Annotated in this window: 45 protein-coding genes (2 of these 45 only partly in view); 27 read left to right on the forward strand and 18 right to left on the reverse strand. The window is 46.4% G+C overall.

What is annotated here, in order from left to right:
- A protein-coding gene (locus Ami103574_RS03935; RefSeq protein ID WP_163065385.1) for a GGDEF domain-containing protein crosses the window boundary here: on the reverse strand, positions 1-409 show its 5' portion. 665 nt of this gene lie to the left of the window's left edge; only the first 409 of its 1,074 coding nucleotides appear in the window; the start codon lies at positions 407-409; its stop codon lies off the left edge, out of view.
- 321 nt (positions 410-730) lie between these two features.
- Here Ami103574_RS03935 and Ami103574_RS03940 point away from each other — a divergent pair, with 321 nt between their 5' ends.
- The 6 genes from Ami103574_RS03940 to Ami103574_RS03965 all read left to right on the forward strand — a co-directional run bounded on the left by Ami103574_RS03940 (position 731) and on the right by Ami103574_RS03965 (position 7,087).
- Entirely contained in the window at positions 731-1,414 is a 684-nt protein-coding gene (locus Ami103574_RS03940; protein ID WP_163065386.1) for an HD domain-containing protein, read from the forward strand.
- 417 nt (positions 1,415-1,831) lie between these two features.
- The gene (locus tag Ami103574_RS03945) at positions 1,832-3,283 is read left to right on the forward strand and encodes a basic amino acid/polyamine antiporter (protein ID WP_163065387.1); all 1,452 of its coding nucleotides are present in this window, start codon (positions 1,832-1,834) and stop codon (positions 3,281-3,283) included.
- A gap of 294 nt (positions 3,284-3,577) precedes the next feature.
- Positions 3,578-4,036, forward strand: coding sequence for an acyl-CoA thioesterase (locus Ami103574_RS03950; RefSeq protein WP_163065388.1), 459 nt, complete (start codon positions 3,578-3,580; stop codon positions 4,034-4,036).
- A gap of 115 nt (positions 4,037-4,151) precedes the next feature.
- Positions 4,152-5,060 carry a cation diffusion facilitator family transporter gene (locus tag Ami103574_RS03955; RefSeq protein ID WP_163065389.1) on the forward strand — a complete coding sequence of 303 codons (909 nt, stop codon included), beginning with the start codon at positions 4,152-4,154 and terminating at the stop codon, positions 5,058-5,060.
- 69 nt (positions 5,061-5,129) lie between these two features.
- Positions 5,130-6,446, forward strand: coding sequence for a nickel pincer cofactor biosynthesis protein LarC (larC, locus tag Ami103574_RS03960; protein WP_163065390.1), 1,317 nt, complete (start codon positions 5,130-5,132; stop codon positions 6,444-6,446).
- Between the two features lie 182 nt (positions 6,447-6,628).
- On the forward strand, positions 6,629-7,087 hold the full coding sequence (locus Ami103574_RS03965; RefSeq protein WP_163065391.1) for a DUF3888 domain-containing protein: 459 nt from the start codon (positions 6,629-6,631) through the stop codon (positions 7,085-7,087).
- 7 nt (positions 7,088-7,094) lie between these two features.
- On the opposite strand, the gene Ami103574_RS03970 is transcribed toward Ami103574_RS03965, so the two are convergent.
- The gene (locus tag Ami103574_RS03970) at positions 7,095-7,658 is read right to left on the reverse strand and encodes an HD domain-containing protein (protein ID WP_163065392.1); all 564 of its coding nucleotides are present in this window, start codon (positions 7,656-7,658) and stop codon (positions 7,095-7,097) included.
- Positions 7,659-7,960: 302 nt separating this feature from the next.
- Between Ami103574_RS03970 and Ami103574_RS03975 the strand changes: the two genes are divergently transcribed.
- The 8 genes from Ami103574_RS03975 (at position 7,961) to Ami103574_RS04010 (ending at position 15,754) form a co-directional block, all read left to right on the forward strand.
- On the forward strand, positions 7,961-9,076 hold the full coding sequence (locus Ami103574_RS03975) for a hypothetical protein (RefSeq protein ID WP_163065393.1): 1,116 nt from the start codon (positions 7,961-7,963) through the stop codon (positions 9,074-9,076).
- Positions 9,077-9,194: 118 nt separating this feature from the next.
- Entirely contained in the window at positions 9,195-9,929 is a 735-nt protein-coding gene (locus tag Ami103574_RS03980) for an ABC transporter ATP-binding protein (protein ID WP_163065394.1), read from the forward strand.
- Positions 9,930-10,030: 101 nt separating this feature from the next.
- Positions 10,031-10,792 carry an ABC transporter permease gene (locus Ami103574_RS03985; RefSeq protein ID WP_163065395.1) on the forward strand — a complete coding sequence of 254 codons (762 nt, stop codon included), beginning with the start codon at positions 10,031-10,033 and terminating at the stop codon, positions 10,790-10,792.
- Positions 10,793-10,797: 5 nt separating this feature from the next.
- The gene (locus Ami103574_RS03990; protein WP_163065396.1) at positions 10,798-11,928 is read left to right on the forward strand and encodes a sensor histidine kinase; all 1,131 of its coding nucleotides are present in this window, start codon (positions 10,798-10,800) and stop codon (positions 11,926-11,928) included.
- 20 nt (positions 11,929-11,948) lie between these two features.
- Positions 11,949-12,644, forward strand: a complete 696-nt coding sequence (locus tag Ami103574_RS03995; protein ID WP_330587185.1) for a response regulator transcription factor — start codon at positions 11,949-11,951, stop codon at positions 12,642-12,644.
- A 13-nt stretch (positions 12,645-12,657) separates the two neighbouring features.
- On the forward strand, positions 12,658-13,506 hold the full coding sequence (locus Ami103574_RS04000) for a polysaccharide deacetylase family protein (RefSeq protein WP_163065397.1): 849 nt from the start codon (positions 12,658-12,660) through the stop codon (positions 13,504-13,506).
- A 61-nt stretch (positions 13,507-13,567) separates the two neighbouring features.
- The gene (locus tag Ami103574_RS04005; protein ID WP_163065398.1) at positions 13,568-14,881 is read left to right on the forward strand and encodes a stalk domain-containing protein; all 1,314 of its coding nucleotides are present in this window, start codon (positions 13,568-13,570) and stop codon (positions 14,879-14,881) included.
- A gap of 90 nt (positions 14,882-14,971) precedes the next feature.
- Positions 14,972-15,754, forward strand: coding sequence for an EFR1 family ferrodoxin (locus Ami103574_RS04010; protein ID WP_163065399.1), 783 nt, complete (start codon positions 14,972-14,974; stop codon positions 15,752-15,754).
- A 91-nt stretch (positions 15,755-15,845) separates the two neighbouring features.
- Here the strand turns inward: Ami103574_RS04010 and Ami103574_RS04015 are convergent, their stop codons facing one another.
- Complete coding sequence (locus Ami103574_RS04015) at positions 15,846-16,859, reverse strand: glycosyl hydrolase family 18 protein (protein WP_163065400.1); 1,014 nt, start codon at positions 16,857-16,859, stop codon at positions 15,846-15,848.
- A 155-nt stretch (positions 16,860-17,014) separates the two neighbouring features.
- On the opposite strand from Ami103574_RS04015, the gene Ami103574_RS04020 reads away from it, so the two are divergent.
- The 4 genes from Ami103574_RS04020 to Ami103574_RS04035 all read left to right on the forward strand — a co-directional run bounded on the left by Ami103574_RS04020 (position 17,015) and on the right by Ami103574_RS04035 (position 24,950).
- The gene (locus Ami103574_RS04020) at positions 17,015-18,706 is read left to right on the forward strand and encodes a methyl-accepting chemotaxis protein (RefSeq protein WP_163065401.1); all 1,692 of its coding nucleotides are present in this window, start codon (positions 17,015-17,017) and stop codon (positions 18,704-18,706) included.
- A gap of 346 nt (positions 18,707-19,052) precedes the next feature.
- Complete coding sequence (locus Ami103574_RS04025) at positions 19,053-20,450, forward strand: oxaloacetate decarboxylase subunit alpha (RefSeq protein ID WP_163065402.1); 1,398 nt, start codon at positions 19,053-19,055, stop codon at positions 20,448-20,450.
- A gap of 219 nt (positions 20,451-20,669) precedes the next feature.
- Positions 20,670-22,829 carry a DNA topoisomerase 3 gene (locus Ami103574_RS04030; protein WP_163065403.1) on the forward strand — a complete coding sequence of 720 codons (2,160 nt, stop codon included), beginning with the start codon at positions 20,670-20,672 and terminating at the stop codon, positions 22,827-22,829.
- Positions 22,830-23,000: 171 nt separating this feature from the next.
- Positions 23,001-24,950: a fructose-1,6-bisphosphatase gene (locus Ami103574_RS04035; protein WP_163065404.1), complete on the forward strand. Its 1,950-nt coding sequence runs from the start codon at positions 23,001-23,003 to the stop codon at positions 24,948-24,950.
- 144 nt (positions 24,951-25,094) lie between these two features.
- On the opposite strand, the gene metA is transcribed toward Ami103574_RS04035, so the two are convergent.
- Positions 25,095-26,018, reverse strand: coding sequence for a homoserine O-acetyltransferase MetA (gene metA / locus Ami103574_RS04040; protein ID WP_163065405.1), 924 nt, complete (start codon positions 26,016-26,018; stop codon positions 25,095-25,097).
- A gap of 269 nt (positions 26,019-26,287) precedes the next feature.
- Between metA and Ami103574_RS04045 the strand changes: the two genes are divergently transcribed.
- Positions 26,288-27,064 carry a methionine synthase gene (locus Ami103574_RS04045; protein ID WP_163065406.1) on the forward strand — a complete coding sequence of 259 codons (777 nt, stop codon included), beginning with the start codon at positions 26,288-26,290 and terminating at the stop codon, positions 27,062-27,064.
- A 44-nt stretch (positions 27,065-27,108) separates the two neighbouring features.
- Positions 27,109-29,508: a homocysteine S-methyltransferase family protein gene (locus Ami103574_RS04050; RefSeq protein WP_163065407.1), complete on the forward strand. Its 2,400-nt coding sequence runs from the start codon at positions 27,109-27,111 to the stop codon at positions 29,506-29,508.
- A 129-nt stretch (positions 29,509-29,637) separates the two neighbouring features.
- On the opposite strand, the gene Ami103574_RS04055 is transcribed toward Ami103574_RS04050, so the two are convergent.
- From Ami103574_RS04055 to Ami103574_RS04080, 6 genes are all read right to left on the reverse strand, one after another.
- On the reverse strand, positions 29,638-31,185 hold the full coding sequence (locus Ami103574_RS04055) for an ABC-F family ATP-binding cassette domain-containing protein (RefSeq protein ID WP_163065408.1): 1,548 nt from the start codon (positions 31,183-31,185) through the stop codon (positions 29,638-29,640).
- Between the two features lie 549 nt (positions 31,186-31,734).
- Positions 31,735-33,663, reverse strand: a complete 1,929-nt coding sequence (locus tag Ami103574_RS04060) for an ABC transporter ATP-binding protein (RefSeq protein WP_163065409.1) — start codon at positions 33,661-33,663, stop codon at positions 31,735-31,737.
- Positions 33,656-35,407 (reverse strand): ABC transporter ATP-binding protein, encoded by a 1,752-nt coding sequence (locus Ami103574_RS04065; RefSeq protein WP_163065410.1) that lies wholly within the window; start codon positions 35,405-35,407, stop codon positions 33,656-33,658. The genes Ami103574_RS04060 and Ami103574_RS04065 overlap by 8 nt, the downstream gene beginning before the upstream one ends.
- Before the next feature lie 117 nt (positions 35,408-35,524).
- Positions 35,525-35,974: a MarR family winged helix-turn-helix transcriptional regulator gene (locus Ami103574_RS04070; RefSeq protein WP_163065411.1), complete on the reverse strand. Its 450-nt coding sequence runs from the start codon at positions 35,972-35,974 to the stop codon at positions 35,525-35,527.
- Between the two features lie 147 nt (positions 35,975-36,121).
- Positions 36,122-36,571 carry a hypothetical protein gene (locus Ami103574_RS04075; RefSeq protein ID WP_163065412.1) on the reverse strand — a complete coding sequence of 150 codons (450 nt, stop codon included), beginning with the start codon at positions 36,569-36,571 and terminating at the stop codon, positions 36,122-36,124.
- A gap of 93 nt (positions 36,572-36,664) precedes the next feature.
- Entirely contained in the window at positions 36,665-37,546 is an 882-nt protein-coding gene (locus Ami103574_RS04080; RefSeq protein WP_163065413.1) for a metallophosphoesterase, read from the reverse strand.
- A gap of 285 nt (positions 37,547-37,831) precedes the next feature.
- On the opposite strand from Ami103574_RS04080, the gene Ami103574_RS04085 reads away from it, so the two are divergent.
- The 6 genes from Ami103574_RS04085 (at position 37,832) to Ami103574_RS04110 (ending at position 50,734) form a co-directional block, all read left to right on the forward strand.
- Entirely contained in the window at positions 37,832-46,120 is an 8,289-nt protein-coding gene (locus Ami103574_RS04085) for a leucine-rich repeat protein (protein ID WP_163065414.1), read from the forward strand.
- A 270-nt stretch (positions 46,121-46,390) separates the two neighbouring features.
- Complete coding sequence (locus Ami103574_RS04090) at positions 46,391-46,939, forward strand: RNA polymerase sigma factor (protein ID WP_163065415.1); 549 nt, start codon at positions 46,391-46,393, stop codon at positions 46,937-46,939.
- Positions 46,929-47,630 carry a hypothetical protein gene (locus Ami103574_RS04095; protein ID WP_163065416.1) on the forward strand — a complete coding sequence of 234 codons (702 nt, stop codon included), beginning with the start codon at positions 46,929-46,931 and terminating at the stop codon, positions 47,628-47,630. Before Ami103574_RS04090 ends, Ami103574_RS04095 begins: the two co-directional genes overlap by 11 nt.
- Complete coding sequence (locus Ami103574_RS04100; RefSeq protein ID WP_163065417.1) at positions 47,617-48,474, forward strand: ABC transporter ATP-binding protein; 858 nt, start codon at positions 47,617-47,619, stop codon at positions 48,472-48,474. Before Ami103574_RS04095 ends, Ami103574_RS04100 begins: the two co-directional genes overlap by 14 nt.
- Positions 48,471-49,499: an ABC transporter permease subunit gene (locus Ami103574_RS04105; RefSeq protein WP_163065418.1), complete on the forward strand. Its 1,029-nt coding sequence runs from the start codon at positions 48,471-48,473 to the stop codon at positions 49,497-49,499. The genes Ami103574_RS04100 and Ami103574_RS04105 overlap by 4 nt, the downstream gene beginning before the upstream one ends.
- Positions 49,496-50,734 (forward strand): hypothetical protein, encoded by a 1,239-nt coding sequence (locus tag Ami103574_RS04110; protein ID WP_163065419.1) that lies wholly within the window; start codon positions 49,496-49,498, stop codon positions 50,732-50,734. Before Ami103574_RS04105 ends, Ami103574_RS04110 begins: the two co-directional genes overlap by 4 nt.
- A gap of 74 nt (positions 50,735-50,808) precedes the next feature.
- Here the strand turns inward: Ami103574_RS04110 and Ami103574_RS04115 are convergent, their stop codons facing one another.
- The 5 genes from Ami103574_RS04115 to Ami103574_RS04135 form a co-directional block, all read right to left on the reverse strand.
- Positions 50,809-51,225, reverse strand: coding sequence for a pyridoxamine 5'-phosphate oxidase family protein (locus Ami103574_RS04115; protein WP_163065420.1), 417 nt, complete (start codon positions 51,223-51,225; stop codon positions 50,809-50,811).
- A 76-nt stretch (positions 51,226-51,301) separates the two neighbouring features.
- On the reverse strand, positions 51,302-51,661 hold the full coding sequence (locus Ami103574_RS04120) for a winged helix-turn-helix transcriptional regulator (RefSeq protein WP_163065421.1): 360 nt from the start codon (positions 51,659-51,661) through the stop codon (positions 51,302-51,304).
- Positions 51,662-51,722: 61 nt separating this feature from the next.
- Positions 51,723-52,538, reverse strand: a complete 816-nt coding sequence (locus tag Ami103574_RS04125; protein ID WP_163065422.1) for a TraX family protein — start codon at positions 52,536-52,538, stop codon at positions 51,723-51,725.
- Entirely contained in the window at positions 52,528-54,132 is a 1,605-nt protein-coding gene (locus Ami103574_RS04130) for a M56 family metallopeptidase (RefSeq protein WP_163065423.1), read from the reverse strand. The genes Ami103574_RS04125 and Ami103574_RS04130 overlap by 11 nt, the downstream gene beginning before the upstream one ends.
- Before the next feature lies 1 nt (position 54,133).
- Positions 54,134-54,493 carry a BlaI/MecI/CopY family transcriptional regulator gene (locus tag Ami103574_RS04135; RefSeq protein WP_163065424.1) on the reverse strand — a complete coding sequence of 120 codons (360 nt, stop codon included), beginning with the start codon at positions 54,491-54,493 and terminating at the stop codon, positions 54,134-54,136.
- Between the two features lie 617 nt (positions 54,494-55,110).
- Here Ami103574_RS04135 and Ami103574_RS04140 point away from each other — a divergent pair.
- Entirely contained in the window at positions 55,111-56,055 is a 945-nt protein-coding gene (locus Ami103574_RS04140) for a DUF5105 domain-containing protein (protein WP_163065425.1), read from the forward strand.
- A gap of 242 nt (positions 56,056-56,297) precedes the next feature.
- On the opposite strand, the gene Ami103574_RS04145 is transcribed toward Ami103574_RS04140, so the two are convergent.
- From Ami103574_RS04145 to Ami103574_RS04155, 3 genes are all read right to left on the reverse strand, one after another.
- Positions 56,298-56,558: a Txe/YoeB family addiction module toxin gene (locus Ami103574_RS04145; RefSeq protein WP_163065426.1), complete on the reverse strand. Its 261-nt coding sequence runs from the start codon at positions 56,556-56,558 to the stop codon at positions 56,298-56,300.
- Complete coding sequence (locus Ami103574_RS04150; protein WP_163065427.1) at positions 56,551-56,823, reverse strand: type II toxin-antitoxin system Phd/YefM family antitoxin; 273 nt, start codon at positions 56,821-56,823, stop codon at positions 56,551-56,553. Before Ami103574_RS04150 ends, Ami103574_RS04145 begins: the two co-directional genes overlap by 8 nt.
- 82 nt (positions 56,824-56,905) lie before the next feature.
- A protein-coding gene (locus Ami103574_RS04155) for a tyrosine-type recombinase/integrase (RefSeq protein ID WP_163065428.1) crosses the window boundary here: on the reverse strand, positions 56,906-57,671 show its 3' portion. 392 nt of this gene lie beyond the right edge of the window; only the last 766 of its 1,158 coding nucleotides appear in the window; its start codon lies off the right edge, out of view; it ends in the stop codon at positions 56,906-56,908.

Below are 57,671 nucleotides of genomic sequence, written 5' to 3' on the forward strand. Positions count from 1 at the left end.
ACATGACAGACATGGCCACCATAATGGTGTTGACCCGCCAGCGCAGATCTAGGATGACCATTGGAGCGATAAGAATCAAGCAAATAAAGGTAACGCTGACCGCTCGGGGCGGGATGAAAATGCCCAAATAAGCGGCAGCTGCCAGGCAGTAACACAGATACGTGTAAATCAGAGGCAGAACCAGATTCAGCCGCTTGGGAATGAACCACTTAGATAGACAATAGAATACAGCGGAAACCAACGTACTCAGTCCATAAAAGCAAAACAGTAAAAAATCCCCTGAGTTTATGCTGAGAGCCGTTAAACACGCCCATATGGCAGCAGCAATGAAGGACAACTGCCGGAGTATTTGATTATTTATACAGGAAATCTCCTGCAAATTTCGAAGGATGGCGTGCTTGCTGATCATGTTTGGTATATTCCCTTGCTAATTTTCTTGCTTTAAAGTATATCATTTTTATGAGTTGTGTGCAATGAAACCTGTCTGTAATTCTTGGAAAAATCTATGTAGACAGTCAGGTACAGGCGGGGGAGGGATCAGCAAGGAAGAGGGGTTGCCACTAATTTATAGAAAAAATAGAAAACAAAAAAGTTTAACGATATTTAATAATAATGTAACGTTCCCTTAATGCAATGCACATATTTCTGTGATAGAATCATAAAGAAATATAGATGCTGAAATTAGTTTGCTGCTGGATGTGGGGGCAGCAAGGAGAAAGAAGAGGAAAATATGAGCAAGAGACAGATTACATTTGAAGAGATTAAACACAATCAAGAGATTTCTACCTATATCAAGAAAGGCAATGACCTGTTGGGGGCTATCGGCTTTACGGAACACGGGTTTGCCCATGCGGGGAAGGTGGCAGAACGAGCGGCAGAGATATTGACAGCTTTGGGATACGATTCGCGGACCATTGAGTTGGCTAAGATTGCCGGATATATACACGATATTGGAAATTGCATTAACCGTCACGACCACGCCCAGAGTGGTGCTGTCATGGCCTTTCGTATATTGGATAGAATGCACTTTGATGCAGAAGAACTGGCGGATATCATCGGAGCAGTGGGCAATCACGACGAAGGGACCGGCGTAGCCTTCAGTCCCATTTCCGCAGCACTCATTCTAGCCGATAAATCGGATGTGCGCAGAAGCCGGGTGAGATACAAGAATCGAAACGAAGAAAAACTATCCGAGGATATTCATGACCGGGTCAATTATGCGGTTCATCACAGCTACCTTACCGTCAATCCGGAGCAAAAGTCCATTGTACTGGAGCTGAGCATCGACACAGAAATCAGTGCTGTCATGGAATATTTTGAAATCTTTCTGACCAGAATGAGCATGTGCCGGAATGCCGCACAGTTTTTAGGACTGTCATTTGAGTTGAACATTAACAATACCCGCCTCTTATAAAGGGGTGGGATTTTTTGTCCTTTTATTAGATCATCAAATTTGTCGTACATTCTAGAAAATTTGATTTCAAATCCTTTCTGTCCATATTTTGTATACAATATACAAAAAGTCGAATAAACATCCCATATAAAACATATAGTTATTTTAGATACCAAAAATATCAACCTTAACAAGCAGAGGTAAACCCCTTACACCCTTAAAACTTTAATGAAGTGCAGTGTAAGCGCGCTAAATGGTTTATTGAACTTTACCTCTATTCAAACGAATATAATTTGCCGCAGAGACATACCGCGGATGTTGATGCAGCGTTATATTACATGTAAAGGCCTTGTTCCAATGGGTGCAGCGTTTTTACAAAAGCATTTTTCAATTCCAATTTTATAGGAACTTTTTAGGACAATGTTAAGGAGGTTAGAAATGGGTAATGACAATGGTGCAGCAGGTGGAAAAGAGCTGGGTCTAGTCAGACTGACTGGTGTAATTATCGGTTCAACCATCGGCGGCGGCGTTTTCAGCATGGCTGGAGATATGGCAGCAGGCGGAGCAAATACTGCGGCTGTATTAGTAGCCTGGGTAATTGCAGGTATCGGTATGTATGGTCTGATGATGTGCTTCTTCGGACTAAACAAACTGAAGCCAGAGTTAACAAACGGTATTTATAGTTATGCAAAGGCTGGTTTTGGAGATTTTGTAGGCTTCAACTCTGCCTGGGGTTATTGGATAAGTGCATTGCTTTGTAATGTTGCTTATACCACGCTTTTATTTGCCGCTATCGGCTATTTTCTCCCTGTATTTGGGGTAGGCAATAATTTACCATCTATTATCGGTGCATCGATTGTAATATGGTTCCTCAATTACTTAGTATTGAGAGGATTAAAGGAAGCTACGGCTATCAACGTAGTAACCACCATTGCGAAGTTAATCCCAATCTTCGTATTTGTTTTGACAATCATCGTAATCCGGGCTTTTGATCCAGCAATCTTCATGAATAACTTTTGGGGTGATGGCAGTGTCTCCTTCATGGATCAGGTAAAATCCACGACTGGAGCTACTGTATGGGGATTTATCGGCGTAGAGGGAGCTGTGGTCGTTTCCGCCAGAGCAAAGAAATCTTCTGACGTAGGTAAAGCTTCCATGATAGGCTTCTTAGGCATTTTAGCCATCTATCTGTTAACCTCTATCCTCAGCATGGGTATCATGACCAGAGAAGAACTGGCTGCTTTGGGCAATCCGCCGATGGCAGGAATCTTTGAATCTGTAGTTGGCCCTTGGGGCGGTGCTTTAGTAAACCTGGGCGTTATCTTCTCCTTGGCTGGAGCGCTTTTGGGCTGGACCATCATCGCAGCAGAGACACCGTTCATGGCAGCAAAGCTGGGCGTATTCTCCAAAGCTTTTGAGAAAGAAAATAAGCACGGAGCACCTTCCTTCTCTCTGTTCATGACCAACGGTATCATCCAGCTGTTCCTAATCGTAATTTTCTTCAATGATTCTACTTATCAGGTATTCTACAACCTGTCCGCCAGCATGATCATGGTTCCATACCTGCTGAGCGCAATGTACTACTTAAAGGTCGTTTTGAAGAAGGATGGATTGCAAAGTCACACAGGCTCCCAGCTGCTGTCTGCCAGAGTATTCTCTTTATTAGGTACGATCTACGGCGCATGGCTGCTGTACGCCAGCGGACTCATGAGCGTGTTGGTAACTTCCCTTCTGTATGCTCCTGGTATCATCGTATACATCAAAGGCAAGAAGGAATTGGGAGAAAAGACGTTCGACAGACCAGTCAACCTGTTTATCGCAGTAGCTTTAGTCGCTCTGGCCGTTATCTCTGTAGGCGTTATTGCTACCGGAACGTACAGCCCGCTATAAGGTAAGTTACCCGTGAATCAGAAATAACTAAAAACAGACACGTATGTATGCACCCGGAGGGATTCCTTCGGGTGTTTTTATAATGTGAGCATATGCAAGCTAAGGCCGCTTCGCAAGGGCTTATTTATAGGCAAATTATATTTTGACGTAATTGGCCAGGTAGTTTATACTTATAATAGTTATTAGCCTGCGCAAGCGGCAGTGAGCCGTGTTGGCAGATTTATACAAGTAAATGAATATTTTGCCCCAAATGGCGTGTAAGGTATAAGATATGCAATAAGGAGGATTTGGAATATGAACAACAGACAGCTTACCATGAGTCAAGTGATGCTTCCCCATCAGGCAAACGTAGCAGGAAACGTCCACGGAGGCGAAATTATGAAATTTATGGATACCACAGCCGGTGCGGTGGCTATCCGATATTCAAAGAGCAACTGCGTTACGGCCAGAGTAGACGAGTTGGAATTTCATTTGCCGATTTTCGTAGGAGCGTTGGTAACCTGTACGGCTACTGTGGTCTATGTGGGCCGGACTTCTATGGAAGTTTTTGTAAATGTAGAGGTGGAGGACCTAGAATCCGCCAGCGGACCGCAGAAGGCGTTATCCGCTTATTTCACCATGGTGGCCATGGGCCGAAATGGCAAGCCTCAGAACGTGCCGCCTTATGAACCTGTGACCGAAGACGAAATTCGGGAGCACGATGCGGCTCAGGTTCGGATTGCTGATCGTCAGGCAAAGAAGAAGAAGAAATAGTCAAAGGCTTCGGCGAGGCGGTGCTATCCGAATCGGGTAACAAATGAAAACGGTGATTTTTGAGCTGAATTGGCCAAGACTTCAACGAAAAAATGCGTAAATTGGAAGTGAAACAGTGAATAGCAAACTTCATTTTGAAAAGAGAATTTTAACCATATCCATGGTAGGAAGTATTTTGTTCATGTTGGCAGAAGGAGTGATGGCTTATGTGACACGCTCCAACTCCATTTTGATGGACTGCTTGTTCGACTTTGCAGACCTAATCATGATTGGCCCTTTTCTGCTGCTAATCCCCTTGCTGTATAAACCAGTGACCGAAAAGCGGCCTTATGGGTACTCTCAGGTGGAGTCCCTCTTCGTGATTATCAAGTGCTGCATCCTGCTGGTGATTATCGCCCAGCTGGTGATGTACAGCGTGCAAGTGATTCTCAGAGGCGGCAACCGGGTGGACGGAGGCCTGATTGCCGCTTTTGAAATTGGACTGTCGGCGGGCTGCATTGCGATCTACACGTTGCTGCGGCACTATAACAAGTCCTTTTCTTCCCCGTCCATCAAGGCGGATTTGTACATGTGGCGCATGGACATCATCAGCAGTTTGGGGGTAGGACTGGCCTTTCTAGCCCAAGGGCCCATGAGAGGGACGCCGCTGGCGGGATTTATCCCCTATGTGGACCCACTGGTGGCTATCGCCATGGCGCTGTTTTTCATTGTGGAGCCGGTCAAAATGATGATTGGCGGCATTCGAGATTTGATCCTTTTTGCGCCTGAAGAGCCTATTGTGGAGGAAATTCGTCAGATTATCAACCGACATTTGGAGAATTACCCTTATACTATCAGCTTTCTGGATGTCATACAGACTGGGCGAAAGGCTTGGGTAGAGGTTTACTTGAAGGCAGATGAGGATCAGATTCGCATCAGCCAGCTGCAACAGGCCCACGGTGAGATTAAGCGGGAACTGCGTCAGCACTTTGAGCAAATTTACGTAGAATTGATACCAGATAGTTCGGAGGCTGGCGGGCATTAGGTGCTTGCGGTTTAAGCCACAACGATAATAAGATAATAAAAAGATGAAGAAAATTTGGAGATAGTATAGATGAAGAAAACGTTATACTTGGAATGCTATTCCGGCATCAGTGGAGATATGACTATTGGTGCGCTGTTGGACTTGGGAGCAGACCGGGACCATCTGCAGCAAACCCTGGACAGCTTGTCGGTGGGGGGGTACCACCTGCACTTTGGCCGCACTCAGAAATCCGGTATTGATGCTTACGATTTCAGCGTTCACCTGGAGGAAGTTGGAAATCAGCCCCAGGGTCAGAGCCATGGAATGTCTTTGAGTGGACATGGCCACAAGGGTAAGGAGCATAGCCACGCTCACCCACATAATTCTGTTCAAGGCCAAGGCAGCCAGCACCACGTTCACCGCCACCTAAGCGACATTGAAGCCCTCATCGACGGCATGAAGGCTACTGAACAGGTAAAGCAGTTATCTACAAAAATATTTCACATTGTGGCAGAGGCAGAAGCCGCCGTCCACGGACTGCCGATACAGGAGGTCCACTTTCACGAAGTAGGTGCGATCGATTCCATTGTTGATATCCTTGGTACTGCCATCTGTATCGACAATCTGGCTATCGACCAGGTGATTGTGTCACCGCTGAGGGAGGGACAGGGCTTCGTCCGCTGTGAGCACGGCTTGATGCCGGTACCGGCTCCGGCCACCGCGCGAATTTTGGCTGAACACGGGCTCAAGTTACAGTTGACCGACAATCAAGGCGAAATGGTTACCCCTACGGGAGCGGCCATTGCTGCGGCCCTGGATAGTGGGAAGTCTTTACCCACACATTATCGCATCCAAAAGATTGGTATGGGGGCGGGAAAAAAAGATTTTAAGCAGGCCAACATTCTTCGAGCCATGCTCATTGAAGAGGTGGATGTTCAAGAGCAAGGAGAGGCAGGCTTGGATAAAACCGAGTCCGATCAGATGTGGAAGTTGGAAAGCAATCTGGATGATTGCAGCGGTGAAGCTTTAGGCTTTACCTTGGAACGGCTGATGGAAGCTGGAGCCGCTGATGCGTGGTATACACCCATCTATATGAAGAAAAACAGACCGGCCTACACCCTCCAAGTTCTCTGTGGTGAAGAAAAACGGGCAGAGCTGGAGCATCTGATTTTTTTCCATACCACGACAGTAGGCATCCGCCGGGTAAAGATGGAGCGAACCATCCTGAAACGGGAGATGCGTCAGGTGGAGACCCCCTACGGGCCAGTATCGGTTAAGGTATGCGACCACGGTTCTGCCCAGTACGTTTATCCAGAATACGAAGATTTGCGCCAGATTTGCCTGGAACATCAGAAAAATTACCAGGAAGTGTATCAGGAAGTTCTTCGGTGCAGCAAGGAGCGTTGAGCGCAGAAACAAAGGCTTATAGACTGAGAAGTCAGATACAAATAGTCCAAATTCAGCTAAGCTTAAGAAAGAACAGCTTGAATAATCGGTAGTGAGAAATATCTTCATCCCCCAGCGTATACATTAGATAGGGAGAAGTTCATGATTACCAGCAAAGCAGTTGCAAGTCTTAAGGAGATGCTATGAAAAGGCAGTTAATTGTCATTCTGATATTTTTATTCTTATGTGGTTTGTATGGCTACGGTAAACAAGCATGTTCCAGTACATGGGTAGTCAGCAAGGAAACGTCAAGTCTACAAGCGGATAGTAAAATCGTATTAATAAATACGTATTTGAATTATATTCAAGAGGCTTCGGAGGACTTTTATGGGGAGTATTTCACCATAAGTCCAACCGTAGCCTATTATTATGTTTGGGTAAAGGAAATAAGTTCAGAGCAATCAATCGGCTCCATCACCTTCATTAGTACACCTTTTGTTGGGCCCCATGATACGGTTGGCCTAGATGAAATTTCCTTTACAGCTGATTACACAGGCAAAGTCGAATTAAAGGAATTTAAACATATTAAAAGCTATCCTTTGCCGGAGCATCTAAAGAGTCTGATGAAGCAGCCCATTCCCGGCGAATATGAAAGGTTATAGTTGTGCTTCACTTTGCGTCTGCAATCTTTTTAATCGTATCTTCACGAACAGCCTGTCTTAAAGATTTCAGATAATCGGAGAACTCAACCTTATCATCTGCGTAAGTTAAATTGAGTTCAAATTCTTTTGGAATCCAAGTAGATAAGTGGGACAGGTTGTGCTGGATCAAGGCTTCAAGACTATCGATGGCTTTATAAATTTGAGCCTCAACGGTTTTTCGCACTGCCATTTCCTCATAAAGCTCGCTCATTTCTGTTTCATATTTCTTCGGCAAGGAGTGAATCCAGCTATAGAGCAGCTTTTCTTCGGTCTGCTCATGGCCTTGGTTCTTTTCAAAGGTAGGAATATCTCCCGTAAAACATTCGCCCAAATCGTGAATAATGCACATTCGAATGACCTTATCCATATCGGCTTCAGGAAATTCATCCTTCATAAAGAATGCCATCAATGTCATCATCCAGCTATGTTCTGCCACGCTCTCCTGTCTGCCCTTGGATGTATAGCAATGGCGGGTTGTATCTTTCAGCTTTTCAGCCACCAACAGTGCTTCTAATAATTTTCTTGCTTCCATATTCATTCCTCCTCCTACATTCTGATTTATTTTATTATACTACATACCGGAACAATAATGGAAAGCAGCTTATTGAAAAAGCAGAATTGAAAAACAGCAGAAATCATATAGTGCAGGTTGTCAAAAAAATTTATTTTGACAACCTGCTTAATTGTTAATAAACAGTTAAGAAATAAGCTATATAATATTAAAAACTGTCGGTTAGAATAAGAATATCAAAAGGGGTGCGGGTGCAGAGCTGTCGAAAAGGTTCTCGCCTGAACAAAGTTTAGAGAATAGAAAACAAAACAGGAGGTATTGAGATGAAGAGATTGAAGTTTAAAGGGCGGAAACATGCGGTGACAGCTATCTGCCTGTTGGTGGGCATGTTTGTACTCACCAGTGCCGTCTATGCCAATTATGACGACGCCAGAGGATATACTAATTACAAAGATGCTGTAAAAGACTTGGCATTCTATGAGGATAACTTTGCCGGAAACATGAAGATGGACATAGCAGTAGATGGGGAGACCTATGCTTCTATGAAAGGTGACTTTAAGATAGACGGGAAAGATTATTTCTGGAGCACCAGCAGTGAAGAAGCGGGAGAGAGCGATTCAAAATTTGAAAACACCACGACGGTTCGGGATGGCGTAAGCTACTACTATCTTCCGGAAAGCAACAGCTACCGAGTAACGGAGGAAGAAGGAAACTTTCGGGTAGATACCAGCGATCCAACGGTGAAGAAGAGTATCCGATTTGCAGAACTCTTTGCAGATGCCATGGTGGGAAATCTGAAAAATAACTTTGTGTTGGAATCGAAAGAAGGCGATGAACGCCACTATTCTGTAGATGTATCTGGAAATCAGATTCCAGAGGTGATTAACGCAGGTATTTCTCTGATGTTCACAACTGTCAACAATCAAAGTATGACAGAGGATCCTTATCAGATTACCTTTGAAGATTATCAGAAGTCTTTAGCAGCTTATTACAAAGAGCAAACTGGCGAAGAAATGACTCAGGCGGCATACGATCAGTGGGACAGCAAGATTGAAAAGATTGATACGGATTTTTATGACAAGTATTCCAAAATCCTGGATGCCAAAGGGGGCGGCATTGTCTACGTGAAGATCGATGGATCTTATGAATTGTATAAGACCTATGACGCGTATTACAAAGCGGTGGATGAGAACAGTTTAAATGAGCGGGATATGATGAGAATGTTGGGAGACGACCCGTATATTGATAGCGCCTCTTGCGATTTTACCCTGGATAAGAGCGGAAAACTGACGGAGAATATAATGAAGGTTTCCATGACCGGAGTGGACAGCAAAGGCAAAACCCACACCATCACGCTGACCTTCTCGGCAGAAATTACAGATTACGGTAATGCACAGGTTGAACCTTTTGATCCGACCGGCAAGACAAAGATGAACTAGTAAATGGCTGGGGCTTAGTCAAACTAGTGGAAATGGAATGATTAAATTGGTTCAGGCAGGCAGGCCCAAGTAAAGGCCTGCCTTGCGCTGGTGCCGCAGGAGAGAAGGGAACGGATACATGGAAAAAATACTTGAAGTGGAGGGACTGACCAAGCTATATAAAAATGGAAGAGGCGTACGGAATATCAGCTTTTCCATTGAAAAGGGCGATGTGGTAGGCCTGTTGGGACCAAATGGTTCTGGCAAGACCACCATTATGAAAACCATCATGGGCTTGACTCACGGCAGTGAGCACAGTGTTACGGTGTTTGGTCACGATGTAGAGAGAGACGTGGAGACCACGTTGAAAAAGGTAGGGGGATTAATTGAACGGCCGGCTATTTTCGAGCAGATGTCCGCATTGGACAATCTGCGGATGATGGCCAGATATTATCCGGGGGTAGATGCCGCCCGGATTCAGCATGTGCTGGAGGTAGTCCGCATCAGCCAGTATCAGAAGGAGAAATGTGGGAAGTTCTCCCTGGGGATGAAGCAGCGGCTGGGATTGGCCTTAGCCATTCTGTCTGATCCGGAATTAGTGATTTTAGATGAACCCACCAACGGCTTGGATATTGAGGGTACGGTGGAGGTACGGGAAATCATCAAGAGAATGGCGGCGGAAAAAGGAACTTCCTTTTTAATTGCTAGTCATTTAGCTCCAGAGATTGAAAAGACCTGCAATAAGGTGGCTATCGTTCACGACGGCGAAATGTTGTCTTTTGAACCCATGGGGGAAGCGTTGCGTTTTAATCCTACTTTGGAGGATTATTTCTTATCCAAGGTAAAGGATAAACGCGGTTCCGTGCTGATTTAATCCAGCCATGGGAATTGTGGAGGATGCCCCTTCCGGCGGGCAGCAGCCTTTTTGGCAGGCTGGGCAAAAAAGGGAAACGGGAAATACAGGAGGAATGTTTGGTGAGAACCTTTACGGCAAGTTTAAAAAATGAATTGATGAAAATTTCTAAGAGAAAGAAATTTTTAATATTGTTGATTATAGAAATATTGATCTGTCTTTTGTGCGGCGGTATCAATTACCTTATAGGCAAGGCCTCTGCAGGCGCTATTTCAGCATCTTTGATGCTGTCCAACATGCCTATGAATATGCTGTCTTTTTTCATTCAGATTTATATACCGCTGATTATTTTCATGGCGGCTTGCGATCTGTTTGCACAGGAGGTGCAGGACGGAACGATTCGGGCCTCCTTTATGAGGCCGGTGAGTCGGTTTAAGCTGTATGTATCTAAACTTTCAGCAGTGACCATCATGTCGGTGGTGTATCTATTTGTGCTCTTTGTACTGACCACCATTATAAAACTGGTGGGGGGCAGTAATATGGCTTCCGCAGCAGGGCTTCTGGAAAGCTTTTTCGCTTATTTTCTAGATATATTCCCGCTGATTGTGCTGATTTTATTTACCGCTATGATAAATCAATTTTTAAATAGCCCATCGCTTTCTATCGTCTTATGCGTTATAATATATATCGGCTTATATATCTTGGGTATCGTGGTGCCTCAGAGCAGCGGTCTGCTCTTTACAGGTTATTTGGAATGGCATAACTTGTGGCTGGGCGTGACTCTGCCGGTGTTTTCCATGCTTTCTAAGATTGGCTTGCTTTTAGGCTATGGACTAGTCTTTGGCTGTATTGGATATTACTTATTTGAAAGAAAAGAAGTGTAAGATAGATGAAATCCTTAAGAGGCCGTTTTATCAAAACAACTATATGGGTGGCAATTATTTCAACAGCACTGGTGGTTCTGACCGCCTTGCTGTTGTTATTTGTTTATTCCGTCTGTGAACCCTATGGGTTTGAGCGGATTTGGATTGGTCTCAGCCGCTTGAAGGCCGAGAATCAGAGCGGCGGCCACTACTTTTTTGGTTATGTAATTCTGTGGGTGGTGACAGCCATCGGTGCAGTGCTCTTGACCAGCACCGTGGCTAGTGCCAGGCTGTTTGGCAATATGCTGCGGGCATTAAAGCATTTGCAAAAGGCGGCAGAAAAGATTAAAGACGGCAACTTAGATTTCGAGGTCATGGCTTGTGGAGAGCAGGAGCTCAATGACCTGTGCAACGCTTTTGATGAAATTCGCAAGACGTTGAAAGCTAATGCAGAAAAGGAACTGCGCAGCAAGGAAGAGCGGAGTATGCTCATGGCCAATTTGTCTCACGATATGCGGACCCCCATCACCACCATAAAAGGCTACTTGGAGGGCATCAAAGACGGAGTAGCCAATTCTCCTGAAAAGCTAGATAAATACTTGGACACCATCTACAGCAAGGCTATCGTTCTCCAAAAGCTGGTGGATAACATGGCGGAATATTCCGAGCTGGAGTTGGGGCGGATGCAGTATGCCTTTGAATTTATCAACATGACTCAGCTGCTGGGGGAATTGACTCAAGGCTATCAAGAAGAGGTGCAAGAACAGGGCTTGACTATGGAAATTAACATTCTGGAAGAGCAGCTGACTATTGTAGGGGACCGAGGGAAGTTGAAGCGAGTATTCGATAATTTAGTCTCAAATGCCATCAAGTATAACCGGGAAGCTGGCACCATTTCTGTGGGCATGGTTCAAGAGCGGAGAGGGGCGCTGATTTGCATCAGTGACACGGGAACGGGTATTCAGGAGAAGGATCAGAATAAGGTATTTGACGGATTTTTCCGGGGCGATGCTGCCAGAAGCAATATCAAGGGAAATGGACTGGGCTTGGGCATTTCCAAACAGATTATTGAAAGCCATCACGGAAAGATTTGGATTAAAAGCGAGCAAGGTGTAGGTACCGAGGTGTACATTTATCTGCCCCTGCGCAGTTATTAGCTGGAGAATGGAGGAGTATCATGAAGATTTTAGTCATCGAAGATGATAAGAGCATTGCGGAACTGGAACGGGATTATTTGGAAATAAACGGATATGAATGTGACCTGGCTGCCGACGGAATCCGCGGGCTGGAAATGGCTTTGACGGGGGACTATGCACTGATTATTCTAGATATTATGATTCCTGGAATGGATGGGTTTGAACTCTGTGCCCGTTTTCGAGAACAAAGCGATACACCAGTCATTCTTCTCTCCGCCAAGAAAGAAGATATTGATAAGGTTCGAGGTCTAGGCTTGGGCGCAGACGATTATATGACCAAGCCTTTTAGTCCCAATGAGCTCATGGCCCGGGTCAAGAGTCACATTGGTCGTTATGAACGGCTGACGGGCAAAGATGGAGGCAAGAATGGCGGAAACCGGCTGCTGAAGATTCGGGAATTGGAGATTGACAAAGACAGCCGACGGGTATTCCTGGGCGGTGAGGAGAAAATTATGCCGGCCAAGGAATACGATTTGTTACTATTTTTAGCAGAGAATGCCAATCGGGTCTTTTCAAAAGAGCATATTTTTGATAGAATTTGGGGTATGGATGCCATTGGTGACGTATCGACAGTCACCGTACACATCCGGCGACTCCGAGAAAAGATTGAGAAGGATATGGACAATCTTCAATATATCGAGACTGTCTGGGGAGTGGGCTATAGATTTAAAGGATAGGAAGTATTGAACCATGATAAAATTCAGAGCAGTAATCGCACTTTGTTGTTGTATTGTCTTTGCCGTGTCCGGTGTGTTTGTCAGTTATGCAGCTGATCAGGAGGGAGAAACAAAAGAGCCCAGCCATTTATATATACCCATACTCATGTACCACCATTTTGTGAAGGAACCGGTGAAAGGGGCTATGGGTGCCACCATTACCGAGGAAAAGTTTCAGGAAGATATGAACTATCTGGCGAACAATAAGTATACCCCCTTGCTGCCTCAGGATTTAAAGGCTATTCTGGCGGGTAAAAAAACGATGCCGAAAAATCCCATCATGATTACTTTTGACGATGGGTATGAATCGGTCTATAACATTGCGTACCCTATTTTGGAGAAGACAGGCATGAAAGCGACGGTCTTTGCCATCGTGGCCAGCGTGGAGAGTCCAAAGAAAGCGGAGATTAAGAAGCTGAGTTGGGAGCAGATGGCAAAAATGTATGGAAGCGGTCTGGTGGACATCCAGAGCCATTCCTACAACTTACATAATCAAGACTTGAAAGGTCAGTATAAGAAGTTTCAGATTAACGGCATCCAGCGAGGAATCATCGAGTGTCAGGCCCAGTACGAACTCCGGGTGGAGGAGGATATCGTCAAGAGTGTGGAGCTGATTGAGGCAAATATCGGCAATGAGGTCATTGCTTTTGCCTATCCTTACGGGGTTTACGATGACTGGGGTGTGGAGCTTTTGAAGCAAAACGGGATTCTCTTTGGCTTTGGTACGGTCTACGGAGCAGGAGATTTAAAGGGAAATCTGTATTATCTGAATCGGTTTTCCGTAGGCATGAACACAGATTTAAGCGGTCTGCTGGAACAGTAAAGAAAGGGCCTCTGAGATTGGCACAGCCGGTCTCAGAGATTTTTTGTGGGGGAGAATGTGAATGAAATCCTTTAGGACAATGTGCATTGCTATTGTAATGGCCCTAAGTATTGCTTGGGCTGTGCCTGTAAACGCAGCAGAACGGGTGACAGGAGCTGACGTGTTATCGGTTGAGACAGCCCGTGAGGCTGACAGCCATTCCATTCAAGTGGATGTTGACGGCAATTTCGTCGCTTTCACGGCCGAAACAGGCTATCCCTATGTAGATGAACGACAGCGGACTTTAGTGCCGCTGCGGGCAGCTATGGAGGCTCTGGGCTGCCAAGTCAGCTGGGAGTCCGCCAATGCTACGGCTCGGCTGGAAAAGGATGGCATACAGGTAAGCGTGCCCGTCGGCGAGAGCTACATCCGTAAAGGAGATATGGATCTCTTTATGGACACCAAATCCGTGCTGGAAAATGGACGAGTTTATCTGCCCATTCGAGCTGTAGCAGAGGCCTTTGGTGCAGAGGTTCAATGGAATCAAGAGACGAAGACTGTCTTGATTACGCCTGTCGATTCAAAGCATCAAACAATCAGCATTCACTTTATTGACGTGGGTCACGGGGATGCCATCCTCATCGATGATGGTACCTACGAAGTGCTCATCGATGCAGGGACGACCTCTAGCGGAGGTATTGTTTCGGATTATATCCGCCCATACGTAGACGGCAGCATCGACTTGTTAATCGCTACCCACGGGCATCAGGACCACGTGGGCGGTATCCCCCGTATATTGGAAGACTATCAGGCGGACCGAATCATTGAAAGCGGCTCTTCTGTCAATACACCGGAATGGAAGGCCTATAAGGCAGCCCTGGAGCAGGAACCAGACTGTCAGGTCGGCGTAGTAGAGGACGAGATTATCGAATTGCCTGAAGGCGCGGAGCTGCGGATTATCAAACCACCAGGGGGTCAGGCTCTGGAGAACAACAACAGCATTGCGGCGCTGTTGACTTATCAAGGGGTGTCTACGTTATTTACAGGTGACAGCCAGTCTGAAGAGGAGGAATTTCTCGCCCAGCAGGTGGGAAAGGTAGATGTCTTTAAGGGCGGGCATCACGGTTCCTACAACGCGAACAGTTCGCTGCTGCTGGAAAAGATTCGTCCCCAATATATTGTTATTTCTGCTGGAAAAGGGGTGGGCTATACGCATCCTCATGCATCGGCTTTAAAGCGCATGTTCAGCGTCGGGGCTACCGTCTACGGTACGTTTAAGTCCGGTACGATTATCATGAAGACCGATGGACGATCTTACAGCTTTGAAACAGCAGCAAAACCGCTGATTCCCTTGGAGATAAAAGATGCGGGAACTTATCAGAAGAATATCTGGTGAAGAACCCAGAAGGACGGTTGACACCAAGACCCCATATGATACAATTTGTATCATATGGGGTCTGTTTATTTTTTGGAAGAGGAGGATTCGATGGTTTTATATTTTAGCGGTACTGGAAACAGCCAGTTTGTAGCAATCCAGCTAGCGGAGATAATAAAAGATGAGGTCGTCTCAATTAATTCATATTTAAAGAACGGGAAGAGGGGTTCCTTTCAGTCAGAGAAACCGTTGGTATTTGTAGCTCCAACATATTCTTGGCGAATGCCCAAGGTGGTAGAGCAGTGGATTTTGGCGGCAGACTTCCAGGGGAATCGAAACACTTATTTTATATTGACTTGCGGAGACAGTTGCGGAAACGCCGCCGTTTATGCAGAAAAGCTTTGTGTAAAAAAAGGATTACAGTTTTGCGGGCTTTCCCCAGTGCTCATGCCTGAAAATTATTTAGCGATGTTCCCAACGCCCAGTGAAGCAGAATGTCTGCGGATTGTGGAAAAATCCAAACCCTGCGTGGCCGCCCTTGCAGGGCAAATACAGTCGGCTGAACCGTTTAATCCGCTGTCCGTTTCTTTTGCCGGCAAGTTGGAAAGCGGCCCTGTTAATCCCTTGTTTTACAGGTTCTTTGTGCAGGATAAAGGGTTTACCGTATCAGATGACTGCATTTCCTGCAAAAAATGTGCACAGCGATGTCCTTTAAACAACGTTGAACTAAAGAGCGGTAAACCTGTATGGAAAGGCCATTGCACACACTGTATGGCTTGTATCGGAGGATGTCCCACGAAGGCCATTGAATATAAGTCCAAATCAAAGGGACAGCACCGCCATTATATCATGAATGATTCGTTGTGCTGGGGAAATGGCGGCAGAGATCATTGAAACGGACATATCCAATTGTACGAAAAAGCCCTCCGGCAATGCCGGGGGGCTTTGCTGAAATGTTATCAAGAAGACTCGGAACTTAACGTGCTTAAAAGACTTTGAGAACCGAGAAGTTTCGATTAATTTCGTTTACCAAGTTCGGATCATAGCTCATAATATTCCAGATGCTGATACCTGCCAGCCCGTACTCCTTTACTAAATCCATCTTGGCTTGATAGCTTCTGCTGTCTTCGAACCAAACTTCATGCTGATCGTAGGCCATCTCCTCGGTCCCGTCTTCCATGGGAATTGCTCGCTCTTGCCAATAGTTATAATGCGGGCTTTGAGCAATCTGATCAAATTGAATCTCTACACCGTGGGCTTGCGCCCGGCGGACCGCTTCTTTGTTGGTAATTTTTTCGGCTACAGATACTTGAGCGACGAAAGGCAGACGCCAGTCGTAACCATAGTTTGGTATACCCATTAAAATTTTCTCCGGCGGAATCTCGCTGACACCGTACTCGATAACCTCCCGCACCTTATTGATAGGAGCTACTGCCATCGGCGGCCCGTATGTATACCCCCACTCATAGGTCATCAGCAGGACAAAATTTGCCGCCTGGCCCATCCCGGCGTAGTCATGGCCTTGATACAGTAAACCCGGCTGGTCCGCTGAGGTTTTTGGTGCCAGGGCTACCGTCACCAAAAATCCTTCTGGATTATACATTTGCGTGGCTTTGGACACTAGGGCTGTATACTGATCTCTGTTTTGTACTGGTACATATTCAAAGTCAAAATCCACGCCAAAAAGGTTTTTCGTTTTCATCTCATTGAGAATTTCCTGAAGCAGACGGTTTACCGCCTCTGGATTCTCTAAAACCGTGCTGACCAACTGTTCCGAAAACTTTCCCTGTTGATCCATTGGCGTCATCACCATCATGGCCCCTACTCCTGCTTGATCGGCGGCTTCGATGAGCGCCTGGTCGTCTAGCGGAATCAGATTGCCTTCTGGTGTCATGCCATAGCTGAATGTGGCAATCAGTGACAGGTCTGACAGCCAGGAGTTCAGGACCATAGGCTCTACACTTGGATAAACATATCCATTTACAATTATCTCATCCATATAAAAAGCACCCCCAAGTACATTTTATGCCTTGGCAGGTGCTTTTATTATGTAGGAAATCCCGTGTTGTATACAAAAATTGCTATTTATTGACAAAATACCAGATTCAGTATATAGTAGTAAAAAATTAAAGTTGATGTTTGAGGGAGACGTGTATGAAAAATTTATCTATATCCAAAAAGCTGGCTATATCTTTTTCAGCTATTTTAATTCTTTTCGTTATTACCGTCGTGATTTCTGTCTTTGCAGGACTGGAGAACATAACCGCATCTTTTGAAAAGTTCTTTACGAGCCCTTATACGGTGACCAATACGGTAAATAATATGCGAAGACAATTGCAGGGAATACAAAAAGACATGTCATATGTTCTAATTGACGAGGAGGCTAATCGTCAGGTATGGCTGGATGACTTGGATGGCCGGGTAACCGACTTTGAAGGGTCCATTGCCAAAATCGAACCACTCTTACAGTCGGATGATGGGGTAAAAAAGGTTGAAGAAATAAAAGAGGAATGGGAACAGATTGAATTAATAAGAGGAAAATTCACTGATTCTGTGAACAACAATGATATGGCAGGGGCAAAGGCCCTCTTATTAAATGAATATTATCCGGCCTCTTTAACTTTGGTGGACTCTTCAAAGGAACTTATCGATTTGGCTGATGGTTTTGCTACCGACTATTACAATGGGACGCAAAAGGTGGCCCAGTCGGTACTTGTCATTTCTATTGCACTTTTTATCATATCTTTGATTCTAGGCATCGTCCTATGTCTCTATATCATACGAGCCATTATAAAACCATTAAAAGAAATTGAGGTTGCTTCCGGTCTGCTGGCAGATGGCAATCTGAATGCTCAGATTACATACGAATCAAAGGACGAACTTGGCTCTGTAGCCGGCAGTGTTCGAACGGTAATTGAAACTTTGAGGCTTTATATCTTTGATATTTCAGAAAAGCTGGGAGAGATTTCTAAAGGAAACTTAGATTTGTCTGTAGATACAAATTACAAAAATGATTTCTTGCCGATAAAGAGATCCCTTGAGAATATTATTTCATCTCAGAGCGAAACCTTCTCACAGATTGCGGTTTCAGCCGATCAGGTGAATACTGGGGCCAGTCAGATTTCATCAGGAGCACAGGCCTTGTCCTCCGGAGCGACAGAACAAGCCGCAACCGTTGAAGAGCTCACGGCATCGATTATCAGCATATCCCAGCAAGCCGAGCAAAATACAGAAAATGTTCAAAAATCTGTCGTATATGTTGAAGAGGCAGGGCGGAACATCATGGACAGCAATGAACATATGCAGAGTCTTAATTCTTCCATGCGGCAGATTAGCGACGATTCCCAGGAGATTTCCAAAATTACTAAGCTGGTGGAGGATATTGCCTTTCAGACCAATATTCTAGCTTTGAATGCGGCAGTAGAAGCAGCACGGGCAGGCAGTGCGGGAAAAGGGTTTGCCGTTGTGGCGGACGAAGTGCGTACCCTTGCTGCCCGTTCGGCAGAAGCCGCCAAGCAAACCGCGGAGCTAATCGAAAAGTCTGTGGTGACCGTGTCACAGGGAGAGCGAATCGCTGGTGACACCTTAAAGCGTTTGCTGGAAGCTTCTGAGAAGGCTGAACTGGCAGTACAGTCGATTCGTGAAATTGAAGCGGCCATCAGCGAGCAGGCCACATCAATTGAACAGATTAACGACGGTTTGGCACAGGTCTCTGCTGTGGTACAAACAAATGCGGCTACGGCGGAAGAAAACTCCGCTTCTAGTGAGGAATTGGCAGCCCAGGCACAAACTTTGGAAGCCGAGGTTCGAAAGTTTAAGTTATCTGATACATACCAGATGAAATAGGGAAATTTTGTATAAATTGATTCACTGAAATGGCGAAGGCAGTAGTATAAAGCTGCAAAAAATGTAAAAAAACAGGACTATCCGGTGAAAATAAACTGGATAGTCCTGTTGACTTTTTTGAGCGTTCATTATAGTATAAGATAAATAGTTAGAAAATAAAAATATTAGTTTTTAAAATATTATTACAATTTAGTCATAGAGATTTCGATTAAAGCTGGATACGCCAGCATCAACATACACAAGAATAAGAAAGAAAAATGAAAATGAAAACAAACAAAAAGACAGAAACAGAGGGAATGCTATGCCTCCAGGGGAATAGCGGGAACAAATATTGGGAGGAAATTATATGACAAAGGTCAGGATAACAGAAACCGTACTCCGGGATGGACAGCAATCGCTGATGGCCACCAGAATGAGGACAGAGGAAATGCTGCCGATTTTGGAGGTGATGGATTCTGTGGGCTACCACGCCATCGAAATGTGGGGAGGAGCCACCTATGATGCCTGCCTCCGATTCTTAGATGAAGACCCGTGGATGCGGCTGCGGAAAATCAGAAAGCAAGTGAAGAACACAAAATTACAGATGCTGCTTCGGGGACAGAATCTGTTGGGCTATCGGCACTATGCCGACGATTTAGTAGATGAATTTGTGAATCGGGCGATCAATAATGGCATTGACATCATTCGGGTATTTGATGCCCTGAATGACACTCGAAATTTACAGCGAGCCATTGAAGCCTGTAATAAATTTGGCGGTCACGCGCAGGGCGCCATCTCCTATACCAAGAGTCCGGCTCACGACAATCAGGTATTTATCCAGTTGGCGAAGGAGCTAGAACAGATGGGGGCTAAGTCGATCTGTATCAAAGATATGGCTGGATTGCTGGACCCTTACAATGCGTATGAGCTGATTTCCGACATAAAAAAAGTTATCTCGGTGCCGCTGGAGCTGCATACTCATGCCACCAGCGGGCTGGGCAGCATGACCTATATGAAGGCCGTAGAAGCCGGTGTGGATATTATCGACACCGCCATTTCCCCTTTTGCAGAAGGCACCTCTCAGCCTGCTACCGAAGCCATGGTAGTAGCTTTTAAGGGGACGCCTTACGACACGGGGTTGGACCTGCGATGTCTGAACAAGATTGCAGAACACTTTAAGCCAGTGCGAGAGAAGTATATTGCAGAAGGCCTTATTGATACCAAGCTGATGGGCGTTGATGTAAATACGTTGGTTTATCAGGTTCCTGGCGGTATGCTGTCCAACTTGCTTTCTCAGTTGAAGCAGTCTAATGCAGAGGATCGTTTTGAAGAGGTTTTGAAGGAAGTGCCGAAGGTTCGGGCAGATTTGGGCTTCCCGCCGCTGGTAACGCCAACCAGTCAAATCATCGGTACCCAGGCGGTACTCAACGTACTGACGGGTGAGCGCTACAAGATGGTGCCGAACGAAGTGAAGATGATTGTCAAAGGGCTGTACGGCAAGACCACCGTGCCAATCAGCCAGGAAATCAAGTATAAGATTATCGGAGATGAAGAACAGATTACTTGTAGACCGGCAGATTTAATGGAACCGGAGCTGGACAATGTGAAGAAAGAATGTGCCCGGTATTTGGAGCAGGCAGAAGACTTGATGACTCAGGCCCTATTCCCGAAGAATGCCGAGGAGTTTTTCCAGAAGCGTGCAAGCCGTATCTATGGAATGGATTGGGATTTAATCGATGAAGAAGCGATGGCTTATCCTGTGTAAAGTACCCTGGCAGGAATCTAGAGCCGTTTAATCCCCTACAATTAGAATTGCAAGTCTCTAAATTTTAGCTAGTGCAAATAGATAGAAAAGGACCCAATTAGGGGTCTTTTCTATTTCCCGCGTCGAACTCCGCAGCGGCTTGCAGCGTTGCCTCTTCCTCGGGGGGATTTCTCACTGGCGGCGTTGGCATTTTTAGCAAGTTGTGTTATACTAGAAAACATGAAATTAGTAATAGCAGAAAAACCCAGCGTGGCTGCGGAAATCGCCAAAGTTATGGGCGCAGACAAGCGGGGAAACGGATTTTTCAAAGGAAATGAATATGTGGTGTCCTGGTGCGTGGGCCATTTAATCGAGACTGTTATGCCAGAGGAATATGATAAAAAATATCAAAAATGGCACATCCTCGATTTGCCCATCTTGCCTCAGGAATGGAAATATCAGGTGTCTGCCGGTGTGCAGGCCCAATTTAACGTGGTGAAAACCCTGATGGAGAGTGACGATGTAGACGAAATTGTCTGTGCCACCGATGCTGGGCGGGAAGGGGAACTGATTTTCCGTCTAGTCTACAATCAGGTCGCTTGTACCAAGCACTTTAAGCGGCTGTGGATCAGCTCCATGGAGACCAAAGCCATCCGAGATGGGTTCGCCAAGTTAAAGGATGGGCGAGAATATGACCGCCTGTATCAGGCGGCTCTCTGTCGGCTGCAAGCGGACTGGCTGGTGGGCATCAACTTCTCCAGGCTATTTGCCTGCATGGCTAATGCGCAGATTAACATCGGCCGGGTACAGACCCCTACAGTGAACTTAATTGTGGAGAGGCAGCGGACTATTGATAACTTTGATTCCCGGCCTTTTTACATCCTTACGGCAGAATGTGAGCACGATGGCCTTAAGTTTAACGCTACCAAGCGAGTAGAAAGCAAAGAGGACAGCCAGCGAATCGTAGAAAAGTGCAACGGGAAGGATGCCCAGGTGGCTTCTATGACCCAATCCCCAGTGCGGGAAAATCCCCCTGCCCTCTACGACTTGACCACGCTCCAGCGGGAAGCCAATAAAATGCTGGGCCTATCCGCTCAGCAAACTTTGGATGCCACCCAGAACCTGTACGAAAAAAAACTGGTGACGTACCCTAGAACCGACAGCCGATATCTGACGGCGGATATGACCGACAGTACCCTACATATACTGAAAAGCTTGTTGCAGGCCACCTATATGGACAGCAAAACCGTCCAGCAGTACGACCCCGGACAAGCCAGCCTGGAACGGCTTATCAACGACAAAAAAGTCACAGATCACCATGCGATTATCCCTACTATCGAAGCATGGAAGGCCTCTGAACGGCTGCCGGCAAACGAGTTTAATGTGCTGCTGCTCATCGCTTACCGGCTGCTGGCTGCGGCCTATTTGCCTCATGAATACATCAAGACCGAGCTGCTGTTAAACCTGGAAGGCGAAGAGTTCAAAGCTACCGGAAGACAGATTACGGAAAACGGCTTTAAGGAGATTAACAGCAATCTGTCTGAACTGTTGAAAAACAGCGGAAAGGCAGAAGAGGAGAGCGGGAAGAGCAAGGGGAAAAAGACGAAGAAGAAAAAAGCAGAGGAGAAGGAGGAAGAGCTGATCCCGGCCTTGACGGAAGGGCAGACCATTGAGCAGGTTCCTGTTACCAGCAAGGAGAAGACCACTCAGCCCCCTAAACCTTACACCGAGGACACCTTGCTCTCTGCCATGGAAAACGCCATGAAGACTCTGGAGGATGAAGAGCTGAAAAAAGGGGTAGCTGGAGCGGGACTAGGCACCCCGGCTACCCGGGCAGGCATTATCGAACGCATTATCAAGACCGGGTTTATCCAGCGGAAGGGAAAGAACTTGCTGCCGACAGAGAAAGCCTATGAAGTGGTAGATCTGGTGCCAGAAAAAGTTAAGAGCGCCGTGCTCACAGCAGAATGGGAGCAGAAGCTGGAGCAGATTTATAAGGGCGATACCCCAGGAGAAGAATTCATAGAGAGTATCGAAGCTTTTGTCCAGGAGATGGTAAAAAGCTATACGGAAGGCTGCACCTATGACGAGCGAGGCCGGGAGATTATCGGGGTTTGTCCTCGCTGCGGTCAATCTATTTATGAGGGACGAAAGAACTATTATTGTCAGGCTGGAAAAGAATGTGGTTTTACCATCTGGAAAGATGATAAGTTCTTTGTCAGCAAGCGGAAGCCACTGACCAAGCCTATGGTGAAGGCCTTTCTGGAAAAAGGACGAATCAAAGCGGTCAACCTGTATTCGGAGAAGAAGGAAACCAGTTATTCTGCTTACATTTTTATGGAAGATACCGGCCAATACGTGAATTTCAAGCTGTATTTTCCAAAGAATATGAACTTTTAGCAGTTAATACAGTTCGATTAAAAATCACGGGATATCCCGTGATTTTTTCATGAGGCAGAGAGGGGGAAAATATACAGGGCTTCAAGGGAGAATTTTTAAGCTTTCTGTTGCTTTTAGGGGGCGGCTTTAGTATTATTTAGATAGTTATGTTTTAATGAAGGGAAACGAGACATGTTTGAAGAGAAATATTTAAAGCTGTTATCGAAAGAATATCCAAATATTGAAAAAGCCTCTGCGGAGATTATTAATCTGCGGGCTATTTTGAGTTTGCCGAAGGGCACAGAATACTTTTTAAGCGATCTTCACGGAGAGCATGAGGCCTTTATTCACATGGTCAAGAGTGCGTCGGGAGTTATTCGCTCCAAGATTGATGAAATCTTTGAGAAGCGGTTGCCGGAAAAGGAGCGGGATAAGCTGGCTTCCCTCATTTACAATGCGGATGCAGAGCTGGACCGGCGGCGAAAAGAGGAAAATGACTTTGATGAATGGTGCCGGGTGACCATTTATCGGCTTATCGAGGTGTGCAAATCCGTTTCCACAAAATACACTCGATCCAAAGTGAGAAAGCGGCTGCCCAAGGACAGTGCCTACATACTAGATGAACTTCTTCACGCTGATGACGAGGCCAACCGGTCCCATTATTACAATGAAATCATCAATTCCATCGTGGAATGCCAGGTGGCGGAGCAGTTTATTACAGAGCTGGCGGACACCATCAGCCGACTGGCGGTAGATCGGCTGCACATCATCGGCGATATCTTTGACCGAGGTGCCCACCCAGATTACATCATGGAATACCTGATGAACTTTCATGATGTGGATTTCCAGTGGGGAAATCACGACATCGTGTGGATGGGGGCCGCTACGGGAAACTGGGCCTGCATCACCAACGTTATTCGTATGAATATCAGTTACAACAATTTTGATATGCTGGAGATTGGCTATGGGATTAATCTGCGGCCGCTGGCTGTATTTGCCGCCAAGGTCTACGGGGATGACCCTTGTACCTACTTTACGCCTCATATGCTGGATCGGAACACCTTTGACCCGGTAGACGAACAGCTGGCGGCTAAAATGCACAAGGCTATCGCTATTATCCAGCACAAAGTAGAAGGCCAGCGCATTAAGTCCCACCCCGAATACCAGATGAACCATCGGCTTTTGCTGGAGCAGATTGACTTTGCAAAAGGTACCATTCAGATAAAAGGCACGGAATGGGCGTTGAGGGATACCAACTTCCCGACCATCGATTCGGCTAACCCTTATCAGCTGACCGCAGAGGAAAACTTGCTGATGAACACCTTGGAAGCCTCTTTCCTGGAAAGTGAAAAGCTTCAGCAGCACATTCGCTTTCTCTACAGCCACGGAGCCATGTATAAGTGCGTCAACGGCAACCTGCTGTACCACGGCTGTATTCCTATGACGGAGGATGGCGAATTTGAAGATGTGACGATTAACGGTGCGACCCACAAGGGCAAGGCCTTTATGGACTACCTGGACAGCGAGGTTCGAAATGCTTATTTTAATCCGTTGGCTTCGGATGAAACCGGCATTGCCGGGGACATCATGTGGTATTTGTGGCTGGGAAGCAAATCCCCGCTGTTTGGCAAGGATCAGATGACGACCTTTGAACGGTCCTTTATCGCCGACAAGAAATCCCACAAGGAATATACGGTGCCGTATTACAAGCTGATCAACGACCGGGCTGTCTGCGAAAAAATCCTGGCAGAGTTCGGCCTGGATCCACAGACTTCCCACATCTTGAACGGCCACGTGCCAGTGAAGATTAAAGATGGGGAGAGCCCGATTAAAGGCGGCGGAAAGCTGTTTATTATCGATGGTGGTATCTCTAAGGCGTATCAGAAGCAGACCGGTATTGCTGGCTATACCTTTATATCGAATTCCCGGTTTATGGCCTTGGCGGAGCACGAGAGGTATACCCCGATGAAGGAGGACGGCAGCCAGGAATTCCACACACCGAATATCCGTATCGTGGAGAATATGCCTGTGCGCTTGACAGTGCAGACCTCCGATATTGGAGAGGACTTGCAGCTTCAGGTGGAAGATTTGAAGCATTTAGTTCGGGCTTATAAATCTGGCCTGATTAAAGAGTGCAAGTAGCACAAGGAACCTAGAGCAGCAGATTAAAGTATGTTAAATCAAAAAAGAGCGGTATTCCCGTTCATCCGTAAGGATGAGAGGGAGCCGCTCTTTTGCGTTAGCCTGTTTTCAAGCAAACGACATTTGCTGCTTGAAAGCCATTCCCTACTGATCCACCATGGTGGCCAAATCGTAAGGCGTTTCCTGATAGACGTAATAGTTCAGCCAGTTAGAAAACAGCAGGCTGGCATGGCTCCGCCAGCGAAAAAGAATTTCTTTCTCTGGATCGTCGTCCTGGAAGTAGTTGCAAGGAACATTGATGTCCAGACCCTTCTTCACATCCCGGAAATATTCGGCAGCCAGGGTATCCTTGTCATATTCCTGATGACCGAGAATAAAGATCTGACGGCCGTTGTCTGTGGCCAGAATATGCAGACCGGCCTCCTCGGACTCCGCAAGAATCCGAATCTGGGGGTGCTGCAATACATCCTCCTTTTTCACCATGGTGTGCCGGGAATGCGGAGCGTAAAACAGTTCGTCAAAGCCTCGGACTAAAGGGGTGAAAGGCCTCTTCACCTGATGCTCAAAGACTCCGAAGACCTTTTTCCCCGTCAGATACTTCTGGATACCAAAGTGGTAATAGAGGGCTGCTTGGGCACCCCAGCAGATATGAATACTGCTGTACACATTGGTCTTAGAGAATTCAAAGATTTCGCAGAGTTCTTTCCAGTAGTCCACCTCTTCAAAGGGCAGCGTTTCCACAGGAGCCCCGGTGATAATCATGCCGTCAAAGCGCTGGTCTTTTATCTCTTCCAAGGTCTTGTAGAAGGACGTCATGTGTTCTTGAGCAGTATTTTTAGATTCGTGAGAATCCATGCACACCAAAGTCAGCTCCACCTGAAGGGGTGAATTTGCCAGTACACGGGCGAGCTGGGTCTCAGTGGCAATCTTAGTGGGCATCAAATTGACGATAAGTATTTTTAAAGGCCGGATGTCCTGGGCGACGGCCCGTCCTTTGTGCATCGTAAAAATATTTTCTTTTTGCAGGGCATCTGATGCCGGCAGTTGATTTGGTATAATTAAAGGCATGAAATATCCTCCTTTTTTATCTATCGAAATAGGGGTAATAGCTTGCTAGTTCCTACATTTGAGAGCTATAAGTAAAAGGCCGTTACATGGGAGCTAAAAGGGCCTCCCAGAGGCTTTTTTAGAATAATTTGGTTTACGCACAAAAAAACAATGTTTTTTTGGTATTTACATACATATTTGATATGGTATACTATATTTCAAAGAAAATCAATGATTTGTGGTATAATAAATTAGAGAATTTCTTTACAGCAATAGAAAAGAGAACGTATATGGACATCACATTACCTGCTGAGATCAGCAGAGATTTTATTTATTCCTGTATGGGTTTTGGGAACCACACACCAGACCCGGCCAGCTTGCAGCTAATTGATACCTGTTGTGAGATGGTGCTGTCGGCGGCGGTCCCCCGGCAGGTGCACCGGGTTTTTCCCTTGGAACGGCAGCAAGAGGGCGGCTTCTATTTAAGCAACCCGCAGAACAGTTTGGCGGGGCAGGCTATCACGGACCATTTGCAAGGGTGCACCCACTGCCTGCTTTTAGCCGTTACCTTGGGCGTTCAAGTGGACAACCTGATTCGTCGGGCTCAGGTAACCGATATGGCCAAGGCGGTGGCTTTGGATGCCTGCGCCTCTTCTTTGGTAGAAGACATATGCGACCAAATTAATGATCAACTACAGGCAGAATACGCCCAGCAGGGAATGGACTTGACTTTCCGTTTTAGTCCGGGCTACGGGGACTTCCCTTTGGAATCTCAGCGGCTTTTTTCCCAGCTGCTGGAGATGGGCAAAAAGATTGGGTTGACTCACAGCCGAGAGCACTTGCTGCTGCCCCGCAAGTCAGTAACTGCCCTCATCGGTATTTTTCCGGCGGGCAGTCGTCAAAGTCAGAAGCAGCAGGAAATAGGAGAAGGCACAGAAGCGGAAGACAAGCCTTTTGAAAGCGGAATTGGGTCTGGCGACAGTGGGGCAAGAGCCTGTCAAATCTGTTCGTTGAAAGATACCTGTGCCCTCCGGGCGGCCGGAGGCTATTGCGGGAAAAGAACATAAAGCACATCATAACAAGCAATTTTCTAAAAAGAGAGGGCAATAAATTGAAAAATATTTTTAACAGAAATGAATATGTACTGCTGGATGGAGCCATGGGTACGATGCTCCAAAGCGGCGGCCTGGAGTTAGGGGAGAGACCAGAACTTTTGTCCATTACCCACCCGGATCGGATTACCGCTGTCCACCGCATGTATGTGGAAAGCGGTGCGGATATCGTCTACGCCAACACCTTTGGTGCTAACGCCCATAAGCTGGAGGGAGCCGGCTATACGGTGGAAGAGGTCATTACCGCCGCCGTTCAGGCTGCTAAGGCTGCTTGTGTCGGAAGTGATGCGCTGGTAGGACTGGACGTAGGTCCTCTGGGAGAATTGCTGGAACCAGCGGGAACCCTGTCCTTTGAAGGGGCCTATGAGCTCTTCCAAGAGATGGTGGTAGCCGGAGAAAAGGCTGGAGCCGATGTTATCGTCTTCGAGACCATGACGGATTTATATGAGGTAAAGGCTGGTGTGCTGGCGGCTAAGGAGAATACCAAGCTGCCGATCATGGTATCCATGACTTTTGAGAGCAATCACCGCACCTTTGCGGGCTGTACCGTGGAGGCCATGGCCATGACCCTGGAAGGGCTGGGTGTGGATGCGGTAGGGATTAACTGTTCCTTAGGGCCGGTAGAAATCTTTCCCATGGCTAAGGAACTGTGCAGCTGTACGACGCTGCCAGTATTTGTCAAGCCAAATGCGGGATTGCCCAACTTGAATACAGATGCCTACGACATCGGCCCGGTACAGTTTACCGAAGAGTTGCTGCCGTACAAGGAAATCGGTATCTCGATGCTGGGAGGCTGTTGTGGAACCTCTCCAGATTACATCAAGGCACTGGGAGCGGCATTTAAAGGGCAAGAGACTACTGCTGCCAAAAGAAAAGAAGCCTATAAACCCATACTGCGGGCCTGTTCCCCTACTGCTGTTGTTCACGTAGATCACGTAGCGATGGTGGGCGAGAGCATCAACCCTATGGGCCGAAAGTTTATCAAGCAGGCGTATTTGAATGATGACATGGATACCATTCTGGCCTGCGGCGTAGAGCAGGTGGAACATGGGGCGGAAATTCTCGATGTAAACGCCGCGCTTCCGGGGGTAGATGAAACCATAATGCTTTCCAAGGTAGTGAAGCTGCTCCAGTCGGTGGTGGACGCACCTTTGCTGCTGGATTCGCAAAACCCAGAAGCCCTGGAGGCTGCCCTGCGCGTGTATAACGGCAAGCCGATGATTAACTCCACCAATGGGGAGCAGGAGCTGATGGACAAGCTCTTCCCTTTGGCGAAAAAGTATGGAGCGGCAATCGTGGGCTTGACGTTAGATGAAGAGGGTATACCAGCCACCGCGGAGAAACGGTTGGAAGTGGCCCGGCGCATTGTCAACACAGGGCTGGCCTATGGTATTCCTCGAGAAGATTTGATGATTGACTGCCTGACTTTGGCGGCTTCCGTTCAGCAGAAGGAAGCCCTGGAGACTCCGAAAGCCATTCGGATGATTAAGGAGGAGCTGGGGGTTAAGGTACTCCTGGGGGTATCTAATATTTCCTTTGGTCTGCCTCAGCGGGAGATTATCAACCGCCATTTTCTCACCACGGCCATGGACGCCGGCCTGGATTTGCCAATCATGAATCCAAAAGATCAGGGCATGAAGGAAGCTATCTATGCCTACAATGTGCTCTCTGGACAGGATGAGGGCTCCAAGGCCTACATCGATCGTTTTGGTGGTCAGGACAATTCCGGCAGCCCTGGGGGAAAGAGCCCACAGAAAGACGGTGATCAAAAATCCAGCGCCGATATTTTTTATGCGGTGCGCAAAGGGCTTAAAAATGAGGCCAAGTTAGCTACCGAACAGCTTTTGGAGACCATGGAGGAAATGGCGATCATCAACGAAAAGTTGATTCCAGCGTTGGATGAGCTGGGGGCAATCTTTGAAAAGGGAGAAATCTTCCTGCCTCAGCTGGTTCAAGGAGCCCAGGCAGCCCAGATGGGCTTCGAGGTGGTAAATCGGCGGTTGGCGTTAAAGGACGCGGAGACTGTAAATCGAGGCAAGATTGTTTTGGCCACCGTCAAGGGCGATGTCCACGACATTGGCAAAAACATTGTCAAGATTATTCTGCAAAACTACGGTTATCAGATTATCGACTTGGGACGGGACGTAGCCATTGAGGCAGTAGTTGAAGCCGTGCAAAAGCATGGTGCAGGGTTGGTAGGCCTCAGTGCTTTGATGACCACCACGCTGAAAAGTATGGAAGAGACCATTGCCGCTATTCATCAGGCCAAGTTGGACTGTAAGGTGCTGGTAGGCGGAGCTGTGCTGACGGCAGACTACGCTAAGGCAATCCAGGCAGATTACTATGCCAAAGATGCCAAGCAATCAGCGGATATCGCCAAGAAAGTATTTGGCAATTAAATAAAAGGATTGAGAAAAGAGACGCTTTTCCCATGACAGGCTCCCCAGAGATTGGCTGTTTACCTTTAAAACAACCGGTCTCCGGGGAGCCTGTTTTTCTTTACTGTCCTTTTTACTGCTGGATCCTCTTTAATAAGACTTGTTAGCCCCTTGTGCCATATCTAGGACGTATTGGGCCCAATCCCTGTAAAAATCCTCTTCATGGCAGACCAGGAGTACTGTGCCGGGAAAAGCGGCTAGAGCGGCTTTTAGGGCCTCTTTAGCCTGCTTATCCAGGTGATTGGTGGGTTCGTCTAGGATTAAGAAATTGTAGGGTTTGAGGGTCAGGAGGCACAGTTTTACTTTTGCCTGTTCTCCGCCGCTCAAGGTGCCGATTGCTTGAAGGGCGTGACGGCTGGAAATCCCGCAGCGGGCCAGGTGCTGGTGAACTTCTTTGGAGGAGAGGGCTGGAAAGCAGTGGGAAAGCAGCTGCATAGGGTTTTTATTTTTCTCTGGCCAAGTCATTTCCTGTTCAAAGTATTCAAGAGACACCTGGGAGGAAAAATGAAACTGGCCGCCCAGGGGTGGCAGCAGTCCCACTAGGGTTTTCAGCAGAGTGGACTTGCCAATGCCGTTAAAGCCAGTGATGACTACCTTCTGGCCTCCTTTTACTTCCAGGTTTACAGAAGAGAGGAGGGGATAGGCATAGCCGACGGACAAGTTCCCTACCGATAGGTGCTGAGCGTTGGTTAGAGGACAAGCCTGAAAGCTAAAAACTGGTTTTATTTCTGTTTGATCCAAGGCTTCTATTTTCTCTAGCCGCTCCAGTTGTTTCCGCCGCCCTCTGGCCATGCGAGACTTGCGGCCTGCGATGTTTTTGCGGATAAATTCTTCTGTCTTTTTTATTTCTCGTTGCTGCGCGGTATACTGGCGCAGATAATCTTCTTGCAAGAGGGATTTCTTTATTAAGAAGGCAGAATAGGTGCCGTAATATTTCGTCAGCGTGTGGCCGTCTACATCACAAATGCGGTTGGTGATGCGCTCTAAAAAAGAGTGGTCGTGAGAGACCACCATAAAGGCGTTTTCCAGATTGGCTAGATAGTTTGCCAGCCAGGAAATATGCTCTTTGTCTAGAAAATTAGTGGGTTCGTCCAAGAGAAGAACATCGGGTTTTGCCAGCAGCAGCTTTGCTAAAATGATTTTGGTGCGTTGGCCTCCGCTGAGTTCTCCGATGGGCCGGTTCAGACCTATCGCCAGCAAGCCCAGCCCTTCCGCTACCTGATTCAGCCGGGTATCAATGGAGTAAAAGTCTTCCCGATCTAAGGTCTCTTGGTACTGAGCAGCTAAATCTAAGCAGTGGCTTTCGCCAAGTGCCGCCTGCTGATACAGCTGGAGCATGTCTGCCTCTAGCTGATAGAGGGTTGAGAAGGCTGTTTTCAGAAAGGCATTTCCTGTCAGCTGACCGTTGATCTGAGCGTACTGGTCTAGGTAGCCTACGGAGAGGTTGGCTTGCCAGAACACCCTGCCGGAATCAGGCATTAGCTGTTCCGTACAGATTTTAATGAGGGTGCTTTTTCCGGTGCCGTTTTGTCCTACAATGCCCATATGTTCTCCTTTGTTGAGCGATAACTTGGCGTTTTTATACAGCAGATGGTCCCCAAAGGAATGGGATAATTCGGTTATGTCTAATAAGCTCATGTTTATAAATCCTTTCTTATGCAAGAGGCAGGTGATTAGAAGCCTGCCTTTTTTATGATGTGAGCCATATCGCCGAAAGGGATATGGACGGAATAACAAAAAAGCAGAAAGCTTGGATACGCAAAGTATCCGCCTTCTGCTTTTAAAAAAATATATACGGGAGAAAAAAGTAAAAGGCGATGGACAAAACGTTGTCCATCGCCTTTCGCAGCATCGAAGCCTCCGATTATCTGGGGGCTTGACAGCGCTTAAGATATACGAAAAACAAGCCATAGCCACGAGATCCAATACCTCTGGTCCATTGCCTTGTTTTCCGATGAAATCCGTAAGCGCGATTTATCCGCGGTACTCTGCACAATGTTTCATCGGTATGAATTGTACAGAGTTGAGTTTCCTTTTCAGTTGGTCTGTCGCATGAAAGTTCATGGCACTTTTCTCCTTTAACTGCAAGCTTGTTGCAGCACTCATTTTACCACAGGGTTTGAAAACTGTCAATTTATCGGTTCACTAGAAATTTAATACCAGAAGGCAAGGTTTTGAAAAGCCTTCTTATTCCAGCTCGAAAGCCCCGGTATACAGCTGATAGTAGGTGCCCTTTGCAGCAATCAGGTCGTGGTGATCGCCCCGCTCAATGATTCGGCCCTGATCCAGAACCATGATGGCGTTAGAGTTCTGGACAGTGGATAGACGGTGGGCAATGACGAACACCGTCCGGCCATGCATGAGGGAATCCATGCCTCGCTGAACGATGGCTTCCGTTCTGGTATCAATGGAAGAGGTAGCCTCATCTAAAATCATAACCGGCGGATCTGCTACCGCAGCCCGGGCGATAGAGAGCAGCTGCCGTTGGCCCTGAGAGAGGCCGCTGCCGTCTCCAGAGAGTACGGTATCGTAGCCTTCTGGGAGCATACGGATGAAGCTGTCTGCGTTGGCTAGTTTGGCCGCGTTGATGCACTCTTCGTCAGTAGCATCTAGTTTGCCGTAGCGGATATTTTCCATCACCGTTCCCGTAAACAGGTTGACTTCCTGAAGCACGATACCCAGGCTCTTCCGCAGATCCGCTTTTTTAATCTTATTGATGTTTACACCATCGTAGCGGATTTTCCCGTCTGCAATATCGTAAAAGCGGTTAATCAGATTGGTAATCGTCGTCTTGCCGGCACCGGTGGCCCCTACAAAAGCAATTTTTTGGCCGGGGTTGGCGTAGAGGCTGACGTTGTGAAGTACAAGCTTCTCTTCATCGTAGCCAAAGTCCACATCGTAAAAGCGGACTTCGCCTTTTAATTCCGTATAGGTAACAGAACCGTCGCTGTGAGGCTGTTTCCAAGCCCAGATGTGGGTCAGGTGGTCGGCCTCTACCAGCTGGCCGTCCTGATAGGCGGCATTGACCAGGGTTACTTGGCCGTGGTCGGCTTCGCTTTCTTCATCCATCAGCTGGAAGATTCGAGTTGCGCCAGCCAGGGCCATGATCACCGCATTCAGCTGCTGCGACACTTGGGCAATCGGCATGATGAAGCCTCGGGACAGCTGCAAGAAGGAAGCGATGGTTCCCAGAGTCAGTACTCCCGCACCAGTTAAACTCAGATTGGTCACACCGGAGAGGCCGAGGGCTCCGCCGACGATGGCAATGACCACGTACATAATGTAGCCCATATTATTCATGATTGGCATGAGGATATTGGCATATTTGTTGGCACTGGTAGCATTTTGGCATAATTCATCGTTGTAGGCGTCAAAGGCTTTTTTTGCCTCTTCTTCGTGGCAGAATACTTTAACCACTTTCTGGCCGTTAATCATTTCCTCAATATAGCCGTTTACCTGACCTAGAGAGGCTTGCTGCTTTGTGAAATACGTACCGCTGCGTCCTGCAATGGTACCGATGGTCTTTAAAATGATAAAGACGAAGACCAGCACCAGTAAAGTCAGCCAAAAACTCAGGTAGAGCATGGAGCAAAATACTGCGGTAATGGTCACCACAGAGGATAGCATCTGCGGCAGAGACTGGGCAATCATTTGCCGCAGGGTATCGGTGTCGTTGGTGTAATGACTCATGACATCCCCATGTGTATGGGTGTCAAAATAACGGATAGGCAGGGTCTGCATGTGGGCGAACATGGTGTTTCGTATCTTTTTCAAGGTACCCTGTGCAATGACGGCCATAGTTCGGCTGTAGAACAACGTGGAAAGAATACCAACCAGGTAAATACCGCCCATGACGAAAATAATCCGCAACAAGCCGGAAAAGTCCGGCACTGCTGCCAGCAGCAATGGAGAGATGTAGTCGTCAATCAGCCGCTGGATAAACAGGGACGACAGGGCGCCAGCCACCGAGCTGGCGATGATACAGACAATGACAAAGAAAACCTGTATCTTATAATCGGACATGTAAGATAACAGCCGTTTGATGGTTTTAGGGTCTGGTTTCTGCCGAGCCATTCTCTTGGCTGGAGCCTCAGCTGTCATTTCTTTTTTACTCATGGTCTTCGCCTCCTTTCATCTGAGACTGGTATACTTCTCGGTAGACCTCACAGGTCTCTAAAAGCTCTTGATGGGTGCCGATGGCATCAATCTTTCCATCGTCCAAAACAATAATTTTATCCGAATCCTGAACAGAGGATACTCGCTGGGCAATAATGATTTTAGTGGTATCCGGAATTTCTTCCGCAAAGGCCTTGCGAATGAGCAGGTCTGTTCTGGTGTCCACGGCACTGGTGGAATCGTCCAATATTAGGATTTTCGGTTTTTTAAGCAGCGCTCGGGCGATGCAAAGCCGCTGTTTTTGACCGCCGGATACATTAGAGCCCCCTTGCTCAATATAGGTGTCGTATTTGTCGGGGAAGGAATCCACAAAGGCGTGAGCCTGTGCCAGCTGACAAGCGTGTATCAGCTCCTCATCGGTAGCCTCTTCATTGCCCCAGCGTAAATTTTCCTTGATGGTTCCCGAAAATAAAATATTTTTCTGTAGTACCACGGCTACCTGATTCCTCAGACTGTCGATATCGTATTCCCGGACATCCACACCGCCTACGGTGATTTGGCCTTTAGTTACATCGTACAGCCTTGGAATAAGCTGTACCAAGCTGGTTTTAGAAGAGCCGGTGCCGCCCAGGATGCCAATGGTTTCTCCAGACTTGATGGTCAGGTTAATCTGATCTAGCACGGGCTTGTGAGATTGCTTGGAATAAGCAAAGGACACATTGTCAAAGGTGATATCCCCGTTCTTAACATCAAATACGGGGTTGTCTACATTCTTCAAGTCGCTTTCTTCATCCAATATTTCGACGATACGCTCGGCAGAAGCCTTAGACATGGTAATCATCACGAAAACCATGGACAGCATCATCAGGCTGACAAGAATTTGGGTGGCATAGCTGATTAAGCTCATCAATTCCCCGGTGCTCAGGCCGTGAATCGGGTCGCCGCCGGAGGCGACAATCGCCCGGGCGCCAAACCAGGAAATCAGGAGCATACAGGCATACATGCAGAACTGCATGAGGGGCATGTTGAAGGCCAGCAGCTTTTCAGCCTTGGAAAAATCTTTGTAGATTGTCTGGGAGATGTTACCGAACTTTTCAATTTCAAAGTCTTCCCGGGTAAAAGATTTTACTACGCGGATGCCGTGGAGATTTTCTTGTACCACATTGTTGAGTTTGTCGTAGGTCTTAAATATCCGCACAAAAATAGGATGTACATTGGAGATAATCAGCCACAAGCCTAGACCCAGGATTGGAATGGAACCTAGAAATATCAAGGAAAGCTGGGCGTCGATATGGAAAGATACCCCCAAGGAAAAAACCAGCATAATCGGGGCACGGATTGCCATACGAATAATCATCTGGTAGGAGTTTTGCACGTTGGTCACGTCGGTGGTCAGCCGAGTGATGATGCTGGCTGTGGAGAACTTGTCGATATTGGAAAAGGAAAAGTTCTGCACGTTGTAATACATCCGCTGGCGAAGGTTTCGGGCAAAGCCAGAGGAAGCAACAGCTGCGCTGCGGCCTGCCAGAGCACCGAAAATCAGAGAAATAAAAGCAGCGATCAGCAAGGCTACTCCCATCTTAATGATGTAAGACATGCTTCCACCGTCGATGCCGTAGTCGATCAGGCTAGCCATAAGCAGCGGGACGATTACTTCCATGATTACTTCCAGTGCGACGTAAGCTGGAGCTAGAAGTGAATCTTTTTTATATTGACCAATACAACTTAGTAGTTTTTTTATCATAAATTAATTTCCTCCTGTATTTTTGTTTGACTTTTATGGTCATTTGCTTGAGGACACTCTCCCATATTCTGGCTGAAAGAACCTTGAAATATTCGGCCAAAGAAAGATTGCAGTCCCTTAAGGCTGAGAATCGTACTCTTTTAGATTGGTTTTCATCCGCAGGATGTAGCTGCGCAGCGTTTCCAGCTCCTCTAGTGAAAATTCTTTCGTGAGGATCTCTTCCATTTTCTTGCCGTCTTCTTCCATAAATCGGGTAAATTGCAGTGCTTTAGGAGTCAAAACCAGCTTTTTCAGCCGGGCATCGTAAGGCACGCTGTGACGTTCAATCAATCCTCTTTGTACCATCAGATTGATGACGCTGGAAGCAGTGGAACGGGTGATGCAGAAATGTTGCTCTAAATCCTTCTGAAAAACGTCCTGGTGACCGTGGTGGGCAATGTAACCAATAATCCAGCCATTGGTTCCGGTGATGCTGTCAATGTATTTTTTGTGAGTATGGTTATTCATAACGCGCATGATGATGTTATTTAGGGTGCGCAGTTCCATGCCAATGGAGCGTGTTTTCATGTGTCTTCCCTTTCTTTTGAAATGTACGATATCGAACTGTTTGATACCAAACTATTATAATAAAGAGAAGTGGTGAAGTCAAGACGAAAAAAATGGAGTTTTTGTGAAGTTATGCGGGAATAAAAAAACAGCGGCTGATTGCCGCTGTTAGTTTTCTTCCTCGCCTTCGTCGATTTTGACAGCACCTACCGTAATCAGACCTACGGCGGTGGCCATAGCCAGGTTTTTGGCACCGTGCTTGATTTTGTCCCTATCTCGTTCCTTCACTCCGGTGAGAATTTCACCGCCATTGTCAGCCAGCAGTTTCAGATTTCCCACCACATTTTGAGCAACCTTACTGCCGCCTTCCTTCAAGTCCTCCACGCCGTCTGCCACCTTTTGGGCATTGCCGGTCAGCTTGCCGGAAATCAAATCGGTGGTGCCGCTGGCAAGATCTCCGGCGATGGCTCCCGTATAAATGGTAGAATCCACAATGCTGGAGCCCAGCGTATCAATAATTTTTATGCGGGTCACTTTGCCTACCACCGACAAGGTACCGCCGATGACTCCGCCGACGGCGGCGCCGGTCAATATTCCTGCTTTTTTAAGAGAATCCATATGTTTTTTCGCGAGATGTATTTATATAGAAATACATCCATGCGCTCCTTTCTTTCTTTCTTTCTTTCTTTAAGTTGTTAGCTGTATCTGCTTTTACTTGTTTACCATATTATTTGCACCTTTTGCTACTTTAAACGTAATGTGGATCAATTCCGGACGATTGTTAATTCTCAGCGGCATAATGCTGTTGCCTAAGCCACGGCTGACAACCATGTTGGTTTGTTCTTTTTTGTATAGGCCTTGGGAATACCGTGGAAAAAACCCTTGATTTGGTGCGATAATTCCTCCGATAAAAGGTAGGCGCACCTGCCCGCCGTGGGCATGACCGCTTAAAACGAGATTAATATTGTTTTCTACATACATATCAAACAATTCTGGCCGGTGTGACAATAAAACGGTGTACTGATTGTTCTCCGTCAGTAAAGCTTTTAGTTTTGCATCCATCTGAACAGCACGTTCATAAGAATCACCGCTATCTGTAAACGAGGGATCATCTAGCCCTATTAATTGAATGGAATCTGTACGGCCTTTAATGGAGGTGCTTTCGTCACTTAATATAATAACACCCGCTTCAATCATTTGTTGTTTCAGCTCCGCATACTGATTAGTCCGTGCTTCATGATTGCCTGTAACATAATAAACCGGAGCTATTTTTATAGAACCCTTGATAAACGCCATGGCCTTTGCAATATCCGTGTGGTTTGAATCAATCAAATCTCCGGTAATGGCAATCATATCTGGTGAGATGCTTTTGACTGCGTGAAGCAATCTTTCTTGACGATTGCCAAATTCGGCATTGTGCAAATCGGAAACTTGAACAATAGTGAAGCCGTCAAAAGATGAGGGTATGCGTGTATCTTCTATCGTAATAGGGGTGATTTGTATGGCGGTATTTCCCCAAAATAGTAAAATTAAAATAAAAATGACGGCAATGGCTGTAATCCACAATCTTTTCTTCCCTTTTGTTTTTTTCATAGCCGCCACCTTCAAATTCTTGTGTATTTGAATAAACCATACCATAGGAGGAATCGCCAAGTCAAGTGCATCAGAGACTGTATAAATACTTGATGTGGTGTATAAAAACTAGAAAGTTTTATATTACAGATTGTGAAAAAATTTTCAAAGTCTTTCTTGACAAGCATAAAAGAGAGAATTATAATGAAAATGCCTGGTTAGCTGACGCTAACTAGGCATTTTGACCGTTAGTGGTTAGCTAAAGCTAACTTAAAAAATATAAACAGAAAGGAAGAAGGAAAACGAATGAAGCTTAATTGGAAATCGACCATGTCAGGAATTCTGGCAGTTTTCGTCATGTTGAGCAGCCCGCCTCTGGTGTATGCTGCCGACGAAGAACTAGATATCACTGGCACGGCAGCGATTCAAGAAGTATCGGAATCTGAAAGTGCCGGTGACTTTATTATCTCTGACGATGGAGTGTTATCAGAGTATAAGGGGACTGATGCACACATGGTGATTCCGGATGGTGTTAAAACCATCGGAAGCGGAAGCACTTTGGCAAAACCCAATGGCGTGATTGTGACGGAGGTGACTATTCCGGCCAGCGTAACCAAAATTGAAAAAAGCGCCTTTCGCGGATGGGGAGATCTTCACCAGATTAATTTTTCTGAGGAAGAAACGTTAAAAACCATTGGAGACGGCGCGTTTGTCAATGTAGGTATTCCTGAACTGGTAATCCCGGAAGGGGTGGAGACCATTGGAGGAGAGGGGGCATTGGCGGCAAAGGATGTTGTATCCATTGCTCTTCCGTCTACGGTGACACAGCTAGGGGGCTCTAAGGGGGCCTATGAGGCCTTTTGCACAAATAGTGTGCCTTCGACCTTGACCAATGTAACCGTGGCAGCAGAAAATCCTGTCTACAGTGCCCGCAATCAGGCACTTTATAATGCAGAGGGAGATACCCTTCTCTACTGTGCATCCGGCGTTGGAAGCGGATATGAGATGGATAATCAGACAAAGTCCATCGGCAGCTATGCCTTTTATAAGTTCCCGTCTGCTTCGGTAATCATCTCAGATAGTGTGGAGACCATTGAAAGTCATGGTTTCGATAGTTCTCAGCTTACATCTTTGTTGGTACCTGCCTCGGTTAAGACAATAGGCACCAGCGCGTTTTTTAATAACAGTAAGCTTAAAACAGTTGATTTTGCAGAAGGCTTGTCCCAGATTGGCGCTTCGGCTTTTAGTGAATGTTATTTCCCAAAGGATACCCGGATTGTTTTGCCGGTATCTTTAGCATCAGTCGGTGCTTCGGCCTTTGACTGCTTAGGAGACTATGGCGCATCCACAATCCGAGTTTCCAGCGGGGAGACTCAACTAAGCAGTGGGTTTATTCCTTCCTATAATGCTATCACCGTGGAAGGTATCGCCGGATCCACGGCGGAAGCTTACGTGAAGGAACTCCAGGATTCAAAGGGCAGCAGCTGCAAGCTGGTGTTGACACAGATTTCTGCTGGACAGCCTACAGAAGTAGAGAGTATTGCACTGAATCAGCAGACCCTTGCTCTGACGGCTGGGTCAACGGCCACCTTGACTGCTGATGTGCTTCCAGAGAGTGCCGCCAACGCAGAACTGAACTGGACATCTCTGAATGAAGCCGTGGCGACTGTGAACCAGTCTGGCGTCGTAACTGCTGTGGCTGTCGGTGAGGCTACAATCCAAGTGGCTTCTGCCAATGGGAAAAAAGCTTCTTGCACGGTTACCGTGTCCTCCGCATCGGTGCAACCCGGGTTTGACATCGAAAGCGGGGTTCTGGTGGCCTATACGGGAAGCGATACGGAAATCACCATTCCTAATACGGTGCAGGTGATTGGTAACGGCAGCAGCCCGATTTTCGCCTCCAACCAGAAGGTAACCGCTATTACCATTCCTAGCAGTGTAACGAAAATTGCGGATAAGGCCTTTTATAGCTGTGCGGATCTCACAGAGGTGAAATTTTCTGCAGAAAGTCATTTGAATCAGATTGGCCAGCAAGCTTTTTATCTGGCGTCCGGTATTCAAGCATTGGATATTCCAGAAGGAGTGGCAGAAATCGGGCCCCAGGCATTTGTGAACATGCATAGCCTGGAGAGCATGTCGCTGCCAGCATCGCTTTCTACCTGGGGAAACAGCAACGACTGGTTTGGCCTGATGTTTTCCTTAAACACCTCCAGCAGTGCCCCTTCTAAATTAAGGGCCATACATATCGCAGCGGGAAACCCGGTGTATTCCTCCCAAGATGGCATGGTATATACTGGAAATGGAAAGACGCTGCTCTATTCCCCAGCTAAAAAAACCAGCATTTCTTTTGCCAATGGGGTGGAAGTCATCGGTAAGTATGCGTTTAATAAGAATGAGCTGACAACGCTTTCCATACCGGAAACGGTAAAGGAAATCCAGTCGTATGCGTTTTATGGTGCGGCTCTCACTTCGCTGACGGTTCCCGGATCGGTAGAAACCATCGGCGATTCAGCATTTTATAACTCTCAGCTGCGCAGCCTTCTGTTGTCGGAAGGGGTTCAGACCATAGGCAACTCGGCCTTTTCTCAAAGCAGAATTAGCGGGGTTACCATTCCAGCTACGGTGACTCGTATCGGGAAAAATGCTTTTGACTTTGAATATGGAGGATCTTATATTCGCCTGCTGAACGGCGAGACGGAACTGGCAGATGAGTTTATTCCTTACTATGAAAGTATTAAGGTCTATGGCACGCCCGGCTCAACGGCAGAGCAATACATAACCGCTAAAAAAATCGAGAAAAATGTCGCTTGCAAGCTGACCTTCTGCTTGGCTAGTACCTTTGCCGATGCAGAAAGCTTACTTCTTAGCCAGGTTACAGCCATACTGGATCGGCAGGAAACCCTTGTCCTGACAGCAAGCCTTCAGCCAGAAGGAGCTGTGGGACCTGCCATCGCTTGGAGAAGCAGTGATTTATCTGTGGCAACGGTGGACAGCAAGGGAAAGATCACGGGGATACAACCGGGAGAGGCCGATATTATCGCGACTTCTGGCTTGCTCTCTGCCGTGTGCCACGTTTCAGTCAAGTCCAGCAGCAGCGACTATGTCGTTAATGAAAAAGGTGAAATTACGGCATACCTTGGAAACGATTGGACGAATCTAATCATTCCTTCCCAGGTAGACGGCGCTCCTGTTACAGGAATTGCTGATGGGGTCTTTTCTGGCAAAACCAGTATACAAACCGTACAGCTCCCAGATTCCTTGAAGACCATTGGCAAGGAAGCCTTTTACGGTTGCAGTGCATTGAAGTCTGTGACCTTTGGCAGTGGGGTTGTATCTTTGGGAAGCGGCGCATTTGCTGTGTGTAACGGACTGACTAGTATCATGTTGCCGGAAGGAATACAGCAGATTCCTGAAAAAGCTTTTCTTGGCTGCTTGCAGTTGTCTTCTGTGACCCTTCCCTCGACGGTAAAAGAGTTGGGGACAGATGCCTTTTCTGGCTGCGTGGCACTGACAGCATTAAATCTGCCAGAAGGATTGGAGACAATCCGCAAGGGCGCCTTCTTCAAGTGCCCGCTGACAACATTGCACCTACCGGCTTCGCTGAACCAGTTTGGCGACAGCTATATCGGAGATGTCTTTGAAGAGGCCGGGAAAGTTACGGCCAGCACAGCTATGAAGACCATCACTGTAGCCAGCGGAAGTACTAAGTATAGCGCTTATGATGGGCTGCTGTATAATAAGGCTGGTACAGAAACCTATTTCTGCCCACGGGGAAGAACGGAAGCCAATCTGCGCTCCGGTACAGTTAAGGTCGGGGACAGCACGTTCTTTATGTGTTTTGATTTGACTAAAGTCACCTTCCCCTCCACGCTGAAGGAGATTGGTGAGCATGCCTTCCAATATTGTGAGGGGCTTGTAGACTGTGAACTGCCAGAAGGCCTTGAAACTGTAGGGAATTCTGCTTTCTTCGGCTGCGAGAACTGGACTGGCGTGGATCGAATTCCATCAACGGTCAAAACTATTGGGCCTTATGGTTTTGCCGAGTGCAAGGGCTCTATTCTGGTAATTCCAGAGGGCGTGCAGCGGATAGAAAGTTATGCGTTCTGGGGATATGAAGAAGGGTTGACCGAAATTCACCTGCCTTCCACCCTGACTTATATTGCAGACTCCGCTTTCTCCTGGGCCAAAGATGTCACCAGTCTGGTTGTGCCAGAAGGTGTGACGGAAATCGGAGCGCAGGCCTTTGCCCGCATGGACCGATTAGAAGAGGTTACGCTGCCTCCTACCTTAGTTAAGCTGGGTGCAGGCGCGTTTATGGGGCCTTCTCAATCGGAAAATCTGCTGAAGGAAGTGTACATTCCTTCCAGTGTGCAAACTTTCGGAGATAAGGTATTTGAAAATCGAACTGCTGATTTAACTATAGTAACAGACCGCATGAGCAATGCTGCGGCGGCTTATGCTCTTGCCAGCCAGATTAAACTGCGAATAGAAAGCGGACCTGTGGATCCAGACTTTGATATCGTGGATGGCGTTTTGGTGGCTTACCATGGCAGCAAAAGTGAGCTGGTGATTCCGGAAGGGGTTGTAGAAATCGGTCCGGGTGCTTTCCAGCATGAGCATGAGGGTGAGCAGGAAGGTCCAGAATTGAAAAAAGTGACCATTCCGGCAACCGTTGTAACTATCTCCCGAGAAGCGTTCCATGGCTGTGCGCTGACAGAAGTGATTTTTCTTCCTGGCAGCCAGCTGAAAACTATTGGCGAATCCGCCTTTGCTTATTGCACAAAGCTGCCTTCTATTTCTCTGCCGGAAGGGGTGACCAGTATTGGCGATCGCGCTTTTGATGGAGATAGTCTTTTGAGCGGCATGGTGATTCCCGCCTCCGTGGAAACCATCGGTGCATATGCGTTTAATGTGTGCACAGGACTGCGCTCCATTACTTTTGGAGATAGCGGTAATCTGAGAACCATTGGTGCAGGAGCCTTTTACAACTGCTTCCGCCTGTCTGCGTTAGATATTCCAGAAGGTGTGACGGAAATCGGCGATAATGCTTTCCGCATCAGTAGTGGGCTGAAAACGCTGAACTTGCCTTCCACGCTAGTTAAGCTGGGAACCAGTGTGCCGACGGTGTTCTGTGATACGACAAATATTACCTATACAGGAGCAGATGCTTTGATGGATATCTCCATCGCTGTGGGCAATCCGGTGTATTCATCTATGGATGGGGTCGTATACAGTGCTGATGGCAAGACCCTCCTTTATTGTCCAGCAGGAAAAATTGGAACGTTAACCGTCCAAAGCGGGACGATTAAGATTGACGATTACGCGTTCTACCGCAGCCAGGCAGATCACGTAGAGCTTCCTGACACGCTTTTGACTATTGGCAAAAGTGCTTGGGCTAACAGCAAGCTGAGCAGTATTGTCATCCCAGATTCGGTTCAGACCATTGGTGACCACGGATTCTTCTTCTGTGGTAAGCTGAAAACTGTAAAGCTGGGTTCTGGTCTGGACACGCTAGGCGCTGGGGTATTTTCTCAGACTCCATTAAAGGGCGTGACGATTCCAGCATCGGTAAAGGGAATTACGACTAACACTTTTGATGAACTGACAGGGTGGATTCGCTTCTTAGGCACGGAAACGGTTCTGGAAGCGGACAGCCTTTCTGCCGGGACGGTGCTGACGGTATACGGCTATGAAAACTCTAGCGCCCAAAACTATGTGTCTCAGCTCCAGGCAGCTCTGGGAGACAGTTGTAAGTTGACCTTTCAGCCGATTAGTAAATTTATAGAAGTTGATAGTCTGACGCTGAATGAAACATCTTTAAGCTTGAAGCAGCGTGAAACCAGTCAGCTGACGGCTACGGTGCTGCCGGATACTGCAACCCATCGGGATGTGGTATATCAGACGACCAACAGCCGCGTGGCGACCGTTTCTCAGGAGGGAACAGTCACTGCTTTGCAGCCTGGTACGGCAATTATTCGAGCGCTTTCAACCGATGGGCCATCGGTTGACTGTGCAGTCACTGTAATAAAAGATGAATCCATCAGCGATTTCAATTTAAATGCAGAGGGGTACATCACCGGTTATGTGGGGGACGATACCAATTTGGTTATTCCGTCCACCGTCAATGGAAGGACTGTTATCGGCATTGGGCCGGGGGCCTTCCGCAATAACTGGAATATCCGCAGCGTTTCTTTCCCAGATACGCTGACCATTATTGGGGATCGTGCATTTGAATCCTGCAAGAATCTCAGCGAAGTAAACTTTGGTTCGGGTTTAAGAGAAATTGGTGTGTCTGCATTCCATGGCTGCACAGATCTTTCAGTGGTAAGTCTGCCCGATGGTTTGGAAACGATGGGGGCAGAGGCTTTCGCTGTTTGCGAGAAGCTTGAACATGTACGAATTCCTGGAAGCCTGAAGACCATTCCAGAATCTGCTTTTGAAACATGCTGGCGTTTGCGTGAAGTACACCTTCCAGAAGGCGTGGAGAATATCGGCAGAAGAGCCTTCTATGAGTGTGAAGGAATGGAGCTTCTTACGCTTCCAACCAGCCTGCGGGTTATTGGTGAAGGCAGTTTTACAGCCTGCGTAAGATTGCAGGAAGTCATCATTCCGGAGGGAGTGACTACGATTGGTCAAGAAGCCTTTATGAGCTGTACAGCACTGACCAGTCTCCAGTTGCCATCTACTTTAGAGACGCTTGGCAGCGCTTACCCAGGTGATGTGTTTGAGCAAAATGCCAGTGTTCTGGGCTGCAATCAGCTGAAAACAGTTACGGTGGCAGAAGGCAATCCATACTTTTCTTCTTATGATGGGTTGCTCTATACTGCCGATGGAACGGAACTGCTGTTTTGCCCTCGGGGACGTATCTCGGCTTCAGTGAAAGAGGGAACCGTAAAAATTGGAACCTATGCCTTCTTCTTCTGCCGCCAGTTACAGGAAGTAAGCCTTCCTAAAAGCCTGCGGGAGCTTGATAAGGGCGCATTTTCCATTAGTGACAGACTGATATCCTTAACTCTGCCAGAAGGCTTAGAACGGATTGGCATGAGTGCGCTGGCCGATTGTGCTTCCTTGAAAACCCTTGTCATTCCAGGGACTGTAAAAGAGATTGGAACCTATGCCATCAGCTCGACAGGCTTGGAGACCCTGACTATACCAAACGGTGTTCAGGTGTTGGGCGAAAATGCTTTAGCTTCCAATAGCCTGTTAAAAACAGTCCATATTCCAGCCAGTGTATCAACCATTGGCAAGAATTTGCTGCGATCCAGCGACAAGGCAACCATTTGGACGACATCCGCAGATACGCCAATTTACAGCTATGCAAAAGATAACAGTATTCCCGTTCAGATTACTGGTGGAACCAGCTCCGGAAAAAGCTCCGGCAGCCATTCAACGAAAGAAACAGTAAATCAAGGACAGAAAGACAATGTGCTGACACCGTCTGCTTCCATGGATGGAAAGGGGCAGGGCAGCGCAAAGCTTACAACCGAGGAGGTAAAGCAAGCAATCGAAGCCGTGTCAAAAAATAGCTCTTTGGAAGTCGTTATTCAGCCGGCATTTGGCAGTACCCTTTCCAAAGCAGTTGTAATATTGCAGGGAAAGTCTGTGGCCTCTATTGCTGAAGATACGTCGGCAGACCTGAAGATTGAGATGAAGGTAGGCAGTGTAACCATTCCAAATAATGCACTGACTTCTATTTCTTCTCAGGCGTTGGGCGACACCATCACATTCAGCATGGAAGCAGTCAAGGAATCGTCCCTGACCGCTGAACAGCAAAAACTGGTAAATGGAAATACCGTGTATGACATCTCTGTTCTCAGTGGTGATAAACCAATCAGTAACTTCGGCGGTAAAACTATTACGATTTTACTGCCTTACACGCTGAAAGCTGGTGAAAGTGCAGAAGGCGTTGCTGTTTGGTATCTGAGTGACAGCGGAAAGCTGGAGAAGCTCTCTTGCCGATACGACTCTTCGACCGGGATGGTGCGTTTCACCACCAATCATCTCTCGGCTTATGTAGTGGGTTATGAAGAGACCTGGCAGAATCCATTTTCGGATGTGAAAACGGGGGATTGGTACTATACAGCGGTAGAATATGCTCTGAAAAATAATTTATTTAAGGGGACTAATGACCGCTCCTTTAGTCCGCAAGTGGAGATGACTCGAGCTATGCTGGCGACGGTGCTCTATCGGATGGAGGGGCAACCTGCTGTGACGGATGGGACCAGAAACTTCCAGGATGTGAAAGCGGGTCAGTGGTATACGGATGCCGTGACGTGGGCTGCGGCCAACGGTATCGCAGACGGCTATGGCGATGGGTTCTTCGGCGTGGATAGCAATGTCAGCCGGGAACAGATGGCAGCGATTCTGTATCGTTATGCGGGCTATAAGAAGTATGACGTTACCGGAAATGCCGATTTGTCAGCCTTCACCGATGCGGCTAAGATCGATAGCTGGGCGAAGCCTGCAATGCAGTGGGCTGGTGCCGAGGGCTTAATCAACGGTACTACCGCTGAGACCCTCAGCCCAGAGGCTTTTGCCACACGGGCCCAGGTGGCCGCAGTCCTAATGCGGTTTGCAGAAAATACAGCTAAATAAGTGACCGTTAAAAAGGTATAGTGGCTTTCCGGGTCAGTATGCTGAAAATATGAACAGGGGACGGGTTCTTCTTCAAAAAGAACTCGTCCCCTGTTTTTCTATTGGGTTCAGCTAAACCCATAATGTCTCTAGGCGGACTGATTTAAAAGTAGTAAGATGATGATAGCTTCTGTTTGGGATGTATGATAAGAAATAATTTTAAATAAATTGAAACTATTAATCCATGTCAAACGAATATATAAACAGACAAGCAAGAAAGGAGGCTGTGGGGTGAACGACGAACAATGCTTGATACGCAGAATACAGAAAAAGGGTGACCGCAAAGCTGCCGACTGTCTGGTAAGGCTGTATTACGAAGAAATCTTTCGCTTTATTCGCAAGCAGACTTTCGACGAAGAAATAGCGCTTGATTTGACCCAGAGCAGCTTTATCTCTATGCTCAGAACGATTGCCCACTATGACCCGAAAAAAGCGGGATTCCGAACGTGGCTCTATAAAATCGCTACCAATAAGACTGTAGACTACTTTCGCTCCCACGCTGGACAACTGATAAAAGTTTTGCCTCTGGACGAAGTTGAACCGACGGTAGCAACGGACTTCACAAAACAGATCGAGGATGCCGAGTTTGCCAGAAAGGTAGAAGATTTCATCGCTAGGTTTCCCGGCGATACCCAGCGAATCTTTCGGCTGCATATTTTCGGTGGCTATACCTTTATGGAGATCGCGGAAGGCTTGGGAATTCCAGAAGGGACAGCTAAAACAACGTATTACAGGCTGATTCATATTTTGAGGAAGGAGTTTTCAGATTATGATGAATAAAGATAGAAGTATTGAGTATATTCTGGACCAGGGTTTAGTGAAACCGAAGAACGCCGGGGAACAGGCAGTTGATATTTTTCGTTCCCTGGGCTGGAAGTTCCTCTTTTGGGATACGGCCTACGGCCTTATATTTGCAGCCTTGACTCTGGTGGTCATCGTTGTTGTTTTGATTAGTGTACCTGACAATTACCGCTTTTCAGCAACCGCTTCTGCCGCGCCCCTCTTGTATCTTTTGATTGCTGTGTTTACAGAAATGGCGGAGCGGGCAAATGGGCTTTATGAACTGAAACAGACTTGTCGCTATACCCCAGGCCAGGTTACTGCCCTTCGGACAACTTGCTATTCTGTTGCCGGGGCTGTTTACACGGCGATTCTGGCCCTGATTAATATGCGCGGCTCAGAGGAGTTTCTTCCGCTGCTTGCCTTGGGACTTTTTGCGCTTTTCGTATGTGCGGTGCCTCAGCTTCTGATTGTTCGTCTTATCCGGTGCAAGTGGGCAAATGGGCTTTATGCCGTCCTGTGGGTAATTATTAATCTGACGCTGTTTATACGGTTCGGCGAGGCGTGGGAGGAAATTCTTTTAACTCTGCCGATGACCCTTTCATTCAGTGTGGCAGCAGCTGGAGCAATTATTCTCGCTTATCAAATTCAGAAGATGTTGACGGAGGTGGAACCTTATGCTATCCCTTAATAATGTGACAAAAAATTATGGCAAGTTTACGGCTTTAGAAAGTCTCAGCCTGGAGTTTTCCAATGGCATATATGCCCTGCTGGCCCCCAACGGCGCAGGCAAGACCACGTTAATCAAGATGCTTGCCACCCTTATATTTCCCACCCAGGGTGAAATCCTCTGGAACGGCGACGAGATTGTCAAGCTGGATGCAAGCTATCGGGACTTGCTGGGCTATCTGCCCCAGGATTTTGGCTACTATAAAAATCACTCTCCCCGGGAATTCCTGATGTACATATCTGCCTTGAAGGGCATCGAGTCAACTGTGGCAAAGAGCAAGACAGAGGAGCTTCTCCATATAATGGGTTTATCGGATGTAAGGGACAAGAAAATGCGGAAATTTTCGGGGGGCATGATTCAACGGGTTGGAATTGCTCAGGCGATGCTCAATAATCCTCAAATTTTGATTTTGGACGAGCCTACCGCAGGACTGGATCCCAAGGAGCGGGTCCGCTTTCGTAACCTCATTTCCTCTCTCTCAAAAGAGCGTATTGTGATTCTGTCCACCCACATTGTTTCAGACATTGAAACCATTGCCAGCCGCGTGATTATGCTCAAGGACCATAAATTATTTGCCAACGATACACCGGCTGCTATTTGCTCTGCCTTGCAAGGTAAGGTCTATGAGACTGTTCATATGGACGCTGTCAAAGCGCCGTATCTTGTGCTCACTGAACATCAGGAGGAGGGAAGGACTGTCACCCGCTTTGCTTGTGACAGGGATTGTAGGGAGGTTGCTCATCAGGTGCCTGTTAACCTGGAAGACGTATTCCTTTACATCTACAGAGATGAGGCTGTGCAATGAAGTGTGTATTTCGATACGAGATTAAGAAAATCTTGTTTACGCCTGCAATCCTCAGTGTTGTTCTGCTCTGCCTCATCTTCAATATGGCGTTAATAGGAATCTATGACGATGACAACCCTGTTCAGTCAGACTCTCAAGCGGTTAATATCTTTGAGGGCTTTGACGCAGGCGATATCGCGGAAGGATTTATTGCCAAGTACCATGTGACCGGAAGTAACGCTGATCACATCCGAGGGAAATATGCCAAGCTTCAGCCGATTATCGACGAAAAAGCTGTCAACGGCGATAGCCTGTCTGATTATTTTCGAGAGCGGACTTATTCGCTTCACCGCTTGCTGTTTAACACCATTTTTTTGGCAATTACAGCCGAGAGCAGTCTGCTTGCCTTGTTTGCAGCCCTTGTTTCCATCACGTATGAGCAGACGCAGGGAACCGAATATGTTGTTTATTCGTCAAAAGTGGGACGGCACATTCTTAGGTGTAAGTTTTGTGCTTCGCTGCTGGCGGCAATCTGTTCCACCGCTATGATTTTGGTGGCGACTCTCGTGGTGTTTTTTGCGAAGTTTGATTTTTCCAAGGTATGGGGGGATAACGTATCCAGCTCTTTTAATTTTGCTGCATACTCCTATACTATTCCTTTTGTCACGTGGCATAGCTTTACCGTGGGAGAATATTTAGGTGTGGTTATCAGCGCCGCGGTTGTTCTTGCCAGCTGCTTCTGCCTGATGGGGTATACCATTGGCTTATTCGTACCAAACAGCTATGGGGCCTGCATTGGTGCACTGTTGGCCGTTGTATTGCCTTTCCTGGTGAAGCCGCTGTTTTCCATGGGGTCGATCTCTTTAAGCATATTAAACCTTATGCCAACCAACCTAGTGCTTAACAGTGGCCAATGGTTTACAGACGGCAATGCAGGTATTATCTGGGCTAATTTTGAGACGATAGGGCTGGTTATATCCTTTGCTGTACTAGGGCTTACGTCAGGTGCGGCAGTTAGAATCTTCAGGAAGAGGGAATTTCTATGAGAATCTTTATGTGTGAATTAAAAAAGCTATGGAACTGGCGCATACTGGCGGGCATAGCTGCTCTGGCCATACTTGTCTGGTTTGCGCTTATGTACGATTTTATTGATGGATACGACAGTCTGACGACCCACGGCATTTATGGAGCCTATCAGGCTGAGATGTTCGACCTGTATGGTGAAACCCTTGAAGCGGATGAACTGGCCGAATTTGATCTTCCTGGGAAAAAAAGGAAAGCAATCCTGGAGATGAACAGCATCATTGCCCAAGAACCAATATTCTCTGAAAACAATATTCAAAATTATGAGGATTTTATAGCCTTAAGGCAGCTGGCTAGTTCGGATATCCCCTATGAAGAAGCGGAAAAACTGTGGAAAAAGGTTGGACAGATGGAGGAAAAACTGGAAAATTGGTATGAGGATATAACCCTGGACGAATGGTACCTCTCTCCTTACATGCGATTGAGCAACTTGGAGACACTGGAGAGCCGATATGTTGAGTATCAAGATAATCTTGACAATTACACTCAATACAATTCCTATCCCGTTGTGAGTCGCAGTACGCAACAGGTGGCCATAATGCGCAATGCCAACCTGATTCACTATGAGTTGTGCCCAGCTTTTTCTCAATATGCGGCTATCGCTGCTGTTTTTTCGGTGTTTGCGGTTCTGATTCTTATTGCACCCCTTCTTACAACGGATCGCTGGCAAAAAATAAACCTGCTGCAATATTCGTCTCACAAGGGACGCAGCATCCTGAGGTGTCAGTTTGCTGCCACAGTTGTCAGTTCTTTTATTCTCTCGACCGTGCTGATTTTCTCCGGGTACTTTTTGTTCTTGACCGATGGGGCGATTAAATATTGGCATGCACATATTATGGCTATTGAACAAAGGCAAATGTGGCTGTACAATATTACCTTCGGACAGTTTGTATGGATTCTTGCGGGGCTGTCGGTGGTTGGTTCGGTAGCGGCGGCCTGTTTCACCTTTATCCTTGCCAGGTTTTCTGCCAATTTGGTTAACCTGATGATAAAGGCTGTTCCGGTAGGCACGGGGGTGGCTGCGATTGTCGCTCTTACTGTAAATATGGCCCTTTCGGACAAGAACATTCTATTCCGGCAAGTCTTCCATGGCAGCATTGATGGCCCTGAAATCATCACGGCTGTGGCCTTAGCTGTCACGGCTTTGGCAGCGGCGGGAGCCGTTCTTTATAGAGAGAAAAAGATTGATGTCAATTGAAAAAGAGGTGCTATTCCGTGGAGAACAGCACCTCTTTTTCTTTTATACGTTTCAGCCTGATTGTTTTCTGCCGTTTAAATATCAAAATCCTCGGACTTAAAGTTACTGTAATACCGCCCTTGCATCCCCGTGAATTTTAGCACACAATAGTCGGGATCGGTTACGCCTTTTGGATAATACATGGTATCCCCCTCTTGCCAAATCATTTCCTTGCTTGCCTGATCCGCTAGGACCTCCATGGTGCCCCTTAGCATAACCCCTCTGAAAAATCGTTTATCACAAAAATAAATACAAGCATGGGGGTTTGTTTTATAGTGGGCCACACGCAGGGAGGAGGTATTGGTGGTAAAATAAAGAACCTGGATTCCTTCTCGCTTTCTTGGGGGCAGCATGGCTTTTGTGTTGGGAAAGCCTGTAGTGTCAATGGAGCTTATAAAAGCGACCTTTTGTTTGTCAATTAAATGTCCAATTGTTTTTTCTGCATCTCTCATTTCATGATCCTCCGTCTGTACTAATTATAAGGACAGGAAGGCCATAAGTAAATTACCCACTTTTTTGTGGGTACTGTTAATCGATAAACCCCTTTTCCCTCAAGATGTCGTCCATTCCATTTTCTTTCATGAGATCGATGCCAACCTCCTGCATGATAGCAATGGCTTCCAGCAGTCGGTTTCCTCGCTCTGTTAAACGATATTCAGCCTTTAATGGATACCCTTCAAAGGTGTGCTTAGCGATTGCTCCAACGTGCAGCAACTCATTCAGATGTTCTAAGAGCATTTTTTGTGTCACGCCATTTATGTCCCGTTCAAGCTGTGCCAAGGTAGAGGGCCTTTTGCCAAGCTGCCATAAAATAATTGGTTTCCATTTACCCCTGGTAATATCATGGGTAAGCTCCAAGGGGCAAGTATAGTTTTCTCGTATCTTCAAAAATATCACCTACTAAACAATTGTAATATCGCTCGATGTTAAAATTGGGCGATAACTGTATTTAAAATAAAACTTTTACGTAACCGATTGCTGCTAAAATAAGCAAATGCAGTGGATAAAAAGCGTACATAAACCATTTAAACCTTTTTCCAGTCGGACCTTGTTCACCGGAATAAAAGCAAATGGCCAAAATACCTAGATAGGGTCCAATCACATTTAGCAGGCAGGTTCGCAGCAGGGCAAAATCTGTCAGGGTATAGGCAATCAGCCTGTAACGGGCCAGAACAAGTATGGGCATAAAGAACAGCGTTCGTTGCCAGACTGGCTGATTTCTCAATATATAAAACATAAAGATAATAAAGATGTAGCCCTCGCTACCCTCCAATTGAAGCAGCCGAGCCAGGGCACCAGCCAAGACAATGAAGCTTAGTCCCCCTATTAAGTGCCCTTTTTCCACGCATTTGGTATAACTCCAAAGAGATAAAAGCCCTAAACTTAACGTAAACAGAATGTTCAGAGGGACATCATTCCAGTCGCCAGCAATATTATACATTCGGTTTTCCGCCAGATGAAATAGGATATAAGGAATTTGCGCAATAATGGCAGTGCAAAAAATACGCGAGATGTAGCGTTTAAGGTTTCGGGTATGCAAGAAACCTTCTACAATACAAAGCATAAAAATTGGTGCTGCCACTCGACCGAAGTAGATGAACAAATGAGGAATCCATGACATAATCCAATTACTCAGGTTTTCCTGATGAACGGATGATAACCAACCTGCAAGAGGAACAAGGGCGTCGGACAGGGGGAATATGCGTATAAAGTGGTCAAAAAACATGGAAGTAAGGGCAAGAAGTTTTAGCTGCTTACTGTTCATTTGCAAAGCCTGAGCCCTTTTCAGCCTGGACGACGGTAATCTGCTCCGCCAAAGAGGCGTTATCCTGGGTGGTCGATGTGTTGTAAAAAACTTCCTGTTGGCTACGTTTTATTTCTTTGGTCCGATGATCAAATTCACGATCTCCTTCTTTTAAAGCTGTTACAGAGGTGATTTGGCCTAAGCGATTCCGATGGACAGAAAGGTCTACGGCACCATTCTCTCGGGTTTGCACGGAACCAAGCATTTTATCTGTATAGGTTCTCACGCTTTCTCCCTTATAGAGATAAAAACCATCTTCGCCCTTCGTAATCCCCTGATTTGCATATTCCTGTAAAATCTCCTCATCCATCAGGCAAAGATTGACGGTCAGCTGAAAGGCACTTTTTTCTACATTAAATTCTTTGGCCAGGGCGGCTTTAACTTGACTGGCAATGATGTCCGGATCCTTGGAGGTATCTGATTCCAACACATCAAAAATTTTATTGTCAGCGCGCTGATCGGCATGCTGGCCTAAGGCGATATCTCTCGTAAGCTCGGCCCTGACTCCCCAACGGGAGGCCGTACTGCTGCAATAGCTGCTCAGATCCGCCGAGAAGGGAGCTTGTCCCCCTGTTGCAAAAGCAACGGTGCCGGTTAGTACAAACAGCACAGATATGGCTAAAACAAAAGAAGTGGTCTTCTTGTAGGTTAAAACATTTCTAATGCGGCGTTCCACTTCTGTTTTGGCAAAAGCACTGTAAAGCAGGGTAGAACGATTCCCTGTAATCGCCATGGCAAGAAGGCTTGCCGCATAGCTTTTCCGTTCATCCCCATGGAGCTGACGGAGCACAGCCCCATCACAGGCTGTTTCCAAATCTGAAGAAAGACACTTTGACATAAACCATACCAGTGGGTTATACCAGTGCAGGCACAGAGCAACCAGCAAGACTGCTTTTAGCCAGTTATCCTTGCGTTTGATGTGCATGAGTTCGTGAGCGAGAATATGCTGCAACGTCTGAACTTGTTGGAAGTCCATTCCCGCAGGCAGATAGATGCGAGGATGGAAAATACCGCAGAGGAGAGGAGAAGCTATTTCATCGTTGGTGAATACCAGGATGTGCCCCATATTCCTATCTCGAAGGATACGGTTGATTGTTTGGTTATGCTCCACCAGCAGGCTATTTTTTAGTCTTCGGGAATATTTCAGTTTTTGTCGCAGCAGGATTCCCGCTGTCGTGATAGCGCCTAAACCGAATAAAGTGATTAGTACAGGCTGCCAGCCTAGATTTGAGGAATCAGTGTTGTTTGTCATGCTGTAAGCTGCGGATTCCATCGTACTTGTATCGGTTGGGGCTGTCCCTTGTGCGATATCACTTACGTAGACGGTGGAGGTGTTTGAAAGCGGCAGCGGCCAGTCCGGCACCGGTGCACTGAGTGGGCTGGACAGAGAGAAGGGTACCAGCAGCCGAATCAGCACCAGGCTCCACAGCAGAGGAAAAACTAACTTTGGCAAGCGGTTTTGCAAGCAGGCCCGAAATAATAATAGGAATACAATCATAATGCTGCCATACAGAGCCATGAGATACAGCGGCATATCCATTCTGAAATGTAACATGTTATTTGGCCTCCTCGATTAATTTGGCAAGCCGTTTGGCTTCTTTTTCTGAAATACCCTGGTTTTTGAGAAAAGCCGAAAAAAACAACTCGCTGGAACCGCCGAACATTTTATCAATAAGCTGTTCGGTTTCACTTTGTTGTACTTCGTCTTTAGTGACCAGAGCCTTGCATAAGAACCCCGGTTCCTCCCGGTCAATGGCACCTTTTTCAATACATTTTTTGATCACCGTATAGGTGGTGTTTTTGTTCCAGCCGACCCGTTCCGTCAACACCTCTACGATGTCGCGAGCAGGCATCTGGCCTTGTTCCCACAAAACCTCCATCACCTTGAGCTCTGAGTCAAAAAGTTTAATATTCATATCCTTTGTTCTCCTTTGGACTATTGAAGTAGTCTGATTTGCAACTAGACTATCACAATAGTCTGAGCTTGTCAAGAAGAGATGGCGGATTTATTTGTCCAGCACACTCAGCACGAATAGGATAGAAGCGGTTAATGGGCAAAAAAAATAGCCAAAGGGCCATTATGCAAGTTTGATGAAGGTGCAGAATTAAGTTGCCCCCATCATATTAGATGGGGGCTATATGAGAGGATTTACCAGTACCATCTACAGCAACAGTTGCACCCGCAATTCCAATTCCAATAGTAAGGACAACAGTAATAGTATCTATCCCGATTACAAAAATCAAACATAATTAATACCCCCTTTCAAATAAGGTAAGTATTGTTATCATGTTATTCAGCAAAGTTGAAAAGGTGACATTATGTTAAAATAAATAGAGTCAGGGCCATGGGAAAAGTATTTGTATGATTCAAAGAGGCGGAACAATGGCAAGAAGGAAAAGGCTTGGTGGATAAGCAGATTCGGCAACGTATCAAGGAGTCTAATGCAGTGTTTGAGGCAAGCATAAAGCAGAATGGTTCTTGAGTTAGATTGTGGAATATGTTACCATATATAGTACTTGGAGGTGTGTATATATGAAAAAAATATTTTCTGTATTTTTAGTTTCCATCATAGCAATTAGTCTAGTAGGGTGCGGCGGAGAATCTCCGGAACAAGCTGTAAAAAATGCACTTGGGGCCATAAAAAATATGGATACGAAAACAGCATCGAAGTATCTTGATTACGAGGAATTAATGAACCGGAGCGAAGCAGGTGAAGCGGCTATGGATGCGGATTCTGAGGCAATGGCAAAACTGATGCTGGAAAATTTAGAGTACAAAATCGTTTCATCGGAGGTAGATGAGGATTCGGCTATTGTAAAGACTGAGATTACCAATACCGACATGTCCAAAATTATGGCAGATTTTTTCCCGCAACTCTTTGGATTAGCCTTTTCGGGATTGAGCGAAGATCAGTTGGGTGACAAAACGATGGAGATATTCACTAATTTAATGAATCGAACGGATAATAAGACTGTTACGAATACTGTAGACATTAAGCTGTCAAAAGATGAAAACAGTTGGAAAATTGATGCTAACGACGAACTGACCGATGCCATTTTCGGAGGACTACTAAGTGTATCTGAGGATATAGGCAGTGGGGGAGAAGATAAGCTGAGTGAGATAAACAACTGGCTGATAGAAGATATTTGGAACAATGGGCTATGTGAAATAAGCTATTATACGTATGATGGAACCAGCAGCACGGGTGATACGATTGACATGGACTTTACCCTGTCACAGTTCGATGTAGCAATGGGAAAAAAAGCGGCGTATGATAAATATATAAATAGCTTAGAGGGGGAGCAATATGCACAGATTAAGTCCATATGGGAGAAATTATCTCCCGAAATAGACAATTTATATAATCAAATCAAGGCAAATAAGCCAGTGGCAAGTGACCTATCAACGGATGTGGACACTGGTAAATTTGAGCAGTACCATGACGCATTTTCAGATGCGATAGATGAGATTGAATAATTAAAGAAACTTTGCAAGACACGTCAGGAATGGCGTGTTTTTCTATACAAAAAAATATGCTTACCCAAAAGGGTAAGCATTCTTTATGGTGCGCCATGAGGGATTCGAACCCCCGACCTTCACATCTGATAAATAAATGTGATAATCGTTGAAATATAAGGAGTATAGAACAAAATAAATGCTGATTTCCCCTATTTTTCCCACATGGCGTTTAGATACAGCTCAAATATCATGATAAACACTTAATCATCATAATGGCCTTTACAGCCTAAAATATAAATCGTATCATCGGCAATTTTATAGACCAAACGGTCTTTCTCTGTAATTCTGCGACTCCAGTAGCCAGATAAAGCATGTTTTAAAGGTTCAGGCCTTCCAATACCTTCATGCCCATTTCGTTCTATGTCCTTGAGAATATCATTTATGCGCCGTAAGACTTTGCGGTCTTCTTGAAGCCATAAGGCATAATCTTCCCAGGCATTTTTTGAAAACATTTTATTCATTGGCCAGTGCCTCTAACTCTTCTGTGGTTTTAGTGATGCCCTGGTGTTTATCAAACTGTTCTTTGCTTTCTAAGAGCCTTTCATAGTTAACCTTGTCGCTCATGATAAATAGATTCTCAAGCATATTGTTGTATTTATCAAGACTAATCATCACCACGTTTTTTTCATCTTTTCGTGTAACTATTACAGTCTCACAGTTTTCTGTTACCAAATCACAATAATTTTTCAAGTTATTGCGAATCGTAGAATAGTTTACTGCTAACATTCCAATCACCTCCTATATATAATTGTGCAATATATTGTACAATTATAGTATAACCACATCTGGCAAAGAGTGCAATAATTTATTAAAAAATATTTGTTGTTATTTTCTGTATAGCTTCACGCTTCTGCTCATCGTCAATATTTACATAAAATCTTGCTGTCACATTTATGTTGCTATGTCCCAAGAGTTTGTAAGCTGTTTGGAGTGGTACGCCTTTTTTGCATAGATTGGTGCAGAACGTATGGCGGTAAGTGTGGAAGCCTTTGTTATCTATACCAATACGCTTGTAATATCGTTTTAAGGCAGTGGCTATGTTATGACGATCATAAAAGCCACCGCTTTGTGTTGTAAAAATAAATTCGGTCCGGTAGCCATTGCGGAGCATTTCTTTTTGATGCCATTGGTGGTGCTTTTCTATCTCCTGAATGATGTTGTCGCTGAGCGGTATATTCCGTACGGAGGTAGTGGTTTTTGTTTTTTCAATGCTTAATCTATGGGTTTTAACACCGCTGTCAGTAATATCGGCCACATTGCTTAGTTGCTTTGTGATATAGACCTTTTTATCGCTTATATCCATATACTTTAGTGCTAATAATTCACTTATCCTGCACCCGGTATTTATTGCTAGTAATACTAGCAGCCTGAATCGGTTGTCAGCCAAGTTTTGTATAATACGCTTAAGCTCTTCATCAGTCCACACCACAATATCGTGTCCGGCATGTGGCGCACCTTTAGCTTGCTTTTTTTTGGGGAGAACTAAGCTCCTGGTTATATTCCGGCTGTAGCCCTCTTTTTCTAAATACTTGTACAAATGCCCCATAATGTTATTAATAGCTTTCAAGGTTGAA

Source organism: Aminipila butyrica (assembly GCF_010669305.1).
Classification (GTDB): Bacteria; Bacillota; Clostridia; order Peptostreptococcales; family Anaerovoracaceae; genus Aminipila; species Aminipila butyrica.

What these genes read in the sequence shown, in the direction of transcription:
- Ami103574_RS04095 (WP_163065416.1), top strand. Translation starts at nt 46,929, where the DNA reads ATGATGAATAAAGATAGAAGTATTGAGTATATTCTGGACCAGGGTTTA.
- Ami103574_RS04035 (WP_163065404.1), top strand. Translation starts at nt 23,001, where the DNA reads ATGTTTGAAGAGAAATATTTAAAGCTGTTATCGAAAGAATATCCAAAT.
- Ami103574_RS04015 (WP_163065400.1), bottom strand. Translation starts at nt 16,859, where the DNA reads ATGGATGAGATAATTGTAAATGGATATGTTTATCCAAGTGTAGAGCCT.
- Ami103574_RS04080 (WP_163065413.1), bottom strand. Translation starts at nt 37,546, where the DNA reads ATGAAAAAAACAAAAGGGAAGAAAAGATTGTGGATTACAGCCATTGCC.
- Ami103574_RS03995 (WP_330587185.1), top strand. Translation starts at nt 11,949, where the DNA reads ATGAAGATTTTAGTCATCGAAGATGATAAGAGCATTGCGGAACTGGAA.
- Ami103574_RS03965 (WP_163065391.1), top strand. Translation starts at nt 6,629, where the DNA reads ATGAAAAGGCAGTTAATTGTCATTCTGATATTTTTATTCTTATGTGGT.
- Ami103574_RS04055 (WP_163065408.1), bottom strand. Translation starts at nt 31,185, where the DNA reads ATGAGCTTATTAGACATAACCGAATTATCCCATTCCTTTGGGGACCAT.
- Ami103574_RS04075 (WP_163065412.1), bottom strand. Translation starts at nt 36,571, where the DNA reads ATGGATTCTCTTAAAAAAGCAGGAATATTGACCGGCGCCGCCGTCGGC.
- Ami103574_RS04140 (WP_163065425.1), top strand. Translation starts at nt 55,111, where the DNA reads ATGAAAAAAATATTTTCTGTATTTTTAGTTTCCATCATAGCAATTAGT.
- Ami103574_RS03945 (WP_163065387.1), top strand. Translation starts at nt 1,832, where the DNA reads ATGGGTAATGACAATGGTGCAGCAGGTGGAAAAGAGCTGGGTCTAGTC.
- Ami103574_RS04125 (WP_163065422.1), bottom strand. Translation starts at nt 52,538, where the DNA reads ATGAACAGTAAGCAGCTAAAACTTCTTGCCCTTACTTCCATGTTTTTT.
- Ami103574_RS04010 (WP_163065399.1), top strand. Translation starts at nt 14,972, where the DNA reads ATGGTTTTATATTTTAGCGGTACTGGAAACAGCCAGTTTGTAGCAATC.
- Ami103574_RS03990 (WP_163065396.1), top strand. Translation starts at nt 10,798, where the DNA reads ATGAAATCCTTAAGAGGCCGTTTTATCAAAACAACTATATGGGTGGCA.
- Ami103574_RS04135 (WP_163065424.1), bottom strand. Translation starts at nt 54,493, where the DNA reads ATGAATATTAAACTTTTTGACTCAGAGCTCAAGGTGATGGAGGTTTTG.
- Ami103574_RS04130 (WP_163065423.1), bottom strand. Translation starts at nt 54,132, where the DNA reads ATGTTACATTTCAGAATGGATATGCCGCTGTATCTCATGGCTCTGTAT.
- Ami103574_RS03970 (WP_163065392.1), bottom strand. Translation starts at nt 7,658, where the DNA reads ATGGAAGCAAGAAAATTATTAGAAGCACTGTTGGTGGCTGAAAAGCTG.
- Ami103574_RS04070 (WP_163065411.1), bottom strand. Translation starts at nt 35,974, where the DNA reads ATGAAAACACGCTCCATTGGCATGGAACTGCGCACCCTAAATAACATC.
- Ami103574_RS04115 (WP_163065420.1), bottom strand. Translation starts at nt 51,225, where the DNA reads ATGAGAGATGCAGAAAAAACAATTGGACATTTAATTGACAAACAAAAG.
- Ami103574_RS03975 (WP_163065393.1), top strand. Translation starts at nt 7,961, where the DNA reads ATGAAGAGATTGAAGTTTAAAGGGCGGAAACATGCGGTGACAGCTATC.
- Ami103574_RS04110 (WP_163065419.1), top strand. Translation starts at nt 49,496, where the DNA reads ATGAGAATCTTTATGTGTGAATTAAAAAAGCTATGGAACTGGCGCATA.
- Ami103574_RS03980 (WP_163065394.1), top strand. Translation starts at nt 9,195, where the DNA reads ATGGAAAAAATACTTGAAGTGGAGGGACTGACCAAGCTATATAAAAAT.
- Ami103574_RS04025 (WP_163065402.1), top strand. Translation starts at nt 19,053, where the DNA reads ATGACAAAGGTCAGGATAACAGAAACCGTACTCCGGGATGGACAGCAA.
- Ami103574_RS04145 (WP_163065426.1), bottom strand. Translation starts at nt 56,558, where the DNA reads ATGAATAAAATGTTTTCAAAAAATGCCTGGGAAGATTATGCCTTATGG.
- metA (WP_163065405.1), bottom strand. Translation starts at nt 26,018, where the DNA reads ATGCCTTTAATTATACCAAATCAACTGCCGGCATCAGATGCCCTGCAA.
- Ami103574_RS04045 (WP_163065406.1), top strand. Translation starts at nt 26,288, where the DNA reads ATGGACATCACATTACCTGCTGAGATCAGCAGAGATTTTATTTATTCC.
- Ami103574_RS04065 (WP_163065410.1), bottom strand. Translation starts at nt 35,407, where the DNA reads ATGATAAAAAAACTACTAAGTTGTATTGGTCAATATAAAAAAGATTCA.
- Ami103574_RS04085 (WP_163065414.1), top strand. Translation starts at nt 37,832, where the DNA reads ATGAAGCTTAATTGGAAATCGACCATGTCAGGAATTCTGGCAGTTTTC.
- larC (WP_163065390.1), top strand. Translation starts at nt 5,130, where the DNA reads ATGAAGAAAACGTTATACTTGGAATGCTATTCCGGCATCAGTGGAGAT.
- Ami103574_RS04150 (WP_163065427.1), bottom strand. Translation starts at nt 56,823, where the DNA reads ATGTTAGCAGTAAACTATTCTACGATTCGCAATAACTTGAAAAATTAT.
- Ami103574_RS04100 (WP_163065417.1), top strand. Translation starts at nt 47,617, where the DNA reads ATGCTATCCCTTAATAATGTGACAAAAAATTATGGCAAGTTTACGGCT.
- Ami103574_RS04000 (WP_163065397.1), top strand. Translation starts at nt 12,658, where the DNA reads ATGATAAAATTCAGAGCAGTAATCGCACTTTGTTGTTGTATTGTCTTT.
- Ami103574_RS03950 (WP_163065388.1), top strand. Translation starts at nt 3,578, where the DNA reads ATGAACAACAGACAGCTTACCATGAGTCAAGTGATGCTTCCCCATCAG.
- Ami103574_RS04020 (WP_163065401.1), top strand. Translation starts at nt 17,015, where the DNA reads ATGAAAAATTTATCTATATCCAAAAAGCTGGCTATATCTTTTTCAGCT.
- Ami103574_RS04005 (WP_163065398.1), top strand. Translation starts at nt 13,568, where the DNA reads ATGAAATCCTTTAGGACAATGTGCATTGCTATTGTAATGGCCCTAAGT.
- Ami103574_RS04030 (WP_163065403.1), top strand. Translation starts at nt 20,670, where the DNA reads ATGAAATTAGTAATAGCAGAAAAACCCAGCGTGGCTGCGGAAATCGCC.
- Ami103574_RS04105 (WP_163065418.1), top strand. Translation starts at nt 48,471, where the DNA reads ATGAAGTGTGTATTTCGATACGAGATTAAGAAAATCTTGTTTACGCCT.
- Ami103574_RS03940 (WP_163065386.1), top strand. Translation starts at nt 731, where the DNA reads ATGAGCAAGAGACAGATTACATTTGAAGAGATTAAACACAATCAAGAG.
- Ami103574_RS04060 (WP_163065409.1), bottom strand. Translation starts at nt 33,663, where the DNA reads ATGAGTAAAAAAGAAATGACAGCTGAGGCTCCAGCCAAGAGAATGGCT.